Origin of the sequence: Gramella sp. MAR_2010_147, from assembly GCF_900105135.1 — a bacterium.
Lineage (GTDB): Bacteria > Bacteroidota > Bacteroidia > Flavobacteriales > Flavobacteriaceae > Christiangramia.
Genome location: NZ_LT629741.1, coordinates 2,595,214 through 2,652,884, shown reverse-complemented (window position 1 = coordinate 2,652,884; position 57,671 = coordinate 2,595,214). Strand labels below are relative to the sequence as shown.

Genomic DNA, 57,671 nt, shown 5'->3' with positions numbered 1-57,671 from the left:
TTCCTCTTCGTAAGGAAGCGAGTTATAAGTAAGATTGGTTTTATAGTCCTTAATCGCATCAAACTGCTTGGCCATTTCTTTATTTTGTTCAGCTTCCTGAGCGTAATCTGTATAATTTAAAGAGTAGCTTCTATCTTCACTCTGATCTTTTACCCATTTAGCATTTTCTTCAATTAATTGAAGCTGATTATTTGAATCCATCCTCTTTTTGCTAGCACTTATGGCTTCGTCATACCCAACATATCCATTCCAGATATCATATTTCGCAGCATCGATCTTATCCCATGGAAGTGGATTTTCCTGATCTTTCTCTCCTATATCAACAAAGCTGTACCTGTCTGGTACTACAACATCACTCTTAACACCTTCCAACTGAGTTGAACCTCCATTTACACGATAGAATTTTTGAGTAGTGATCTTAAGGGCACCCATATCTCCCATATCATTATTTCTAAGCCATCTGTTAAGGTCTATCACATTTTGAACAGTTCCTTTACCATAGGTTTGTTTGCTACCAATAATGATCGCTCTTTTATAATCCTGCATTGCCGCCGCTAGAATTTCTGAAGCTGAAGCTGAAAGTTCATTTACCAGGATCACAAGTGGGCCATCCCAAAGTACCTGAGGATCTTCATCTTTAAGCACTTCCTTGCGCTGCCCGTTAGATTTAACCTGAACAATAGGTCCTTCCTTAATAAACATTCCGGCGATATCAACAACTGTCTTTAGCGATCCACCACCATTGTTTCGAAGATCCAGTACAAGGCCTTCCATTCCCTCTTCTTTCAATTTGATGATATCCTTTTTAATATCTGAAGCTGCGTTTCTATTGTTATAATCTTCCATATCAAAATAGAATTTTGGAAGGTTAATCACTCCAAATTTTCTATTCTCTTTCTCTACCATAGAGGCCTTTGCATAGGTCTCTTCAATTTCTATAACATCCCGGGTTAGCTCCACTTCTTCAATATTACCCATTACTTTTTTACGAACGGTAAGGGTAACCTTAGTATCCTTAGGGCCTTTAATTAGATCTACTGCATCGTCAAGCCTCATTCCAACAATGCTTACCGCTTCTTTTTCATCTTCCTGTTTCACCTTCAGGATCACGTCACCTTCAGAAATTCCATCACTTCTCCAGGCCGGACCTCCGGAAATCACCTCCGTAATGGTAATATTATCACTGTCCTTTATCAAACGAGCTCCTATCCCCTCTAGTTTTCCAGACATTGCAATATCAAATCTATCCTTTTCCTGAGGGGCAAAATAGAATGTGTGTGGATCAAATTCCTCCACTATTGCATTGATATATACTGAAAAATAATCTTCTCTTTCAAGATCATCAGTAAAGTCATAATATCTGTCTATGTTAGAAAGTGTAGTTTCTCTCGCCTCTTTTTCAAGTTCAACATCGGTCTTCATTTCATAAGACTCATCATCTTTCTTCTTATTTTTCTCGTCTTGTTTTAGATCGTGATAAGTGATTAAAGCATTGAACTTTAGTTGCTCTTTCCATCTCTTTCTCATTTCCTCCTTAGAAGAAGCATACTCTAAACTATCGTATGCTGTATTAATTTTTTCGGTCTCGGTGAAATCAAAAGGTTCTGAAAGAATTTCTTTATAAAGTGATCTTGCCTCTTCCATTCGATCGCCTAAACGACCATAAGTAAGATTAAAGAAATCTATATTCTTGCTTTTAATCTGATCATCCAGTTTTTGCTTAAAGGCATCAAATTCTTCAATATCTTTTTTGTAGAAAAAACGCTTGGATGGATCGAGTCCTTCCAGATAGTCTTCAAAGACATTAGCTGAAAAACTGTCATTTATATCTTTTGCATCATAATGCCCCTGATTAAGAACATAGGTGATTAAGTCTATAAGTAGTTTATCTTTGTTGGGGTCTTCAAACTTCTTGGTAGTAAAACTACAAGAAGCCGCGGCCATTAAGAGAACAACCGCTAAAATTTTAAAATTCCTTTTCATAACTCGTTTTAATTTCGTCATCGTTTGGTTACTATTATTGTAGTAAAAACTGTGCCAATGAGTTAAATCGCACACACTAATTTGTCAATGTACTAATATAAGCTTTCCTTATTTAAATTCTTATTTTAGCAGAACCAAATAATGATGCATGAATAAGAAAAAACCGCTTATCCTGGTAACTAATGATGACGGTATCACTGCGCCGGGAATAAGAACTCTTGTAGAAGTGATGAAAGAACTGGGTGATGTGATCGTGGTTGCTCCAGATAGTCCACAAAGCGGAATGGGTCACGCAATTACCATAAGTGACACCCTCTTTTGTGAACAGGTCACTATAAAGGAATCATATAAGCATAAAGAATATAGCTGCTCTGGCACCCCCGCAGATTGCGTGAAAATTGCCACTCAGGAGATCCTTCAAAGAAAACCAGATCTTTGTGTAAGCGGAATTAATCACGGCTCTAACTCGTCTATTAATGTTATATATTCAGGAACCATGAGTGCTGCGGTAGAAGCAGGCATAGAGGGTATTCCCGCCATTGGTTTCTCTTTACTTGATTATTCCCTAAATGCCAATTTTGGACCTACAAGGAAATTCATTAAAACCATTACGCGCAACGTTCTCAAAAACGGACTTCCAAAAGGAGTTGTTCTTAATGTAAACATTCCAAAATTAAAAGAAGCTGATATTAAGGGAATCAAAGTCTGCAGACAGGCAAACGCACATTGGGAAGAAGAATTCGATAAGAGAACAAATCCGCAGGGGCGTGAATACTACTGGCTTACCGGAACTTTTGTTAATAAAGACAAAGGGGAGGACACCGATGAAAAAGCACTGGAAGATGGCTATGTTTCTGTGGTCCCGGTTCAGTTTGATCTTACCGCGCATCACTTTATGAAAGATTTAAGCAGCTGGTCTCTCAATGATTAAACAGAACGTATTTACTGGTTTCTTAACAGGGATTGCCGCCAACATCGCAGGGGTACTGCTGTATATCACCCTTCTTTCTAATGCTGAAATAGATACCACATTGAAAAATGCCGTTGAAAATGATTATTTAGGAAAAATAATAGCTTTGGGAGCCATTCTTAATTTTTTGCCATTTTTTGTCTTTTTGAAGAAGAAACAAAACTATCATGCACGTGGGGTTTTATTGGCAACTGTGTGTGTTGCTGTGGCCGTCGCTATTTTCAAATTCTTTTAAAATGAAATATTATATCATTGCAGGTGAAGCGTCCGGAGATCTCCATGCTTCTAATTTAATGAAGGCTTTAAAAGAGGTTGACGAAAATGCAGATTTCAGGTTTTGGGGTGGCGACCTAATGGAAAGTCAGGGTGGAATCCTGGTAAAACATTACAAGGAATTAGCCTTTATGGGGTTTTCTGAAGTAATTATGAACCTGAAAACCATCTTCAGAAATATAAAATTCTGCAAGAAAGATATTGAAACGTATAATCCCGATGTGATCATTTTTGTAGATTATCCGGGTTTCAATATGAGAATCGCCGAATGGGCAAAGAAAGAAGGTTACAGAACCAATTATTATATCTCTCCGCAAATCTGGGCATGGAAAGAAAACAGGATTAAAAAGATCAAACGGGATGTAGATGAGATGTATGTAATCCTCCCTTTTGAAAAGGATTTTTACACTAAAAAGCACGATTTCCCTGTTCATTTTGTGGGGCACCCATTACTAGATGCTATAGACAGCCGTCCCCAGGTAGATATCACAACTTTTAAAAGAGAAAACGGGTTGGACAAGCGCCCCGTAATTGCACTACTCCCGGGTAGCCGGAAACAGGAAATTGAGAAAATGCTGAATGTAATGCTCAGTGTGACCTCGGAATTTAGAGAGTATCAATTTGTAATTGCCGGTGCACCTAGTCAGGATAAAGATTTTTACGAGCATTTTATTAAAACATCCAATATTAGTCTTATCATGAATAAGACTTACGATATACTAAGTATTTCCCATGCTGCGTTAGTTACCTCTGGAACTGCCACGCTGGAAACCGCCTTATTTAAGGTGCCGGAAGTTGTGTGCTACAAGGGAAGTTTTATTTCATACCATATCGCGAAAAGAATCATTAATCTTGATTTTATTTCGCTTGTGAACCTCATCATGAATAGAGAGGTGGTAAAAGAATTGATCCAGAATGATTTTAATACTAAAAATTTAAAAACCGAATTACATAAAATTCTGGATGAATCCAATCGCGCAAGGATCTTTGAAGATTATTTTGAACTTGAAAAAAAACTGGGAGGCAGAGGCGCCAGTAATAAAACCGCAGAATTGATCTATAATAATATCAAATGATAGTATCATGGGAAGAGTTTTGTTAAAATCGAGCATTTTGATATTCAGTATCTTTCTTTTTGCTTCGTGTGGATCATCGCGTTCCCGAGTGGTTACCACAAAAAAAGAAGCAGGTAGAACTGAAAAAGTTACGCAGGTATATGACCGTACTCCTTCAGTAGAATCTGAAGACAAAACCGTTAATAAAGTGGTAAGGACTGCCAAAAAATTCGAAGGAACAAAGTACAAATATGGCGGTACCGATAAAAAAGGAATGGACTGTTCAGGACTTATCTATGTTTCATTTCTTGAAGAAGGAATTTCACTCCCCAGAACCTCCAGAGCCATGTCACTAGAAGGCAAAAGACTATATCTAAAAGAAGTTAACGTGGGGGATCTTCTCTTTTTTGAAACTAATAAGAACCGGAAAGTAATAAATCATGTAGGCCTTGTGGTAGAGATCGATGATGACGGGATATACTTTATACATTCATCCACCTCCAAAGGCGTTATTATATCCTCATTATCAGAAACTTATTGGTATAAAAATTTTGTCATGGCCAGGCGAGTGATTTGATTTTTTTATATCTTCAGAGGGCTAAATTCAATCTTTGAAGGAGTTTCGATTTATATTTCTAAGACTATCATTCTATCTTATTTTAGGGATACTCGCGGCTTTTTATTTACAGCTACAACTGCAGATACTTCTAATTTCCGGAGTATTAATTCTCTCATTATTCCTATTAGCATACTTTATAGCGAGGAAGACGATTTTTCCTGGCACCTTCTTCGGAATCACCTCATTTATACTGATATTTTATCTTGGCTATTGCGTTACTTATTTAAGTATTCCCAGGAATCAGAAAGAGCATTATATAAATCAAAATGTTGAAAAGGATCAAAAAACAATTCTTTTTGCCAGGGTTTCAGAAGAATTAAAACCCACTGCGTTTTACCAAAGATTTATACTCGAAGCAGAAAATTTAATTTCTGAAACGGAAAAGCTCAATATTAAAGGAAAGATACTACTCAATCTTAAAGTAGATTCTGCCAGCATTTCGATGTTAGAACCAGGAATGCAACTTTTACTTCCATGGTCTCCTAAAAAGATTAAAGCTCCTTTAAATCCCTTTCAGTTCAGTTATAGAGACTACATAAGTAAACTACAGGTGGAAGGACAAATAAATACAGATATTTCAAGGATAGAAATCAGAGATTTTGAAACCAATACTATTATATCCAGATCCTGGAAATTACGAGAGCAACTAATTTCAGAACTAAAAAAGCATCATTTTGGTAAAGATGAACTAGCCGTATTTCAGGCATTGATCCTGGGACAAAGAAGAGAGATCAACAATAGCCTTTATCAAAATTACGCCGCGGCAGGGGCCATTCATATTTTAGCAATCTCCGGTCTGCACATAGGGATCTTACTGTTAATCCTGAATTTTCTTCTTAAGGGCTTAGAAAGGATTAAATATGGCAGGCTCATCAAAATATGTATACTAATAAGCTTGCTATGGAGTTTCGCAATATTAACAGGATTGAGTCCCTCTGTGGTTAGAGCTGTGACCATGTTCTCGTTTATTGCAGTCGGACTTCAGATGAAAAGGAAAACAAGCGTCCTAAATAGTCTTTTTCTATCGCTCTTTGTTCTCCTTTTAATAAATCCTTATTTCCTTTACCAGGTAGGCTTTCAACTAAGTTATCTGGCGGTTTTTAGCATTATAACATTTCAGCCGGCAATTTATAAGCTACTAAAGGTAAATTCAAAATTCGTCGACTATTTCTGGAAACTTGCGTCTGTCAGTCTCGCTGCGCAAATCGGAGTGATTCCTTTAAGTCTGTATTATTTTCATCAGTTTCCCGGTCTTTTCCTGCTTTCCAACCTGGTAATCCTTCCTTTTCTGGGGATTATCCTGGCATTGGGAATTTTAATTATCATTCTAGCTTCCATTAAATTATTGCCATTATTCCTGGTGAATAGCTTTAATAGTTCTCTAACACTCCTAAATGAATTTGTAGCATGGATTGCAGGAATAAAATCTATGGTTTTTACAAATATTCATATAACCCTACTCCAAACACTCTCACTTTATCTAATAATTCTGGCGATATTTTTCACTATTAGAAAAGTAAGTTTTCATCGTATTTGCTTCCTTTTAATTTGCATTTTGTGTTTTCAATTATCCACCTATTTTGATAAAAAGAACACACCAATTTCTGAAACAGTGATTTTTCACCACACCAGGAAATCGGTTATTGGCATAAAGAACAAAGGGAGATTAAATATCTATTCTGAAGAAGATACAATTAGCAATTTTCTAAGCGACTATATTCGTGAAAGAAGAATAAACAATATTCAACACAAGCGAATCCCTGATGTTATTGATCTTTCAAGTAAATTAAGTCTCGTAATTGATACCAGCCGGAATTATAAAATCCAAGGTTTTTATCCTGAAATTTTAATTCTAAGAAATTCCCCAAAAGTGAATCTTGAAAGATTGATCGACCAATTAAAACCGAAAGAAATTATCGCTGATGGAAGTAATTATCATTCTTATGTAAATAGATGGAAAGAAACAGCACTGCATAAAAAAATCCCTTTTTACCATACTGGTGAAAAGGGATCATACATTATAAAATAGAAGAATAGGTTTAGCTGGAAAAAGTATTTTCAAACTCTTCCTGATATTTTTTCCATTCTTCATCGGTTTTCACCTTTTTGTAATCATCAGTAGCAAATATCTTCAAAAAGATCTCCAGTTTTTCAGGAGTTAAATAACCCTTTACCGGAGTTAAAAACCCTCCTTTCTCATCAAAAAAGACCATCGTAGGATACGCACTTACACCCATAGCAATGGCAAATTCATGCACTGCATTTCTTCCTGTCTTTTTTTCAGGGTCAAAATTAGGATTCTTAAATACCTTATCTTTAAAATTGACCACTTCGTCACCTTCTGCATTAAATTTCACAGCGTAGTAATGCTTGTTTATATACTGAATCACATCTTTATTAGAGAAAGTATTTCTATCCAGCATTTTGCAGGGACCGCACCATGTAGTATAGGCATCTACAAAAATTTTCTTAGGCTGTTTCTTTTGAGCAGCCAGCGCATCATTCATACTCATCCAATTAATTTCCTGAGCCTGAATAACTGAAGTCGCGAAAATTATAAAAGTTAAAAGGAGTAGTTTCTTCATTTCATTAAATTTTATAAGAAAATGCAAAAAGCATTCCCAAATTTAATGAATTCCATTCATCCATTTACGCAATATTGGTACAAGTAATAAAAGAACTAAAGCTGCGGCTCCCACCACACAGAATCCCCATATCAAATAAGTATCGGAGTATATCCCGAGAGTGACCGAGGCCGGTGTATCATCTGTTACGGCTTCATTAGTCGTCAAAGTTCCAATTAAACCTGCCATTTTATTTGCCAAGGCTATAGATAGGAACCAGGCTCCCATTACAAAACCAACTACCTTGGCAGGTGAAAGTTTGGTTACCATAGAAAGTCCAATTGGAGAAAGTGATAATTCTCCTGTAGTGTGCAACAAATACATTAATGCCAGGAAAGCAATAGAAACAAGTCCATCTCCCGAAGCGAAATATTTGGCCCCTAAAACAATCACTCCAAAACCCAGTGCTAACTGAGTAAGTCCCAGCACAAATTTCATGGGAGTACTTGGCTCTTTACCAGATCTATTAAGTTTTAACCACATCCAGGAAAATACCGGCGCCAAAAGCATAATATAAAGCGGATTTAAACTTTGAAATATCGAAGCAGGAATCTCTGTCCCTCCAACAAACCTGTCTACATTCTTATCTGTGAAAATTGTTAAGCTGCCTCCTGCCTGCTCGAACAGTGCCCAGAAGATAGCATGGAAGAAGAATAATACGATCACTACTAGCAATCTCTGCCCTTCTACTCTATCTTTAGTTGATAATGCCTGATATAATAAATAAGCAATGATCAATAGTGATATAACGATCATAGCGCCAGACATCACTTCATCAAGATCCAGCATATAGGCACATACAGGAATCGCTAAAAGAGAAACTATATAAACGCCATAATCTGGTTTTAGCCCTAAAAATTTTCTTTCTCCCCTTGTCACTTCTTCCGGCTGTCCTCCTTTACCCTGGAGCATATCCGTCTTAGAAGCGAAATAGAAAACTATCAGGCCTAACAGCATTCCAATACCCGCAAGTCCAAATCCATAGTGCCAGTTAATTTGCTGCCCAACATACCCACAGGTTAATGTAGCGAGGAACGAGCCAATATTCACACCCATATAGAAAATGGAAAATGCCCCATCTTTTCTGGGATCATCGGTTTCGTAAAAAGTTCCCAGAAATGAGCTAATATTCGGTTTGAAAAATCCGTTTCCAACGATGATCAAAGCAAGTGCAGCGAAAAAGAAAGGCATATTCCCTTCCAGCCCTTCAATTCCTTGTAGAGCCAGCGTAAAATGTCCTAGAGACATTAAGAGGCCTCCCCAGATGATGGTTTTCTTAAATCCTAGCAACCTGTCTGCTACAAGACCACCTAAAACCGGGAACAGATAAACCATTGCCGTGTAAGAACCATAAATCCCGTAAGCCTGGGTTTCAGCTACATTTTGGGCGAGATCTATAAAAAGAACCTTGGTCATATAAAGTACCAAAAGTGCCCGCATTCCATAATAGGAAAAACGCTCCCACATCTCAGCAAAGAACAGCACAAATAATGCTTTGGGATGAGCTTTTTTATTAGTGTATATAATAAAGGGTACCCAGATTAGTACAAATACCCACCCAATGATCATTATCCATAATGTGATATCCATTTGCGTATAGATTTAAAGGTTATTCAACTGTAGTCTCTTTAGGGATTCCTTCTTCCATTGTAGCATCTTCAGCTCCGTGTGTAAGTCTTTTTAGTGGTTTCAGTAAAAGAATTACAATAAGACCTATCAATGTCCAAACTACTGCTATACCAGTAAACACTTCAAATTCACCTAAAGACTGGGCAGATTCGCCAATTAATCCGGCTACTTTATTACCAAGACCGGTTGCTGCCCAATACATACCCATAATGATCGAAGCATATTTTAGAGGAGCAAGTTTTGTTATAAATGAAAGGGATACCGGTGAAGCACAAAGTTCCCCTATCGTATGAAACAAATACGCAAGAACCAGCCAGTACATTGCTGATGATCCCGTTTCTTCATACTGAACTGAAGCCATACTCATAAAACCAAATCCTACGGCCATAATTATAATTCCCATTGCCATTTTAAAAATAGAAGAAGCTTCTTTTCCTTTTTTCTTCCATTTGAACCAGAATGATCCCACTACCGTTGCCAGGGTAATGATAAAGAATGAATTAATGGACTGAAACCATGATGCCGGCACCGTAAATCCAAGTATCGTACGATCTGTCTTTTGCTGTGCGTATAAGTTCATTAATCCTCCGGCCTGTTCAAATGCAGCCCAGAAAAGTATAATTAGCAGGAAAGAAAGTAATAAAACCTTTACCCTGTCTTTTTCAATACTTGTGAGTGGTTTATCAAGAATAGCCTTATCTGCCTCATTCTTTCTTGAAATAAGGTTCCCTACATGTTTCAGGTGTTTTTGACCCCACATGTAAACTACCTGTCCAAGAAACATCCCAATCGCTGCAAGACCGAATCCCCAATGCCATCCATATTTCTGAGCAAGAAAACCACAGGCGATAGGTGCAAGAAAACCACCAATATTAATTCCCATATAGAAAATATAAAAACCAAGGTCTCTTCTTTCATCTCCCTGCTTGTAGAGACCACCAACCATAGAAGAAATATTAGGCTTAAGACCACCAACCCCTAGAATGATGAATAAACATCCAATATAGAAGGTCATTTCAGAATCGAAGGCAAGCACCGAGTGACCAATACAAAGAAGAATACCTCCCAGTAATACCGTTTTCTTCTGACCCAATAATTTATCTGCAACCCAACCACCGGGGATAGAAGAAACGTACACCAACATGGTGTACCATCCATAAAGTTCCAATGCTTCCTGATTTGTCCATCCAAATCCGGGATTATCTGCAGTAGTTTCAGCTACCAAAAACAAGGTAAATAATGCACGCATTCCATAATAGGAAAAACGCTCCCATAATTCTGTGAAAAACAGGATATAAAGACCTACCGGATGACCAAATAATTCATTCTGATTTTCAATTGCTTTAGCTTTGTTCATGTCTACAGGTTAGATTCTTAAAGTTTTTCAAGTATAAAGTCAGTCATCATATTATAAAGGTGCAGTCTTGTATTACCACCATAAATACCATGATTTCTATCAGGATAGATCGCCCAGTCAAATTGTTTATTTGCCTGAACCAGTTCTTCTACCATTCTCATAGTATTTTGAACATGCACATTATCATCTCCACCACCATGTATTAGCAGGTAATCACCTTTTAGTTTTTCAACATGATTTAAAGGGGAGTTTTCGTCATATCCAGAAGCATTTTCCTGGGGAGTCCTCATATATCTTTCGGTATAAACCGTATCGTAGAATCTCCAGCTCGTAACAGGAGCCACAGCAATGGCCATCGAAAAGGTATCATTACCCTTAAGGATCGCGTTAGAAGACATAAAACCTCCATAACTCCATCCCCAAATTCCAATTCTTTCAGAATCGATATAATTACGTTCCCCGAGTTTTTTAGCCGCAGAGATCTGATCTTCCACTTCATACTTCCCAAGCTCCTGATATGTTACTTTTTTAAATTCAGCTCCCTTAAATCCAGTACCTCTCCCATCAATACAAACAATGATATAGCCTTTATTTGCCAAAAGCTGATACCAATAATCATTACTACTGAAATATGAGTTTGAAACTGATTGAGAACCCGGTCCTGAATATTGAAACATCAACAACGGATATTCTTTATTCTCATCAAAATTGGAAGGTTTGATCGTCCACATATTCAGATCGTTCCCATTGATATTTATAGTGGAAAGTTCTTTAGGAGAGAAGCCGTAAGGCTTGTTATTTTCTAATAATTTACTGTTATTAAGGATCTCACGAACCTGCTTTCCGTCTTTTGCCCTGTGCAATGTATAAACCTGTGGAGTTTCCACGTTGGTAAAAGAATTGATAAAGTATGTATAGTCTGCACTAAAAGAAGCGGAGTTCATTCCTGTTCTTTCTGTTAAGCGCTTTTTACTTTTACCATTCGGTTTAATTGAATAAACATCACGGTTCACACTTCCATTCTCGGTGCTCTGAAAATAGATCCTATCAGCTTTCTTATCATACCCATAATAATTGGTCACTTCCCAATCACCTTTGGTTACCTGGTCCAACAATTCACCTTTATCATCATAATGATAAATATGATTAAAACCATCCATTTCACTGGTCCAGATAAAGCTATTATCCTCAAGGAAGGTTAGATTATCTGTTATATCAATATATGCCTTATCTGTTTCATTCAGTATCACTTCAGCTTCGTTATCTTCAGCATTTACAAAAATGAGATCCAGATTGTTTTGATGCCTGTTTAAAACCTGAACACTTAAAAGCATAGGATTTGAAGACCACTTAATTCTAGGAATGTAAAAATCACTAAAATCTTCCTCTGCAACTTCAGAAGATCCTGAAGCTATATCGTATTTATTTCCTAGATCTATTTCTTCTGAATTTTTAGAATCCAGATCGTACATATGAAGGCTTACTTTTGAGTTAGCTTCACCTGCCTTGGGGTATTTAAAAACCTGTTGGGTTGGATAAAGATCTTTTCCGAAAAGATCCATGGAAAATTCCGGAACCTCTGTTTCATCAAATTTCAGGAAGGCAATCTTCTCACCGGTTGGGTTCCACTCAAAGGCTTTAACAAAAGAAAATTCTTCTTCGTAAACCCAGTCTGTGATACCATTAATGGTAGTGTTTATTTCTCCATCTTTAGTAACCTGAGTTCTTTCACTGGTCTTCAGGTCTAAAATATAGATGTTGTTCTCAAATACATAGGCTACCTTAGAAGCATCGGGAGAAAAAGAAGCCTCCTGGATCTTATCTTCACTTACCATTATAAGGTCTTTAGATTTTACATTATAAACGTAAAACACTTCTCTGGAAGACCTTCTGTAAATAGGCTCCACCTCTGTAGATAATAAGATTTTATCTTCTTTTTCACTGAATTTAAAGCCTGAAAAAGAATTGATCTTGTCCAGATCATCACTACTTAATAGCGTTTTTGTCTTTTTTCCAGATTTATAGCTGTATACATCAATGCTGGTGGTGCCGCTTTGGCGGTCATTATTCAGCACTACATACTCTTCGCCATTATTTAAGGATTGCAGGGATTGTAGTCTTTCTTCTCGGAACGTCCCGCTCCATATTTCTTCAAGACTAATTTCTTTTTGTTGTGCGGTAAGCACAGAAGATGTTGCCAAAATAAAGGCAACAAGTATTTTAGGGAACTTCATAAAAATTTTGAAATATTTAATGCAGGCCAAGTTTACTAAAATTTAACGAAAAAATGATTATGTAATAGTGTTAAATACTAACAATCTGTTAAAAAATAAGAGCGTTTAGTTTCTTCATCCAGACCAATTTATAGCCCGTTAAAAAATATGCTTTGTATCTTTGAACTCCTGAAATACCTAAAAAATGACAAAGCCCGTAAACGGATTTTCAAAACTTACCAAAACTGAGAAAATAGAATGGCTGGCAAAAAATTATTTACACGATAATAGCGAGGCTATCCCTATTTTAAAACAATACTGGAATGATGATGAAAAGCTACAAAAGCTTCATGATGAATTTATTGAAAATACGGTTTCTAACTTCTACTTACCACTAGGCCTGGCACCTAATTTTCTTATCAACGGAAAGTACTATGTGCTGCCAATGGCGATCGAGGAAAGTTCTGTAGTTGCCGCAGCCAGTAAAGCGGCTAAATTCTGGAGTGAGCGCGGCGGATTTAAAGCAACGGTGATCAACCAGAAGAAAATAGGTCAGGTACATTTTTTATTCAGGGGAGATTACCCAAAACTTGAAAATTTATTCAAGGACATAGAACCAAAACTTCGGGAAGCTGTGAAGCCTATCACCCGAAATATGGAAAAAAGAGGCGGTGGAATCTTAAATATCGAACTTATAGATAAAACCGAGGATCTTGAAAATTACTATCAGTTATTTGTGAAATTTGACACCCGGGATTCTATGGGTGCTAATTTCATTAACTCCTGTTTGGAGAAATTTGCCGAAGTTCTTCAGGAAGAAGCATCAAATGCCGAGACTTTTAATAAGGAAGAAAAAGATCTCCAGATCATCATGAGCATTCTTTCTAATTATGTACCAGAATGTATTGTTAGGGCTGAAGTGTCCTGTCCCGTAGCTGAACTTTCCGAAGACAGCAACATGACAGGAGAACAATTTGCAGAAAAATTTATACAGGCCGTTAGAATTGCTGAAATCGAGCCTTACAGGGCAGTAACTCACAATAAAGGTGTGATGAATGGTATTGATGCTGTGGTTCTGGCCACCGGAAACGATTTTCGTGCGGTTGAAGCAGGTATCCATGCTTATGCATCCAAAGATGGGCAGTATTCAAGTCTTACTCATGCTAAAGTGGAGAATGGAATCTTTAAATTCTGGTTGGAGATCCCACTGGCACTTGGAACCGTTGGCGGACTCACAAGTTTGCATCCTTTAGTAAAACTGGCACTAGACATACTTCAAAAACCATCGGCAAAAGATTTAATGCAGATCACTGCAGTAGCCGGATTGGCTCAAAACTTTGCCGCCTTAAGATCCCTAACTACTACAGGAATCCAGCAAGGCCACATGAAGATGCACCTGATGAATATTCTTAATCAAAATCAGGCGACAGATAAAGAAAAAGAAGATATGGTAGAGTATTTTACACATCACACTATTACTCATAGTAGCGTAATAGAGCAACTGGAAAAAATGAGAGCTTAATGCAAAAATTTAGAAGTAATGGGAAATTACTGCTAACCGGAGAATATGCCGTATTAAATGGAGCAAAGTCCCTGGCATTACCTACAAAACTGGGACAGAGCATGGAAGTTTTAACAGGTAAAACAGGTAATTTAACCTGGATTAGCTATGACGAAAATGAAAATATCTGGTTTCAGTCAGATTTCAAAATTGAAAATGGGAATTTCACGCCGATTACACTCTCAACAAAACAAAATCTCGAAACAACTGAAACTGCAAAACGTCTTCAGCAGATCTTATCTTCAGCATACAGAGAAAATGCACAAGCTTTTCATCATAAAGGATATAAGATAATCACCAGACTTGACTTTAACCGAAAATGGGGACTTGGAACTTCATCTACCCTAATCAACAATATTGCTCAATGGCTGGAGATCGATCCTTATAATTTATTAAAAGCAAGTTTTGGAGGCAGCGGCTATGATATCGCCGCAGCAGGCAATGATTTCCCTATAACTTATCAATTGACCAAAAATGGACCTGTAAGCTTTACTGCAGATTTTAATCCGCCATTTAAAAATGATCTTTTCTTAGTTTACCTAAACAAAAAACAAAACAGCAGGGAGGCGATCGCACATTATCGAAATCAGCCTATTGAGAATATTCAGGATCTCGCCAATAAAATTTCAGGAATAACAGAACAGATCATTAAAAGCGAAAATCTGGAAGAATTCAAGCTCTTTCTGAAAGCTCATGAATCTTTGATCTCCAAAGCGATTAACCTGCCACGTATACAAACTGAATTATTTCCGGACTATCCCGGAGTTATTAAAAGTCTTGGTGGCTGGGGAGGCGATTTTATACTTGCCACTGGTGGTAAAGAAGAAAAAGAATACTTTAGAAAAAAGGGATATCAAACGATATTCGAATATCAGGAACTTATCAAATAAAAAAGCCCCAGCATATGCTGAGGCTTTTTATTATCATAAATCCAGAAGTCTAGTAGAACCTAGCTCTGTTATCTTCAATTTCTGCTTTCGTCTTAAGAGCTTCAAAAACTCTCATCGTGGCCTGAGCTCTGCGAGCTGCACTTTCCTGCTGTGCAAATCCTTTATAAGAATCCATTGCCGGAGCTTCAAATTTGCTCACTAATTCAGCTACATATACTCCTTTTTCTCCAGCAATTGGAGCACTCACTTTCCCTGAATCTAAAGAGAACACAGCTCCAACAACTTCAGGCTCTTCCCCTGCACCGGCAAGAGTAGGATTATTAAGGTTAACTGCATCTGCAGTTTGAACACTCACTCCCTGATTGCTTGCAATCTCCTGCAGCGTATTTCCTTTTAGCCTTTGTTTGATCAACTCAGCTTTCTTCTCTTTCCTCAAAATTGGAGTTACTTCCCCAGAAGCTTCTTCTACGCTCATAAGACCTTTATCCCTGCTAGAAGTTAACTGCGCTACGATATAGCCATTATTAGTATCAAACCTTCTAACATTACCAACTTTTGCCTCTTCTCCAAAAGCCCACTGGATCACTCTTCGCTGCGCACCGGCACCAGGAATATTTTCCTCTAATGCTTTCACATCTTTTACAGTACGTACTTCATAGTTTCCTTTTTTAGCAACATCTGAAAAATCACCTTCAGAAGCCGAAATTTCAAATTTCGTTACTTCATTAAAAAGATCATTCATTGTTTTCTCAGATGCCTGGATCTCTCTTGCTAAAGTTGCCACTTTTACCGCTCTGGCAGCTTCTGTTTGATCATCAATAGAAATCACGTGATATCCTAATGGAGTTTCTACCACACCAACATCGCCTTTATTATTGTCGAAAACATAATTATCAAACGCAGGTATCATGGTTCCAGGTGCAAAATACCCAAGATCACCGGCCTGTTCTTTGTTAGATGTATCTGCAGAATATTCAGAAGCCAATTCGGCGAATTTCGCATTATCAGCTCTTACCACACCGGCAATACTATCTGCTAAAGCCTGCGCTTCATCCTTAGAACGGCTAACATCTGCGCCAAGTTGAGACCCCTGATAGGTCACAAGAATATGACTTGCTTTTACTGAATCTGGAATATTTTTGGTCTCTATCACTTTGCTCAACTTCCAGTATCCATTCTCTTCGTATGGCCCGTAAGTTTCACCTTCGTTTAAACTAAAGATCGCCTCTGCATTTTCTCCTGAAAAATCATTTCTGAATTTGAATCTATTATCAAATGGCAAATCTGAATTATTACCAATAAAATCTGCATAATCATCGGTACTATCAAATCCAGGCAGTGTGTCATTGGCGCTTATCGCAGCATTGTATTCTACACGCTGCTCTCTTAAAGAACCAAGAGATTCTCTAGCCTCGCTTTTATCATCTCCTGAAGCACTCTCCTCAAATATTACATACTGAAGACTTCTTGAACCCTCTGTCTCGAAACGTGAAGAATGATTATCCAGGTAAGTTTTAATATCAGATTTAGTTACTTCAACCTCAGTATCTGGTATTGATGAGTATGGTATCTGCACAAACTTCATATTAATATTGTCATTCTGAAGTCTATATGCCTGTTCACCTTCTAACAGGGTTGCACCTACTCCGGCTCCAACCATATTATAGTAACTATTCATCTTGGCAGTTTGAGCTAGATTAGAGGTGAATTGTTGCCACTGCTCGTAAGCCTGTGGTGAAGTCTCCTTCAAATTTGCCACATACTCCCTCAATCTATTTTCGTCAAACATTCCCGCTTCATTGGTGAAATTTGGATTGTTTGCCATTTGAGCACGAACAAGTTGTGTAACCTGAGCCTCTCCCGCTCTAATTCCAAGTTTTTCAACTTCCTCCTCTAAGATCACCTGTCTTAACTTCTGATCCCAGATACGGTTCACAGCCTGAGTGGTACTCATGTTGTTCCCCATGTTTCTTTCAAAGTTTTCCACTTCACGTGCAAACTCTTCTCTGCTTATTTCAGTACCATTTACAGTTGCAATGGTATTCTGGGAACTTTGAGAAGCCATTCCTCCATTTCTAATCACATCTGCCAATACAAAAGAAAATAAGGCCAATGCAATAATGATAATCAAGAAAACAGACCTTTGTCTGATTTTATTTAATACTGCCATTTGAATATAAAATTTGTCAAAATATAGGGGGCGAAAATAAGGTTTTTAGGCTAATAATAAAATTTAAAATTAGCAAATTCTTAACTATAAAAAATTTCTTGAAACCAATTAATGCGGGAACCAAGCCCCAGGGAAAATATCAGGTAAAAACTTTAATCTTCAGGATTAATTTTAAGCTCTACCAGTTCAATTTTAGTATTGGAAGTTTCCAGGATCTTTATTTCGAAATCCTCTATGTTAATCACCTCTCCCTGCTGCGGAATCTCCTCGGTATGATTCACGATAAAACCACTAAGGGTTTCATAATTTTCTCCGACAGGAATTTCGGTCTTGTAAGTTTCATTAAGATAATCTACCTCTAATCTTGCGGAGAACTTAAAATGGGCATCCCCTAATTTTTCTTCTATTAATACTGCAGAGTCGTGCTCATCTTCAATTTCACCAAAAAGCTCTTCTACAATATCTTCCACAGTCATCATTCCACTAGTACCTCCATATTCATCAATAACTACCGCTATACTTTTCCTCTTTTTAATAAGAATATTAAGGACATCTTTCACCCACATGGTTTCGGGCACAAAAACTACCGGAAGCAGCATGGATTTTATAGATTTCGGTCTTTTAAACAATTCAAAAGAATGTACATAACCAATAATATCGTCTATGGTTTCATTATACACTAGAATTTTAGAAAGTCCGGTTTCAGTGAAAGTTTCAACAAGATCATTGGGTGCCTGACTTTGGTCTACCGCAATAATCTCGGTTCTGGGAATCATTACTTCCCGCGCCTTGATATCGGAAAACTGCAAAGCATTTTGAAATATCTGTATCTCACTATCTACATCTTCATACTCCTCAACTGTTTCCATCTGTTCGCTTATAAAGTTCCCCAATTCTACCTTACTAAACGCGAGTTGCACTTCATCACCATCGGTTTTAAAGAAACGCTTTAGAATAATATCTGAGATCCAGATTACAAATGAAGAAACAAAACTAAAAACTATATAAAAGATATAGGCGGGCACCGCGAAGAGCTTCAACATACTATTCGCATAGATCTGGAAGAATACTTTCGGAAGAAATTCTGCTGTGAACAATATTATTAAAGTAGAAATAATGGTTTGCGTGAGCAGGCTAAGATCTGTAATAATATAATTCACAAAACCGCTCTGCGGCTCTAAACCGCTTAACCAGGCCATAAGCAGGTCTCCCATAAAAAAACCATAGACTACCAGTGCAATATTGTTACCCACCAGCATGGTGGCAATAAACTTGGAAGGTTTTTTGGTAAGTTTTTTAAGAACTTTGGCTAAAAAATCGTTCTGCCTTTTTTCAATTTCAATAAAGATCTTATTGGACGAGACGTAAGCGATCTCCATCCCTGAAAAAAAAGCAGAAAGCAATAGAGAGCAAACTATAATAAGTATATCAACCTCCATTCAGGTTATTTATTTCGATCTTCATATTTTCGCCTAAACCGTCTTTTAAAGAAGAACATAAAGATAGCTACACAAACAAAGAATAGGAACAAATAAGCTCTGTTTCTCTGTTCACCCCATATTCTAAAGGCTTCAAAAAGAAAAAATGCTGCGAACAATAAATATGCATATTCGAAATACCTGAAAAACTTACTCATCTTTTTTCTCCTCTTCTATAATTTGTATGCCCGTATTGGTTCTTGAACGAAAATTAGTGAAATCCTGATTAGAATCAAAACCGAGATCTTCTGTATAAGATCCATCTGGAAACCTAATAGTGTTTGGCTTGTCTGTAAATATCCAGCTTCTATCCTGATCCCAAAATAACTGACTAGCTTCTAACTTTGTACTATCTGCTGTAATTATCACCACATTTCCCTGCAAGTCAATTAGCTTTGTCGCCTCATAAACAATCCCGTAATCTGCATTTACGGTGTTCTTGCGATCCTGCTCATCAAAGAACTCTACTTCTACTCCATCTGGAAATTCCCGGTAAGGAAATGCCTTATTTGTATAATCCAGCATTTTTGCACTTTTTAAGGTTGCTACCAATCTGCCAGAATCTGTAAATTTCAGGTTAATACCTTCGGCAATTGCCTGAGGGGCATCTTCCTCTATACTGAAGGCTCTTACTTCCTGTAAATTACCTTCGCATGAAAAAAGCATTGTCACGCCTATGAGCGTGACAATGCCTGAAATTATATTACTATATGTGAGTTTCATCTTATAGGTTCGGGATACGAACTGTCTCACCGATCCAACATCCTATTGAAATCGCATCACCAGCATTTTTACTAGACTGGAATACATCAGATTTCTGAGGCGCTCTACCTCTGTAGGCAGCAGCAGCCTGATTTGCATTACTTGAGATAGATGGATCTACTCTTGCAGCTCTTGAAGCATAATCTGCAGCTAACCAGTATACGGCTCTCTTAGAAAACGCATCCTCACCACAGTTATTAGCACTTTTAGCGTACATGTTCGCGATCTGTAAATATGCACTACCCAGAGATGGCTTAGAATTCAGGGCTTTTCTATAAAAACTTCTGGCCTGACCATAGCTACCCTTATCTTTGTAGTTGTTTGCAATTCTATAGTAGATCTTCGCCTGGTCAGATTTATCAGTCTCCAATTCAGCAGCTTCATTATAGTACTCTAGTGCTTTAGAACTTTTACCTTCAGACTCAGCTAACTGACCTAAAGAATATGCAGATTTTGCAGATGGCTCTAATTGGTGCAATGCTTCAGACACCTGTACGAATAATGGATCTTCAGTACAATCTTTAGCTGAAAGTCTGGCGTTCACATTCTTTAACCAGGTAACTTCTGTTTTCTTAGCTTCAAAATCTTTCTTATAAAGTGGTACCAGGTTATCACAATCTGCACGAGCACCAAGCTTAGCGTTAAGTGCCGCTTTTACGTTACTATAGTTCTTAAGATTGATCTCTGCATACTTAATTTGCTTTTGCTCTTTAGTAGACAGATCTTCTCCTTCTTCCTGCTTCTTTAATAGTGGCGCAAGATTTTCGGCAGCCGCATTTTCTTCTGTTTCAATCTTAGCGAAAACTCTATCATACATGTCAAATACATCCTGAAGCGATCTTTCACCTTCATCCTGCATTTCAACTACAAGATCAAAATATGCATATAAACCTTTAGGACTGGTGAAATTCTCTTTGTCTTCATTCCAAACCTTATCGAAAGCCATGAAAAGCTCATCCTTAGACCCCATTTTATTATCATACTTCAACTGAGCAATGTCTGTATAAACTCTTGCCTTTTCAGTTTTACCAGGATATAATTCAAGTCTGGTTTCCCAAACTGAAATTAGTTCTTCAATTAATTCATTTTTATCGCCTTCTTCGGCTTTACGTATTTTATCTTCGATTGCTCTTTCCAGATACTGGTAAGTTGCAAGGCTGTATTTAGGACACTCTTCCTTAACTTTCATTAAAGCCGGATACGCAGCGTCATAATTTTTCGCTTTAGCATCATCATATGCTAAAGCAGCCATTGTCGCACAATCACCAGATTGTGCACTCAAAGACCCTGATCCAACCAGGGCAACCGTTATTAGAGCTAAAAATCTATTTTTCATCTTCTTGTTTATTGTATGGTTAATTAAATTTTCTTTTCGTGAACCATTTGTCATTTAAAGACAATCCTACAGATAGCCTTAAAAAGTTCTCCTGAATCAAACCGGAATTCTTGGTACCTCTCTGTCCAAGCTCGATTCCAAGGTTTAAATTGGAGAAATCTAATCCAACTGGCAAACCTAGTCCAAAAGATATGCCAAACTCATCAATTGACTCATTATTGATCATCAATCCAGTCTCATCATATCGAAATCCACCTCTATAAACAATTCTTTCTAAGTAACTTGTGAAAGAATTATACTTAGGAACATAAAATCCACCTACAGAGAATTGAGAAGCATCTTCATAGGCTCCTCCATCCCCTCTAAACCTAAAGCTGTCTTCATAAGAAGATGAACCAACATTAGAATACTCAGCCCCTGCAAACCACTTATTTTTTTCTCCTATACCTGCTCCAATCGTTAATTTTGAAGGGTTCTCAAATTGAGTATCAGCCAGATCCAACTCCCTTACTTCTATTACTCTTCCTGTTCCTAAGGAGAAATCAACCGTAGAAATGGCTCTTGCATTCTCCGAGTCCAGATTTATAGAAGGCGCATAAGATCCAGAAACGTGTAATCTATACTTTTCTGAAATATCTCTTTGGTAATTAGCTCCAAAATTAAAGCTAAATCCTTTAATGTCAGACCTATTCACATCGGTTGTTCCATATTGAAGACCTTCCCGATTAATACTTTGAGAATTCTGAAAGTTTCCGAAATTATAATTTGCATCCACACCAAGGCTTAACTCCTCTGTAACAGCAACCCCTGCGGAAAGAAAAACTTTATTCATCCCTCCTCTACCATTCAGTAAACTTGCAGATCCTTCATCTGTATCAAGAATTCTATATCCTACAGATGTATAAGGCAACACCCCAAAACCAACTCCTACCCTGTCACTAACCGGAAACGCCAGTGCAAGATAATCCAGTGAAGATATTTTCGCATTATCACTGGCATCATTGGTTTCCAGTTTTATGCGATCGTGGCTTGCACCTACTGTAAAGTTCGTTCTTTTTAAAGTTCCATAACTGGCAGGGTTTTGAATATTCATATGTATACTATCATTGAATATGCTCAAGCCACCCATAGATCTATTCTCTACCGTCCCCTTGAAATTTGTTAAACCAATACCGTAATAAGAATAAGGCGAGGATACATTTTCCTGCGCTTCTGCAGTAAAAGCTAAAAATAAAGCTACGATTACTATAAATCGTTTTATCATTGAGTCTTGTTAAATTCTAGAATGAAATTAAGTCCTTCTAGCAAAAAATTTGAGTTGGCAAATATGCTATTTTTTAATGGTATAGACAAAATTTGACTATCCCCTCCTGTGAAAATAACTGTTAAATCTTCAAATTTAGAGCTATAAGATTCTATACTTCCCTTTAATTCCATTTTGATTCCATTAATAATTCCGGATAAAATACTTGATTCAGTAGAATTACCGATCAATTCAGCTTCCGGCTTCGGTTTAACTAACGGTAAATTTGCGGTAAACTTGTGCAAGCTTTTAAATCTCATTTCCAATCCGGGGGAAATAGCACCTCCCAGATAAACTTCCTCCCTGGTTTTAAAATCGTATGTAATGCAGGTTCCTGCATCTATGATCAAAACATTCTTTCCAGGATACTCATTTACTGCTGCAGCGACCAGTGCTATTCTATCTTTTCCTAAAGTTTCCGGGGTGCCATATTTATTTTTAAAGGGGAGCTTCACTTTTTCATCCAGATGAAGTAAAGGATAAGACTTTTTTACTTCATTTTCCAGCAATTCATCTAAAGCTGTAACGCTGGAAAGTATCGATTTTTGGATTTCAGGGAACTTTTTTCTCAGATTCTGAAAATTTTTTAAAAAATCTTCTTTCCTGAAAACATGCTTTTCCAAAAGCGTACTGTTTTGAAAAACAGCAGTCTTTACAAAGGTATTCCCGGCATCGACAACTAAATTCATTCCATTTTTTATAGAAAGACAAAAGTACAAAAGCATTTTTTTAAAAATTCCTTTGTGAGTTCCTAAAAATGAAATTATATTTGCCACCGCTTAAACAAGCAACTGGTGCCTTAGCTCAGTTGGTAGAGCAAAGGACTGAAAATCCTTGTGTCCCTGGTTCGATTCCTGGAGGCACCACCTTTAAAAACCCGTTTCATTGAAGCGGGTTTTTTTATTTCATTATAATCTCAGTCATTTTTTAAATGATTTAGGATCTATTGATAAGATTCAGAAAAAATGGAGATCAATCTTTTTGGGAAGAATTCTGCCTTCTCTATCCTTTGGAGGAATTTCACTAGTATTCTTTGCAAAGTTGAATTAAAAGCACAGAAAAAGACAACTATTACCATCGTCCTTCCCGCAGCCTTAATTGATACTTATGAAAATTAATATATAAACTGAATGGTAGGTAATAGATGATCTAATCTACCGTACGAATTTAAATAGATTTAAAGCTTGATAAGATCCTTTTACAGACGCTCTAAACATTAAAATGAAAGAATATTATATCGTTTAATTTTTACCGATTAAATGCAAAAAACCATCTGTTGGCTTAAAATATAAGTCAATGATGGTCTTAAATTAAGACATAAAGTCTGCAATCCAAAGATTATAAGTTGTGAACGATCACGTTTACAATAGCTCCAGCTACCGCAAGAAGAATCAATACTAAGGCAAGAGTAACTCCTATCTTAGCAAAGATATTTAAGCCCTGCAGCGATCCTTTATAATTTTGAACAAAATCGGTAAAAATTTCCATAAGCATAGCCTGTTTTGAATTAATATTCAACTCTCTTAAATATAAAGAGTTACATAGCTATTTCAAAAAATAATCGACGAGTAAACGATATTCTAGACGTATAACGAGGAACATTATTTCAGTATGGAAAAATCGGACTTTTAAGGCCTGAAAATCAATAATTTTATGGAATTTAATTAGAAAATCATCTTCTCATTCTTCTACCCCCTCTGCTAGGAGCTTCACCGGCACCAAAACTGCTTAATTTATAAGTGAAGCTTAGCATACCATATCTTTGCAGCACAAGATTATTTACATCCTGTATATAATCGTCTCCTACAAGCCTCCTGGTATCTACGTTCTGATCTAGGAGATCATAAACTTTCACCTTAAGAGTTGCCTGATCTTTTAAAAACTGATAGCCCAGACTCATATTCCATAATAGAGACGTGCTATCAAAGCCGGGAGCAACATTTCCGTATTGATTGTAAGAAATATCATTACCAAAAACTACATTTTTAGGCCAGTAGGTCGTGGTCTCCAGTGATAGTGTGTGATTGGTGTAACTTTGGTCTCTCCCACTGTTAATATTGTACGTTATATCGTTATAGTTAAGAGTATAGGCAGGATTAATTTCAAAGAGCTCATCAATAGCATACGTCAATTGAAATCGAGGACTCAAACTAAATTGGTCAGATTTATATTTTACGGCATTTATAAAACCTACATTGCGATTATAAGCGGTATTCATCCTTAACCTTAACCGCAACTCCCTGGCATCCTTTTTAAAGGTTTTACTATAAGAGCCTCCCAGATTTCCGTTTATAACACCGTCTACATTCGTATAGGTCGTGGTTCTAACAAAATCTTCCACATTGCTTGTGGCCACCACCTGGTTATCTGTGAAATTAGCATACATATATCCAAAAAATCCACTCCGTGTAGCAAAATCAAAATTCCTGAAATTGAAATTTATTCGCTGGTTAAAAGTTGGCTCCAGTTCAGGATTACCAACGACGATATTCAAAGGGTTTGTACGATCTTCTACCGGCTGTAATTGCCTTACCGACGGCACATCTGCATTTGTACTATATCCCAGACTTATACTTTTGGAACGCTCGATGGAATATCGAACATCGGCATCTATAAAAATGTTGTTATAGGTATTATTGAAAGAAACTTCATCAATAAAATTTTCAGTTTTAAGGGTAGTACTTAAAAGTCCAATTTCAGTATCAATTCGCCAAACCTCTCCTTCGTAATTGATCCCGGCATTTGGGGTATGTTTAAAACTCCTTACCTCAAAGTCATTGCTCAACAATTCATTGAAATTTGTATAATCCCCGTCAACCGCATCAAAAACATTCCGTGTATTTCTGCTTTCGGAAGCAGAGAAATCGTAATTAAGATCTAGAAAAAGCTGCTCGGCTAACACACTGCGTTTTGAAGCACCTACCCCAAATGAATTTGAGTTTTCATCCTGATCTATAAATTGATCCTGAATCATATTATTTTCCGGAGCATTTACAAAAACACTTTCAGAAAAATAGATATTTTCATTTTCTTGTTTACTATGCGAATGGTTCACATCTATTTGAAGATAAGAGCCTTTACTACCAAAACGCTTAATAAAATCCATACTATTAGAGAAATTTGCGCTGTTCAACGCTTCCATTTCATCTACACTAGTCGTGTTTTGCAAATTCATATTTTCATCCAGCGTCGCTTCATTTCGATCTCTAAAAGAAGTCCCAATATTCGCATTGAACCTAGGGGCGACAGAAAGTTTGGTAAGCGTATCAAATTCTACCTCATAACGCAAATTAGCTCTATGACTATCATTAATAAGGTTACTGGAACTAGTAGAATTTGTAAAATATCTTGAATCTGGAAGAATGTTTTCCCGTTCTACTCGGGTTCTGGTTTCAGTATCATTTCTTCCGTAGAAATAATCTGCACTCAACTCCATTTCATTATCCCATTCATTTACAAAATTGAAACCGGCAGTTTCAGATTTTGTAATGCCGCCACTACTCCCAAATCCGGTACCATTGATACTGAACGAGCCATTGCCATTAAAACTTATGCTTCTGGCATTTCCTCCCATCATATCAAAAACCTCGTCAAAACTAAATCCTGAACTATTAATGTTGTTAGAACTCGCCAGAATACTAACACGCATGTCATCATTAAAGTAATTCCCGATACCACTTAGCTCGTAACGATCATCTGTTCCTCCCCCGCAGTTAATCTGGAGAAATACCCCTTATTTTTATCTTCTTTTAGCTCAATATTGATTGTTTTATCATCTGGATTCCCGGCCTTTCCAGTAAACTCCTCACTTTTGGTTTTGGTATCGGTCACCTGAATTTTGTCTATGATCTCCTTTGGAAGGTTCTTCGTAGCAATTTGAGGATCGTTCCCAAAGAACTCTTTGCCATTCACAAGAATTCGTGATACCGGCTTACCATTCACACTAATATTTCCATTTGAATCTACCTCTACTCCCGGAAGTTTTTTCATCAAATCTTCCAGATTTGCATCCTGGCGGGTATCAAAAGAGGCAGCGTTGAACTCGAGCGTATCTTTTTTTATGGTGACAGGAGCTCGTGAGGCAGTAAGTGTAACCTCATCAAGCGTGTTATCCATCGGCTGAAGCAGAATATCTTCAACAACTATATTTTCCTGAATTTTAATTAATTGCTGGTATGGAGAATAACCATTATAACTTACTATAAGATTGAGATTTGCTGCTTCCGTATTTCCTTTGAGTAAAAATTCCCCATTTTTTTCTGAAATGGTGTAACTCACCAGACTACTATCGCCGGGCTTTTCAGTATAAATAGTGGCAGACTCCAGGGGATTTGAAGAATCATCGACAACTTTCCCGGTAATCTGAAATTCCTGTGAGAAACTATTTGAACTAATTAAAATTAGTAGCAGAAAGATGTAAAAACGCATTGATTAGGCATATTACATGAACAGAAAAAACCAATAACTGCGCAATAGGCTAATTACTGGCTAATCTTAAGACTAATGATGCTTTGAATGGTTTAACCCAGACCGTTATTTTTTCCTGAAAAAGATAGAAACTGGAACCCCCTCAAAATCAAACTCCTGCCTTAACTTATTCTCAATAAATCGCTTATAAGGATCTCTTACATATTGAGGCAGGTTACAAAAAAATGCAAATTGAGGGTGCGGTGTTGGTAATTGCATGCAGAATTTGATCTTCACATACTTTCCTTTATAGGCCGGTGGCGGATTTTTTTCAATAATAGGTAACATCACATCATTAAACTGACGTGTTTTGATCTTCCTGCTACGGCTTTCAAAGACCTTTACAGCGGTTTCTATGGCTTTAAAGACCCTCTGCTTGGTCAATACAGAAATGAATATGATTGGAACATCTGTAAAAGGTTCTATTTCACGACGAATCATCGCTTCATACTCCTTCATGGTATTGGTTTCCTTATCTACCAGATCCCATTTATTAACCAGGATCACGATCCCTTTATGATTTCTTTGTGCCAGCCAGAAGATATTCTGAACCTGACCATCAAAACCTCTGGTTGCATCTAAAACCACTAAACACACATCGCAATTCTCAATAGCACGAACCGATCGCATTACCGAGTAAAACTCTAAATTTTCCTTTACCTTAGATTTTCTTCTGATCCCGGCAGTATCTACCAGGTTAAATTCAAATCCAAATCTGTTATATTTTGTATCGATAGAATCTCGTGTGGTCCCTGCAATATCAGTAACGATATATCTATCTTCCCCAATTAAGGCATTGATAAACGAAGATTTTCCAGCATTTGGCCTTCCTACCACCGCAAATCTAGGCAGTTCAGATTCGTCTTCCTCTTCAATTTCAGGCAGCGCTTCAATAAGTGCATCCAGAAGATCCCCAGTTCCACTACCATTAGTACTGGCAATTGGAAAATATTCGCCCAGACCTAAAGAATAGAATTCTACCGCATTTGCCAGTCGCTTATTATTATCAACTTTATTCACAGCAAGCAGTACCGGTTTATTCACTTTTCTAAGCAAAACGGCCACCTCTTCATCCATGGGTGTTACTCCAGACTCTACGTCTACTATAAAAATAATGGCATCTGCCTCGTCTATCGCAAGCTCTACCTGTTTGTCTATTTCAGCTTCAAAGATATCATCGCTCCCCTTCACATATCCGCCGGTGTCTATCAAGGAAAATTTCTTTCCATTCCAATCAGACTTTCCATAATGCCTGTCCCGGGTAACCCCACTTACCGAATCTATGATTGCCTCGCGGCGCTGAATAAGTCGGTTAAAAAAAGTTGATTTACCAACATTTGGTCTACCCACAATAGCGACAATATTGCCCATAACTATAAATTGATTTCTGGAGGCAAAATTAAGGGATTTATCCCAATATATCTGCTCCTTACATTAAGCTGAAAAGTTTATTTCTTATCTGTATATCCGAATCTACGAAGTTGGTTGGAATCGCTACGCCAGTTTTTATTCACTTTTACGTATAATTCCAGGTGTACCTGTTTCCCAAAGAATTTCTCAAGATCTTTTCTGGCTTCCACACCAACTCTCTTAAGTGCTGCACCTTTATGGCCAATAATGATCCCTTTTTGCGTATCTCTTTCTACCATGATAATGCTTCGCATTCTTATGATCTTTTCCTCTTCAAAGAATTCGTTGGTTTCAATCTCTACGCTATAAGGGATTTCCTTTTTATAATGCATTAAGATCTTTTCACGAATAATCTCATTCACAAAAAAGCGCTCTGGTTTATCTGTTAAAGTATCTTTTGGATAAAAAGCCGGCGACTCTGGAAGCAATGCTATAATTCTATTAAAAACTTCAGAAACATTAAAGCCTTCCAGGGCTGAAATTGGATGAATCTCTGCAGTTGGAACTTTCTCTTTCCAGTAACCAACCTGCTCTTCCAGTTGTTCCTGATTGGACTTATCTATTTTATTCAGCAATAAAAGTACTGGAACTTCAGAATTGGCGATCTTATTAAAAAAAGCTTCATCTTTTAGACTTTGCTCTCCTATTTCAACAATATAGATCAATACATCGGCATCTTCAAAAGCAGATTTTACAAAATCCATCATAGAAGCCTGCAGCTCATAAGCGGGTTTAATAATTCCAGGTGTATCACTTAAGATCACCTGAAAATCTTCACCATTCACGATTCCAAGAATTCTATGACGTGTTGTTTGTGCCTTAGAGGTGATTATGGAAAGTCTTTCACCTATAAAAGCGTTCATCAACGTTGATTTTCCCACATTGGGATTACCAATAATATTTACAAATCCGGCTTTATGTGCCATAATATTAATTTTTGCAAAGGTATTTCATTTGTAATCTGTTACCTAATCTTTATTGAATTTCTAACAATTGACTCTCACGAGCTTGAATATTCAGCATTTTATTTAAAGATTCTGCCCATTATAACAATATAACTCACTGAAAATCATAATTTAATAAAAATAAAAATCTAAACTTTCAAAGAGTTGCGCTTCTATTTTTAATGACTATTTTTGCCGCTTCTTAAATTCAGCTGATGAATCTTCATTATGAAAAAAGTTTTCAACTTATTCGATTTCAAGCAACAGGTTAACTATAAAACGGAAGTGCTTGCAGGACTTACAGTGGCAATGACCATGATTCCTGAATCCCTGTCGTTTGCAATTCTAGCTGGATTCCCTCCACTAATGGGGCTATATGCTTCATTTATAATGGGGTTGGTTACGGCTATATTTGGAGGAAGACCTGGAATGATTTCCGGAGGTGCCGGCGCGACAGTTATTGTTCTAATTGCTTTAATGAAATCTGATGGTCTGGAATACGTCCTTGCAGCGGTAGCTTTAGCAGGTGCTATTCAGATTATAATTGGGGTTTTTAAGCTTGGAAAGTTTATACGTTTAGTGCCTCATCCCGTAATGTTTGGATTTGTGAACGGGTTAGCGATCATTATATTCATGTCTCAGTTAGACCAGTTTAAAACGGTAGTTAATGGTGATATTGTATGGCTCACCGGAACTTCATTATACATCATGGCCGGTTTAGTAGCCTTAACTATTGCTATTGTAGTATTGCTACCTAAACTTACCAAAGCTGTTCCTTCTTCATTAGTGGCGATAATCGTGGTATTCATCTTAGTATATTTCTTAGGAATAGATACTAAAACAGTACAAGATATCGCGTCTGTTAGTGGTGGATTCCCTCCTTTCCATATACCTAATATCCCGTTAAATCTGGAAACATTGAAACTAATCGCGCCTTATTCTATGATCATGGCTGCAGTAGGATTAACTGAAGGTTTACTTACTTTAAACCTGGTAGACGAAATTACTGAGACTAAAGGAAATGGTAACAGAGAATGTATTGCACAAGGGGGCGCTAACGTACTAAATGGATTCTTCTTTGGTATGGGAGGCTGCCCAATGATCGCCCAAACCCTTGTTAACTTATCTGCCGGTTCCAGAGCTAGATTATCTGGAATAATTGCAGCTTTTACCATTCTCGCTATTGTATTATTTGGCGCTCCCATAATAGAACAGGTACCAATGGCAGCTCTTGTAGGAGTAATGATCATGGTTGCAATTGGAACTTTTGAGTGGGCCAGTTTAAAGATCTTCAACAAGGTTCCCAAGAAAGATATTTTCCTGGTAATTATAGTTGCACTAATAACTGTTATTCTTCACAACCTGGCGTTAGCAGTGCTGGTGGGAGTTATATTATCGGCATTGTTCTTTGCATGGGAAAGTGCCAAGAGAATTAGAGCCAGAAAAAGTATTGATGAAAATGGCGTAAAACACTATGAAATATATGGCCCGTTATTCTTTGCTTCTACCACTAATTTTGCAGAAAAATTTGATGTTATAAACGATCCTGAAGAGATAATAATCGATTTTAAGGATAGTCGCGTTGCAGACATGTCTGCTATTGAAGCTTTAAATCAGGTTACTCAACGGTACAATAAAGTTGGTAAAAAAGTTCATTTAAGACATTTAAGTAATGATTGTCGAAGATTATTAAAGAATGCTGATGCCCTTATAGAAGTGAATATCCTTGAAGATCCAACCTACAAGGTAGCTACAGATAAGGTCTAAAAAATATCATTCTTAACTTTAATTCAGGATCAAGTCAAGACACTTATTTATATCACACTATTTTTTATAAAAGGATAGGAATTTCAAATAAACTAAAGCTTCTCATTTTTAAGGAATTTAATCCACTACGCATAGCTTTGTAAATTTATTTCTCTTTAATTTACTCCTCAAATACATTGATTACATCCCGGTTAATCAGTCTTAAAATCCCCAAAATTATTTTAAACATTACTTAAAAAGAGCCATCAGAAAATTTAATATTCCTAACTTTCAGAAACCAAAAAATCAAAGTTTTTTAAATGGCTGAGCTAAGTGAAGACGAATTTCAGAATATTCTATCTATAGAGAATAAATGTACGAGGTTAAATCTTAACGAAAATATCTACGGAACTTTCGCCGAGATCGGAGCCGGGCAGGAAACAGTTCGTCATTTTTTTAGAGCAGGAAACCCGAAAGGAACCATAGCCAAAACTTTAAGTGCTTACGATAAGGATTTTAGTGATGCCATTTATGGTTTGGATCCACAGAACAGGTATGTTACCGAGGCCCGGTTAAAACGAATGATAGACTATGAGGCTGAACTAATTGAGCAACGTCTTTCCAGAAAAAAATATCCTAATAAATTATTTTTCAGTTATGCCAATACGGTAGCAACCATAGACTGGGCAAAGAAATATAAAGGTCACGGCTGGCTTGGGATAAAATTTCAACGAGAACCCAAGCAGGAATATAGTGAGATCATGTTGCACGTTCAATTTCATGAAAATAATGCGTCACATCAACAAGTAAGCCTGGGAATTATGGGCGTAAATTTAATCTATGCTGCTTTTTATCAAAGCGATGATCCTAAAATGCTCATTAAAAAACTGTATGACCACCTTAGTGTTGATAAGATTGAAATTGATTCCATCAATTTTAGGGGACCTGTATTTAAAGATGTAGATAATAGACTCATGAGCCTGGAACTTGTAAAGGAAGGAATTACCGAGGCCGTCATGTTCTCTACTGAAGGCAATAATATTTTACCGGCAAATGTGCTGTACAAAAAAAACATCCTCACTTTAAGGGGAAGTTTTAGACCTGTAACCAATCTGAATTTGAATATGTACATGTCTGCGAGAAAACTTTTTCTGGAAGAGGAAGAAGTAGATCCAGATAAGACGGTGGTTATTTTTGAAATGACCTTAAATAATTTAAAAGCGGAAGGTGAAATTGATGAAAAAGATTTTCTTGATCGCGCTGATCTTCTATGTGCATCGGGGCAAACCGTAATGATTTCCAATTTTCAGGAATATTATAAAGTTGTGGAATATTTCTCTTCACACACCAAAAAACAACTAGGACTTGCCATGGGAGTTGATAATCTCATCGATATTTTTAATGAGAAGTATTACAGGCATCTTAGTGGTGGTATATTAGAAGCCTTTGGTAAATTATTCTTTAAAAGTCTCAAGGTATATTTATATCCTATTAAAGATGAAAAAACAGGGAAGATCATTACCAGTGAAAATTTAAAAGTTCATCCAAGAGTAAAAGAATTATACAAGTTTTTTATAGATAATGATAAACTGGTAGATATAGAAGATTACGACGAGACTTCCCTGGACATACACCCAAGAAAAGTATATGAAATGATTAGGGAAGGTGACCATAAATGGGAAAATATGGTTCCAGGACTAACCGCCAAAATGATCAAGGAAAAGAATTTATTTCAAGAAGAAAAAGCTTCTTAGACTAAAATTTAGGTTGAAAATTCAGTTTTCATTCCCCGGTCATACATTACAATACTTCCGGCGACTGAAACATTTAAACTTAAAGTAGATCTAAATTTAACGAGATAATGGGCTTTTTCTATAGCCCTATTAGACAGTCCATGGTCTTCTGCTCCCAGTAAGTAAACACAACGTCTTGGGTGTTTAAATTCTTCAAGGGGCTGGGCCTCATTGGTAAGTTCTACTCCTACCAGCATAGCTCCTTTAGGTAAATGCGCGTAAAACTCCTCAAAAGTGTTATAATGAAAATAAGGCATCGCCCCTACCGCCTTATGGGTATCACAAGCCTGTTTTGAATATCGGTTTCCAATAGTATAAATGAAACTAGCACCCATATTCTGGGCTGAACGCCATAAAACGCCAAGATTTTCAGGAGTTTTACCATTTTGAATTCCAATTCCGAAAAAACCCTGTTTCAAATTATCTGTATGCATACTACAAAAGTAATATTCTCACAGATTCATCCCACATCAGGTTTATAAGTATTGTAGATTATCGAATTTCAGATAAATTCATCGGTTATTTTACTGTATTACAGTATTTTAAATTAATTTAAAGTAACTATCAACCAATACTTTAAGAACTATGTTAGACGCTCATTTAAATCTCGCATTAAATAGAAATAGATACCTAAACCTGGTGCCGGTAATATTTTTATTCATTCTAACAACATCTTGTAATGATAAAAATTACGAGGACGTACCTGAAAAAAAGAAAATGACCATAAAAGATAGTATCAAACGGGGCGAATACCTTGTAAAAACTATTGGATGTCATGATTGCCATTCACCAAAGAGAATGACTGAAAGAGGACCCCAGGAGATCCCTGAACTCGCATTAAGTGGTCATCAGGCTGGAGACAGCCTCCCTCCTATTAATTCGGCAGCACTTCAAAGTGGCTGGATGTTAATGAGCGGTGATCTAACTACCGCCGTTGGCCCCTGGGGAGTTTCATTTGCTGCGAATATAACTTCAGATGATACTGGAATTGGAAACTGGACGATGGAACGTTGGAAAACTGCTATGAGAGAAGGTAAACTTAAAGGTGATAAGGGAGGCAGAATGATGCTCCCTCCAATGCCATGGGAGAATTTCGGAAAATTGACAGATGAAGACCTGGAATCGATGTTTAAATATTTACTGAGTACTAAGCCGGTAAATAATGCTGTGCCAGCACCCATTGCTCCAAATAAATTAGATAGCCTGAAACAACCCGGTAATTAAGAGGCAGAACAAATGATATTTATTTGATCATAACTGATAGAGTGAAGTAGTCTTTTAAATTCTGATCGAAACTTAAATTGTTTCATTCTATTATTATAAGGTTTTCAGTCATTTCAATTCACAGTAAAAGTTTTTAATAAACCCTTACTTTGAGGATCTGGAACTTCGGCGATAAGCGCATAATTACCAGATTTTAAATTCACCGTAAAATACCCCACACCTCCCTTATTCATTTCTTGCATTCCTCCTAAAAATTTAAAACCTTCGGGTGCAGGAGTTTGCAAACCTTTAGGATCTGCCCAGTTCATCCAGCTGTTTAATTTTGAAATATCTGCTCCATCATCTACCCAAACCAGATGCACATCACTCATTACATAGTTCTCATGAAGCTTTTGCTCTCCAAACTCTACTTTAAATGTCTTCTCTCCCGGAGAAACCACTTCCTTAAATACAATTCCCTTATTTGCATCCAGCTCAATGATATAATCCTCTATAAGATCGAGCTTTAAACTATCTGCTTTAATAACTTCAATTTGTTTACTCATTCCGTCAGTATTATGAAACACCCCATTAGGCATTTTGACATAGCACTCAATAATATAAGTTCCCGGCTCCAAGTAAATAGTAGACTGGGCGGTGCTTTTAGCAGATATCAATCCCACTCCCCCTTTATATTCAACTTCCTGAAACCATTCTGGCAATTTTCCAAATGCCTCACTGGCTTTTTCAATTTCACCTGCATTAATAAGATCCATTCCTTCCTGAAAAGGAGGTCCTACCTCTCTTTCTGCATCTTTAATAGTTTTACCTTCGGGATATTTATCAAAAAGAATGAAGTGAGTTTCATTAGAATTGTTTTTATACTTTATCGTTTTCCATCCAGATTCCCACCGATCTTTAGTTTTAAACTCCATGGAGTTAGTGACTATGCTTATTAGTTCATTCGAGGATTTTGCTTCAGAGGATTCTTCAATTTTTGTGTTTTCAGGTTGTTCCTTTTCCTCTTTTCTATCATATTTACAGGAAGTTATACCTATAATTATTAAAAAAATTAAAACAACCCTGACGTACGGTAAAGATATTTTGTTGAATTTCATGTTGATTGATTTTCGTTCATCTCATGAAGTTCATGCAGCGGAGCATTCCCTAAATTCCGAAAAAAATAAATAATACTCAAACAAAATCAACGTAATCACAAAATATTAACTATCTAAAGCTTAGTTAGTTGTCAAAAATTCAAACAAGTTGAAAATTACATCTCATTTTCAGAAACTGTTTATTAAATTTAAAAACCCAAGGTTTCACGAAACATTATAATACATTAATATGATGGTGCGTATTCTATGAAAGAAATCCTAGAGTGTTTTATAAAATAATGTTAGAAAGTTAAGTCCAGAACAGATAGGCAAAACATCTTAACACTGAAAACAAACATCAAGTAAAATTTTTACTCGAATATTGTTAATTAGAAAAACACATTGATGAATTTCAATTGAAATATATCCCAGAATTAGGAACCATGGGTTAAATAAAACCAACTATGAAGAAAGAAGTACAGGTACACTCTTTATTTTCAGATTTTGACATCTCACTCTTTAAATCAGGTAAACATTATCGCCTCTATGAAAAATTTGGAGCGCATCTTCTTGAAGTTGATGGAGAGAAAGGAGTTTACTTTTCGGTTTGGGCACCTTCAGCAAAATCAGTCTCGGTAATTGGAGATTTTAATTACTGGACAGAAGATGAACACCCTTTAAATGTTCGATGGGATGAAAGTGGCATCTGGGAAGGATTTATTCCAGGTGTAGAAAAAGGTGCAAAATATAAATACAAGATACATTCTCATAATAATGATTTAAAATTTGAAAAGGCAGATCCATACGCACTTAAATGCGAACACCCGCCAAACACTGCTTCTATTGTCTGGGATCTTGACTATAAATGGACAGACAAAAAATACATGTCTGCCAGAAAAAATAAGAACGGACTAAATAATCCTTTTTCAATCTATGAAGTTCATTTAGGTTCCTGGCGAAGAAATATGGATGAAAATCGTTCCCTCACTTATGTTGAAATGGCCGATGAACTGGTTTCTTATGTAAAAGAAGTTGGTTTCACCCATGTAGAATTTATGCCGATCATGGAATATCCTTACGATCCTTCATGGGGTTATCAATTAACAGGATATTTTGCACCAACCTCACGTTTTGGAGACCCTCAGGATTTTATGTATCTCATGGATGCTTTTCACAAGGCTGGAATTGGTGTGATCCTGGACTGGGTTCCATCACATTTCCCCGAAGACAAACACGGTTTAGGTCAGTTTGACGGCTCTCATCTGTATGAACATCCAGACCCTCGAAAAGGATATCATCCAGACTGGAAAAGTTTGATCTTTAACTATGGTAGAAACGAAGTAAGGTCATTTCTTATAAGCAACGCTATTTTCTGGCTAGATAAATACCATGCAGATGGCTTACGCGTGGATGCCGTTGCTTCCATGCTTTACCTGGATTATTCCAGGGAAGATGGTGAATGGGAACCTAATGAGCACGGCGGAAGAGAAAATCTGGATGCGGTGAGTTTTGTTCGCGATCTAAATACCGAAGTTTATAAAAGTTTTGAAGGAGTGCAGACCATTGCAGAAGAGTCTACCTCATTCCCCATGGTTTCCAGGCCTGTAGATCTTGGCGGACTTGGTTTTGGAATGAAATGGATGATGGGTTGGATGCACGATACACTGGAGTATTTCAAAAAGGATCCTATTTACAGGCAGCATCATCAAAATGATATCACCTTCAGTATGACCTATACCTTCACAGAGAATTTTGCGCTACCGCTTAGCCATGATGAAGTAGTGTATGGGAAAAATTCATTATTGGGAAGAATGCCCGGAGACGATTGGCAAAGATTTGCCAATTTAAGACTACTTTATTCTTATATGTTCACGCATCCCGGGGCAAAATTACTTTTTATGGGAGCTGAAATCGGGCAATATAGCGAATGGAATTATAACACCAGCCTGGACTGGCATTTGCTCGAATATGAACCTCATCAGGGAATTAAGAAAGTACTTACAGATCTAAATAAACTATATAAAACAAGACCGGCCCTGCATGAGAAACAGTTTACGGCAGATGGGTTTGAATGGATCGCTTATAACGATAGTCAGAATTCAGTTTTGAGCTATATAAGAAAAGGGAACGATCCAAAAAAATCCCTGGTCGTTGTTTGTAATTTCACTCCAACGCTCCTTAAGAATTACAACATCGGACTTCCTGCTTCAGGAAAATTGAAGGAAATCTTCAATTCAGACGATAAGAAATATGGCGGTTCAGGCGTAAAAAACAAAAGCCTCAAGATTGAAGAGAAAGAATTTCACGGCAGAGCACATTCAGCTAAAATAAGCATTCCGCCATTAGGCACAGTAGTTTTTGAAATTTTATGAACAAGCGCACAATAATTCACGGGAATAAACTTCTTTTGTAATTAGCTAAAAAGACTGTAAGACTATGATTACCAATACAGAACTGGAACATAAGGGGAATCTATACCCCAACGGATTAATATCATATGAGCACGACCAGGACACCATAAACTTCGTCACTAAAAACGGGGTAAGGCTACAAATTACCGTGCTTCGGGATAATATGTTGCGAATGCGTTATTCTACTAACGGAATTTTTGATCACGATTTTTCGTATGCGGTAGACGAAGATCATCCACATGGATTTAATCAGCTTAAAGTAGACGAAAATGAAACCCATGTAGTGATCACAACAGAAAAATTTCTTTGCAAAGTGGCAAAAGATGATATTCGGCTTGGGATGTATGAGCTTAACGGGAAACCCATTTTAGAAGATGAACTGGGTTTTCACTGGGAAGAGAGCTTTGAATTTGGAGGTAATTTTGTAAAAATGAGTAAATCGTCCAAAGACCAGGAAAATTTCTTCGGTCTTGGTGATAAGCCCACCAATTTTAATTTAAAGGGAAAGCGACTGAGCTTATGGAATACAGACCAGTATGCATATGGGAAAGACACCAACGAACTATACAAGGCTGTACCCTTCTATATGGGACTTCATGGAAATATCTCCTATGGAATATTCTTTGACAACACCTTTAAAACTCATTTCGATTTTTGCAGTGAAAGAAGGCATGTGACCAGTTTTTGGGCAGATGGCGGAGAAATGAATTACTATTTCATGTATGGTCCGCAGATGTCTGATGTGCTTACAACCTATACTGATCTCACCGGGAAACCTGAATTACCTCCTATGTGGGCCTTAGGTTTTCACCAGTGTAAATGGAGTTATTATCCGGAAAGTAAGGTTAAGGAGATCACTTCTAAATTTAGAGAATTGAAATTTCCATGTGATGCCATCTATCTGGACATAGATTATATGGATGGGTTTCGCTGTTTTACCTGGAATAAGGAATACTTCCCAGATCCTAAACGAATGGTTAGCGAACTGGAAGAAGATGGTTTTAAAACAGTTGCCATCATTGATCCAGGTATAAAAATAGACCTCAACTATAATATTTTTAAAGAAGCTCTTGATAATGATTATTTCTGCCGAAGAGCCGATGGCCCCTACATGAGAGGGAAAGTTTGGCCCGGTGAATGTTATTTTCCAGATTTCACCAATCCTGAAGTTAGAGAATGGTGGAGCGGCTTGTATAGAGAACTAATAGGGGATATTGGTGTAAAAGGGGTTTGGAATGATATGAATGAACCTGCCGTTATGGAGGTTCCGGGAAAGACCTTCCCTTTAGATGTACGGCATGATTTTGATGGTCACAAGTGCAGTCATCGTAAAGCCCATAATATCTATGGAATGCAGATGGCCAGAGCAACTTATGAGGGGGTTAAGAAATTTAATTTTCCTAAGCGACCTTTTATTATTACCCGTGCAAATTACTCTGGAGGGCAACGTTATACTTCTACCTGGACAGGTGATAATATTGCAAGCTGGGAACACTTATGGTTAGCAAACGTCCAGATACAGCGACTTTGTATGAGCGGGATGAGCTTTGCAGGATCTGATATTGGCGGATTCGCTGAACAGCCTTCCGGAGAACTCTATACCAGATGGCTGCAATTAGGTATTTTTCATCCATTTTGCAGAGTACATTCTTCCGGCGATCATGGGGAACAGGAGCCATGGTTCTTTGGGGAGGAAGTTCTTGATATTACCAGAAAATATGTAGAATTAAGATACCAGCTTTTGCCTTATCTCTACACGGCATTTCATAAATATGTAGATGAAGGCCTGCCAATTTTAAAACCTCTGGTATATTTTGATCAGGAAGATGTTCAAACACACTATAGATCTGATGAGTTTATCTTCGGGAACCAAATTCTGGTGTGTCCTGTTCAGGAACCAAATGTTCAGGGAAGAAGAATGTATATTCCTCGCGGTAGGTGGTATAATTTCTGGAATGACAAATTAATAACAGGAGGTAAGGAAATGTGGGTAGATGCTCCTTTAGATACCATTCCTATTTATATTAAAGAAGGAGCTGTGATCCCTAAATATCCGGTTCAGCAGTATGTAGATGAACTTGAAATTGACGAAATAAGTCTGGATATTTACTATAAAGCAGGTAAAGAGAGCTCAGAATTCTATGAAGATGCGCATGATGGTTACGAATACCGCCAGAACATTTACAGTCTGCGAACCTTTAAGCTCACAGGAAAAGAAGACGGGCTCATCATACAACAGCATAAAAGCGGAAAATATTCAGCGCCCTATTCAAAATTCAAACTTAAATTTCACGGCCTTCCTTTCGAGATCAAAAAAGTGATTTTTGAGAACGAAGAAGTGGCATTAGAAAATTTGGAGTATAATGCCGAAGAAAGGACAATTATAATAGATAAAGAGTTTAGTGACATCCATGTAATTGGATAAGCGATTAATACAATAAATAAAAAAAGCTGTCTGAATAATTAGATTTACAGACAGCTTTATTTTGCAATTCTAAAAGAAGGCTAGTCAATAGACTTATCCTCGATGGCGTCGGTAAGACTATATCCATAAAACCTTTTAAAGGAGCTGTAGAAAAGCTTAGGACTTGAAAAGCCAGATTTATAAGCTACTTCCATAATATTCATATCTGTATGCTCCATAAGATCCCTGGCATAATTAAGCCTTGTAAACTCCATAAAATCCAGTGGGGAAAGGTTTACCAGGCTCTTAAGCTTCATAAAAAGAGTATTGCTGGATACTCCTAGAGCCGCACTAAGATCATGAACCGAAAAGTTGTCATCTCTAATGTGCTGCACCACAATATCGCTAAGATTGGTGATAAATTTTTCGTCACCCTCATTTCTGAATTTTACCTCAACGGCTTCCAGGTGAGACCTCACATAAGAGTTTCTCAAATCTTTCTGCCAGGTAAGAATCCTGGTGATTCGGGAAAGTAACATATTTAAATCAATTGGTTTTCTAACAAGTTCTATCATCTCATCCAGTTGATCATCTCCAAAAACCTGCTCCTCATCTGCTACCAACAAGATATTGATATGATTTAAACCTATATTTCTTTTCAAAATTTTTGAAAGTTGAAAAGCGTTCATATCTGGTAAGACCAAGCCCGAAATAATAATATCTGGAAAGATCATTCCGGCCTTCTCAATTCCTTCTTCCGCCGTACCAGCCTGATAGATCTGGCAGTATTTCCCAATGCTATTTACGAGTAAATTACGTGTTTCTACCTCATTCTCGATAATTAGAATCCTGCTTTCACTTAAACTCTTAAGCTCTGTTGGGACTTCAGCTTTTGAATTTGTCTTAGATTTTTCAGCTTTAAAAATAGCTGCGGCCCTTTCAGGTACTTTTCGGTAATCTTCTTTTTTATTCTTTAGAACTGCAGTAAAAGTTGAACCTTCATTTTTCTCAGTTTCATAACTGAAGCTTCCTCCCGCCTTTCCTATTATATCCTGAGCTTTTAAAATATATCGCAAACCACTCTTGTCACGAAACTTTCTATTAGGGTTCAGCGATTTTTTCTTTTCAATCACTTTAATATCATGGTCCGGCATTCCCCTTCCGTTATCGGTAATTTGTAATTTAAGATCCCCAACGCTGGTTTGAATAAGATTCACTATAAGTTTTCCTTCTTTAAATGAGTATCCGGCACTACCTGAAATCAGACTGAAAAAGATCTTATCCAGCATTTCAGTATTGTAATAGAATTCTGAATCGCCCCATTGATCATTGATGATGAGTTCCAGATCTTTCATCCTATATACTGGCTCAATATCTTTTATAGCCTGCGGAAGATGGGATTTTATTGTGATCTTAGATATCTCATAAACCGATTCCTGATAATTAAAATTAAGTATCTGGTTAAACAACTCATCGAACCTGGCAGCATAACGCTGAAGGTCTTCCGTATTCCCCGCTTCAGCAGAAGATGAAATCTTGCTCAGGGATTTAACAGCGCTCTCAACAGGTTGTTTAAATTCTTTTTGAAGCTGATCCCTAAGTTCTTCTTTTGCCAGTAGATCGGCATTCTTTGATCGCTTTATAAACACAAAAACAAAGATCGCGACCATCGCTAGTATGCTTACCCCCATAAACAAATAAACGCTGCTTATAGCTCCTCCAACCGCCACGACATTTATTTTCAGGTCCTGTGGTACTGTCCAGGTTGCATTACCAAGCCTGGCGCGAACCTTAAAAGTATAATTACCAGGACCAAGATTTGAATAGCTCGCGGTATTTACCTGTGACGGCTTACTCCATTCATCTTCCAGACCCTCCATTTTCCAGGAATATAAAATAGACTCAGGTGCTAGATGCGAAATCCCTACAAACTCTATTCTAAAACCTTTTGTTTCATCAATTTCTACCAGCTCATTACCCTCAAGCTGGATATTTGCTTTTTTTTCATCCTTTTCTGAAGGAAGACTCATTTTCTTTAATTTCAGGACAGGTTTAAATTCCTGTTGAGCCAGCATGGACTTTGGTTTAAAAATATTGATCCCATTAGAACTTCCTATTACCAGCGATCCATTTTCAAGCCTCGTAAAGGCTGAGGTAAGCTCATTCGTGGTTAACCCGTTAAACTCTGAAAACACTTTTACAGACTCTCTATCGGGATCATAAAAAGAAAGGCCCTTATCTGATGCTATCCATAAACCTTCCTCCAGATCACTTCCCAATGCGGTTATATTGTTAGAAGGTAATCCAGATTCCTCATTGAACAGCTTTAATTTTTTATTTTCAAAATCATAGATCAAAAGTCCCGCACCTTCTGTAGCAAATAAACCAAGACCTTCCCTGGTTATTTTCAGGTCGTTTATAGAATAGTATAAAAAGTCTTCATTGGCAGTTAGAGTTTCCAGATCGGTAATACGTCCGGAATAGGGATCCAGAGAATGCACCCGGGATTTCGTGGCGATAATCATCTTTTTAGGACCTAATTCAGCAATCGCCTTTACCCCTTTAATGGGATAAGTCTTAATCTCATTATTAGGTTTGATCATTGCAAGGTAACCGTCTTCCCCGCCTATCCATACATTCTTTTTTGCATCAGCAAAAAGTGTATTTGCTGTCTGTATTTTTATTTTATACAGCGCATCCACAGAATAATGCGCGCGTAATAACGTATTTATATTGATCTTATAAACTCCATCATCTGCAGTACCTACCCAGATATAATCTTCAACCGCCACTATATCTGTGATATTATCTGGCTTATTCAACTGTCGGTTATAATTTAGATTTTGAATATGTCTCCAGCGATTCGTATTAGGATTCCATATACTTAAACCTTTCCCCGTTCCAAACCAAACCTGACCATGAGCATCTGTTTGCGCCGCTGTTACAAAATTATTTGCGAGACTGGAATATACCGAAGGATCGTTCTTAAGCTTGTCTATAGCAAATCCTGAAAAATTTTGAAGGTAAAGCCCCTCTTTAGATACCATCCACAATAGATTTTGATCATTGAGATGAATTTTATAAATATTATCTGGATAGGAGCTGTCTTTTTTACCTACAATCTTTAGATCATCATTAAGCCTAAAGATTCCCGATCCATTTGTAGAAACTATTATTTCATCGTCAAATTTCTGAAGATCGGTGATCTCCTCTTTTGAAAGTGCATAGGGTAATGAATAAATTTTTTGAACATTCTTAAAGTCAGCATCTGTTTTAAAAATTCCACTCTTTTTAGTTCCGAAGATTATTTTATCATTTAGAGGAAGGGCGCTTGAAATATGAAGATCATGGTAATATCCCATATCCAGTTTTTTGAATTTACCCGAACGCCTGTTAATTTTAAGAACACCGTTAGGTCCCGCAAAAACAATATTATCGTTAAATAGAACAATATCTGAAGCAATCGTGTTTTCTGAAAGAAAACGGGAAATCCCAAAGTCAGGCTTTTCAGAATCGATATTCAGCTTGAAAACACCGTTCTCTGCAGCCACCCATAATTGGTTACCAGAGTCTTCAATCATTTTATAGATCCTTCCTGTAATGCTGCTCACGAAATGAAATTCATTTTTTGCTGCATTAAAAACTGCCAGGCCCTGATTACCCGATAGCCAGATTTTATTTTCTGAATCGGTATACGTTTCAATAAATTCTGTTCCAATTGCCTTTGGAATACCCTTGAATTTATTAAAATCTTTGGTTTCGATTGAATTGTACGCCATTACCTTAACAGGAGTCGTAATCCAGAGATTATCTCCAAGATCCTGTTGAATGTGTACTTCTTCAGCCTTAATGAACGGGTCTATTGCTTTAACCCTTTGAACTGAATTTGTTGTCTGCCCGATACTCGTACCGGTGATCCCCAGAATAAATAAAAAGGAGTACAGAAATCTCAATTTAAAATGCCCCAAATCTCAAATTTTAGTTGATGTAAACAGGGATAATTTAGGAATTATAAGATTTGCAAAGCTCTGTTTCATAAAGTTTTAGAACTAATTTATTAAGACGATATTAACAATAAGAAGAAAGAATTTTCAGACAAAATAGTGAAGAAACAGTTCCAACCTTTTGAGAAAGCAAAAGCGGGGAACTGAATAAAAATAAAAGCAACAAACAATTAAAAAAGGCTAACCATAATATACAAACGCATATCAAGTTAGCCTTCGTGTTATCGTTTTACCGATTAACAACATATAAATTTACGACCATTATTTATTATTTCCAACAGCTAAATAAAAGCAGACGAGAAATACGGGATTTCCCCTATATTCCAGATTTATTTTAATAAATAAACTTTAGGAAGCCGAATCTCCTGTTACAATCCTGATACCCGAAGAGGTTCCAATTCTATCAACTCCAAGAGCTATATAATCTTTTGCGGTTTGTATATCTTTTATCCCTCCGGAGGCTTTGATCTTGATCTTATTACCTATCGCTTCTTTCATAAGCTTAATATCATTTACGCTGGCACCCCGGCTTCCAAAACCAGTAGATGTCTTTACAAAACCTGCTTTCGCTTCCACTGCCAGTTCACAGGCTTTCATGATTTCTTCCTTAGTTAGATAACAGGTTTCTATAATTACTTTTAAAACTTTATTGCCTATCGCCTTTTTAATGGCAGTGATCTCCTCCAGAACTTTTCCATATTCTCCATCTTTAAAAAGCCCAACGTTCATCACCATATCAATTTCATCAGCGCCATCTTCTACACATTGCACGGCTTCGGTTATCTTTGTGAACGTAGAACAGGCACCTAAAGGGAAGCCTACAGTCGCTGCAAGCTTTATATCAGATGTGATTAGTGCTTTCCGGGCTAATTTTATCCTGGAACTGTTCACACAAACCGCTTTGAATTTATACTGCACAGCCTCAGCACATAGTTGTTCTATCTCTGCTGTTGTCGCATGAGCCGCCAATAAGGTATGATCTATAAAATGATTAATCTGCATATTTAAAAATCCAGTTTGGTAAGTTCAATAATCCCGGTTCCTTTTACGGTGATGGAAACCCAAAGATCTTCTTCTCCAGCTTTGAGATTAGATAATTGCATGTTCTCTAACGAACCTATTAGATGAATACCCTCCTTGGCTTCAAGCTTATTTTCCAGTTTTTCATTTAAAGATTTTATATGTTCCTGTATATGTGGCAAAAAGTCAAAATTCATTTTTCGTTTAAGCTTGTCATACATCCACTTATTCACCACAGTTTCCAGGAGCTGATCTGCAATCCAGTTCTTTGTTTTTCCATCAATTTTATAATCTTTAAGAGCGATCCTTTGTTCTTCTTTATGGAGCTCCAATTTAGCATGAAAAAAGACTCTTACCTGTTTATTCTTAAACAGATTGGTTAGCGTTTGTAGATTAACATCAAGACAAAAATCAAAACCCTCTTTGTCGCTTCTTCCAATGGAAACATTAAGGATCTGTGCATAATTAGATTTTTCGCCGTCGGCCCCTTCCTTACTAATAATCTCGCCTATCATTTTAGACTGAAGAAATTTATCCAATACAGGATATCCAATCTTTACCGGAATGGTAACATTTACGTTAGTATCTGAAATTTTTTCGGTGTTTTCCATCTTCTGCATGCTACTCTTTAATATTGCTTTTAAGTAAGGTAAATAAAACATTTACATAAGCAGAATGGGAAGCGAATTTTAATAGATAATTATAATTTGAAGTGACAAAAGGCAAAAATTCTGAAATATTCTAAAAGCTTAAATTGAAGCTTTCATCAAAGAAAAAACCTATCCCAGCCAAAACCTGGCGGCCTTCTTATTACTTCATCAAATGAAAAAAGGGACCGATTTCCCTACAAAATCGAGCCCCTTTTATTTTTAACTAAATTCTATTTCAAATATATTTTATATCCTTGATCCCTATTAACTCTAATAAATTAATTATTAGCATTATTCGTTATATTAACATGCCAACAAACTGGTTATGTGAGTATTCCATATGTAAAGCTATTCTGACTAATTTCTGAAATCTTCAGCATCCTGAACATCTCTAAGAATTCCTTCTCTCATTACATGAGAAATAGATCTAAGGTTTGAAATATCTTTTGATGGATCTTTTTCTAAAACAATTAGATCTGCGATCTTTCCGGTTTCCAAGGTTCCAAAATCTTTTAATCTCTCCATGGCCATAGCCCCGTTTTTAGTGGCCATTACAATAAGATCCCGTGCAGGAATTCCAGCTTCCTGCATTGCTTCAATTTCATCATAATAAGATATCCCATGAAGTGTCCCAGGGTTACCTGCATCTGTGCCCACTACAATAACTCCACCCTCATCGTAAACTCTTTTGAGATTTAGCATGATGTTTTCTGTCTCCTTTCTAAGTCGCTCATCGATCATTGGAAGCCTACTTTTTAAAGTTTTCGCACGTGTGTCTCCCAGAAATTTTTTAAAATCTGAAGCATTTTCTAACAGTTTCCTGGTTTTTGAATCTACAACCCGGTTTGGATCATTCAACTTAAAACTTTCACCCAGCAAAGCTTTATAAGTATGGTAATAACCTCTTCCCACAGTGATGGTTGGGTTATAGAACGTATTGTTCTTCTTCATTAGCTCAAGAAATTCTTTATCTATCAAAGTATCAGTTACGCTATGCACCAAAAGTTTGGCACCCAACTCCATAGCCATTTTAGCCTCCGAAAGATTTGTTGCATGCGCTATTAATTTATTATTCTGATTTTTGATCTCATCGGCTACTGCATGAATATCCGTAACGAACTCGGGATCATTAGGACTAAATCCCCAAACCTTAATCCCTGTAGTTCCTGCATTTGAATTTTTTATAACAGCATCCCTGCCCTGCTCTTCAGACCCCAGATGAGTAAATGTGCTTTCGCCATTAACAGTAAATATCCCGATCATTTGCTCAGGAGCAGGAGTGATAAGTGGTCCCGCCGATGCCGTATGTGGAGCTAACGGATTGTTATCATTTTCCTCCTGAAATTTGAGAGTCCATAAATAATCTCCTACATCATATACACCGGTAATTCCAGAACGTAAATAAGACTGATAATATCGCTCTGGATTATTTTTCTGGTATTCTACTACATTTTCCAACGGAATAGTATCCCTTAGATCTGCCGCATCTGGCCGGGAATCGAAAAAACCAGTCTGAAAAAAATGCATGTGTGCGTCCACCAACCCAGGCATTATATATTTTCCTGAAACATCTATAATTTGGGAATCCTGAGGTATTTCCATTCCAGCATCCCCAATACTCCTTATTCTATTTCCTTCTATAATAATGACACCATTCTGGATACTTTTTCCATTGCCGTCAAAGATAGTAGCTCCCATCAATGCTTTTGATGAGACTTCGCTCTGGGCATTACCAGAAATAATAAACATAAATACTAATAGGTGAAAGAACAGGAATCTAATTTTCATATGTGACTGGCTTAAAATAAGTTGTTCAGGTAATTTACGATTAATAAAGATCGATGATAAATTGGAATGAATCTATTTATTATAACTTTTACAAAGTCTCGATTTAATGTTATCTCAGTAGATTTAGTCTTAATTTTATCGTAAAAATCAATAAAATTTGATAAAATCCCGTAAAATAGCACTTATTAATAAATTTTTACCCACATTGCTAAGATATCAATAATAACCAAGCAGAATTATGAAACCTTACAACGACGCTAAACGTTCTCATCATCAGTTATCTCCTTCTGATTTAATTAATATTATCAAAGATCAAAAGGAAGGCCAAATGACTAATTCTGGCAGTATCGCAATAAACACAGGTGAATTTACTGGTAGATCCCCTAAAGATCGGTTTATAGTTGAAGAAACTCAGACTATTGACAAAGTACATTGGGGCGACATTAATATACCCATCTCATTTGAGAAATATTCTAGGTTAAAAAAAGAGGTGCTTGCGTATCTTGAAGACAAAGAGATCTATACCAGATTCGCCCACGCGGGAGCTCTGGATAAATACCAGTTAAACCTGGAAGTGATCACTGAGTATTCCTGGTCTAATCTTTTTGCATATAATATGTTTATAAGGCCAGAAGAAGATGAGCTAGAAAATTTTGTAAAAGACTGGACTGTGATAGATGCCCCGGGATTTATGGCAGATCCTGAAGTTCACGGAACCAGACAGGGCAATTTTGCTATCTTATGCTTTTCAGAAAAAACGGTTCTTATTGGAGGTACGGGTTATACGGGCGAGATTAAAAAAGGAATCTTTTCGGCACTAAATTTTATCCTTCCAACAGAACATGATGTTTTACCAATGCATTGTTCAGCTAATATGGGTAAGAATAATGATACAGCCATCTTTTTTGGACTTTCCGGTACGGGCAAAACAACTCTATCTGCAGATCCCAATAGAAAACTAATTGGAGATGATGAACATGGCTGGACACCTGAAGATAAAATCTTCAATTTTGAAGGTGGCTGCTATGCGAAAGTGATCAATCTTAATAAAGAATCTGAGCCTGATATTTATAATGCCATTCGCAAAGGATCTTTACTTGAAAACGTTGTTATTAAGAATGGAGAGGTAGATTTCGCAGACACTTCCATTACTCAAAATACAAGGGTAAGTTATCCTATTCATCATATTGATAATATTCAAATTCCATCTGTTGGAGAAAATCCAGAGAATATATTTTTTCTCACGGCAGATGCTTTTGGTGTACTACCCCCTGTATCTAAACTAACTGCTCACCAGGCAGCTTATCATTTTATTTCAGGTTATACATCTAAAATTGCAGGTACTGAAGCTGGAATAGATGAGCCTGTGCCTTCATTTTCCGCTTGTTTCGGAGCTCCTTTTATGCCTTTGCACCCAACAGCTTATGCTGAAATGCTAAGTGAAAAAATATCAAAAAGCGGGGCAAATGTCTGGCTTATTAATACCGGATGGACCGGTGGTGCTTATGGCGTTGGTTCCAGAATTCAATTAAAATATACCAGGGCCATGGTAAATGCTATTCTAGATGGAGCACTTGATAAAAGGTATTCTTATGAAAAGTATCATATTCATTCCGTTTTTGGAGTTGCACAACCAAGATCCTGTCCAGGAGTACCAGACAAGGTGCTAAGCCCAAGGGCGACTTGGAATAATGATGATGCCTACTACAAAGCAGCTTTTAAACTTTCAAATGCATTTAGAAAGAATTTTGAGAAGTTTGAATCTTATGCAAGTGAAGAAATTAGACGTGGGGGTCCTCAACGTTTTGACTTCTAATTAACATGCAGAATCTTTAATATACTTGTCTCCCTCGAAAAGACCTTTTAATTAATAGCAAGTAATAATACTAAAGGTGATGAACTCACAATGATAAATGAGTTCATCACCTTTTTTATACACAGAAATTTGAAAATTTTCTATACTAAAGATCAGATTGATTTTCATTTAGAGGCTGCGATTTAGTTAACACGCTCTTAGTAAGTTGCTTAAAAAAATACTAAATAACATCCGGTTAACAGATAAGATACATTGCATCAATTACATTTAAACTAACCAAAAAAATAAAAAATATTATGAAGAATTTAAGCAGATTAGGTCTAGTAGCAATTTTTATTACTCTTATAAGTTGTGGGCCCGGAAAAAGTGGTAGCGGAGACGTTGATGCACTTATAAGCGATTCCAGAGATGCTAAAGCAGCTATGATGCAGGCTGATGGCAATATTGAAGAATTATTCAACACATCGGCAGGATACGCCATTTTCCCGAATGTTGGGAAAGGAGCTTATATCATTGGAGGTGCATCCGGGAACGGTGTTGTTTATGAAAACGGAACAATGATAGGCTATTCTAATTTAAAACAGGTAGATGTTGGTCTTCAGGTTGGTGGAAAAGCCTATAGAGAAGTTTTGTTTTTTGAAACTAAAGATGACCTGGATGACTTTAAAGATGGTGAGTATGAACTTTCTGGAAACGCTACCGCTGTAATCATAGAAAAAGGAAAATCTAAAACTATCAAATTTAATGATGGTATTGCAGTCGCTACTATGCCCAAAGCAGGAGCGATGGTTGGAGTATCTGTTGCTGGACAGAGGTTTGGCTATACTGAAAAGTAAATGAATAGTTGAAGTAAAGAAAAACCGACTTAATTGTCGGTTTTTTTATGTTCTGCCCTGAATAAAAAAAGCCATTCGATATGAATGGCTTTGAATTTAGTAGCGGGAACTGGACTCGAACCAGTGACCTTCGGGTTATGAGCCCGACGAGCTACCTACTGCTCTATCCCGCGATATTGGACGGCAAATATACTATCATTTTTAGATATCTACCAAACTTTTTAGAGAAATTATAATGAAATCCATTGAATGGCATCCAGACGTTCCTTAAGGTCATAGGTCTTCACTTCCACATCAAGGAAAATATCTGACACGTTTACAGCGTTTTGAAACCAGAGACTATCTGTTACAATAGCTATTTTATCAAAATGCTCTGAGTTAGAATACTTGAATTTTATTCCTTTCAATAATGCGAAAAATGTAATATGTCTGCCTTTTTCTAGCTCAATAAAGACATTTACCTTGTCATGAATTTCAAGTTTCAACTGAATTTCAGCTATTATTTTATCAAGGGTTTCATTGGTAAGATCCCGGTCTACTATTAATCCAATCACATGGCCGGCAAGATCGAAAGTTGATAACATGTTAGTTTTATAGAAGTTGTAGTAAAGCTAACTAATTATTTCAACAGATTCTCTTGTAGCAAAATTTTTATTGCTCAATATCTGAAGCCTGGAACTCCACCAGTTCATTTTCTTCAAAGGCTATTTGAAATTCAATAGGACGGCAGCATACTTCGCAATCTTCAATATAAGTTTGTGTGGATACAGAAGGATCCAACAATACTGATACTTCTTCCCAGCAATATGGACATTGAAAAAAATGCTCGTACATAGTCTAAAGTTCTACATTCAATAATTGTCCGGTTAACTGAAGAAGTTGTAATTCTGAAAGTTTTGCGTCATATTTTGCAAGATTGAGACTGGTCTTTGCATCAATAAGATTTATTTGTGCCTGCCGAAACTCAATAGATGTTATTCTACCAAGCTTATACTGTTCTTCAGATCTATTAAAGTTATCAAGGTTAGTTTTTACATTCTCCTCCTGAACAGATAAAATATAGAGCTTATTTTCATAATCCCCTAGCGCATTCGCGATATCCCTTCTTACCTCGCTTTCCAGCTGTTTTTTACGAAGTTCCTGACTTTGGTACCTTATCTTCGAGTTCTTGATTTGTACATTAGTTGTTCCACCATCAAAAATATCCCATCTAAGATTCACTCCTGCTGCAAATCCGTCGGTTGTAGTAGTAGACCCCGGAAAGAATGCAGTTGCAGCGCTACGGTTTCTATTCCAACCATAAGAACCTGTTAGATCAACAGTGGGGAGATATCCAGATTTACTAATCTTAATATCATATTCGCTTATTTCCAGGTTTTGATCTATTTGAAGCAGTGAAACATTGTTCGCTTCTGCTGTTTCTATAAAGCTGTCCAATTCAAGTTCGTTAACAAAGTTTACCGTGGTATCCACTTCAAACTGATTGGCGTTAATTTCGCGATTCAACAAAACATTAAGGTCCCTCTTGGTATTTTTTAGTTGCTGTTCTGTTTCCAGTACTGCTATGCTATCATTATTTACGTCTACTCTGGCATTTAAAACTACAAGGTTATTGGCCTGGCCGTATTCAAATTGGTACTGGGCTCTGGTAACCCTGTTCTTAGAGATTTCCAGGGTTTCTTCAAGAACACCAATATTTTCTGTAAGTCGTGCTATTTCATAATAAACACTCATAACTTGTAGAATAGAGTTCTCGATGGTTTCCCTAGCCTGAAGCCTGGACAGGTCATACTGCTCTTTCAGGCTTTTAAAGTTGTAATACCTTCCCAAACCATCAAAAAGTGTATACCCAAGGTTGATTGACGCGTTATACCGGTTACTTTCAATACCTTGCTGATCTACAATCTCTCCATTATTAGGTTCTGTAAGCCTGTCGTTCAAATCATAATCTGCGCCGGCAAGCCCTGTTAGCGATGGCAAATATCCAGAATTCCAAATACTCTGATTATTTTCAGCAATTTCAACTTCATTTTCTGATAATCGGATATCAAAATTATTCTCTAACATTCGGGAAATAACCTCCTCTTTATCAAGTATCTCTTGTGCAAAACAACCAACACTACTAAACAAAATGACCGAAAAATATAAAATTGATGATATTAATCTCATTAAAACTTATTTATCTTGAGGTTGAAGTTTGCTTTTCTGTGAACTGTCATTTCCATTTGCTTCCTCGATTTCATTTTGACGTTTTTCTTCTTCATTTTGTTCCCTAATAACACGTTCAACAGATTCTCTACTCACACTTTCACCTGTTTTTAGCCATTTTGCCTGCGTCTTAACTGAATTGGTTATTGACAACAACAATGGCAATATCAGTAACGTAAGAAACGTGGCTATAAAAATACCATAGGCAATAGAGATTGCCATAGGTTTTAAGAACTGGGCTTGTCGGCTTTTCTCCAGTAAAAGGGGTGCAATACCAGCAATGGTAGTCAATGAGGTCAGGAAAATAGCTCTAAAACGTGATTTGCCCGCTTCAATCAGCGCTTTTTCAAATTTCACACCATCCCGAAGGTAGGTATTAAATTTACCTATGAGCACCAGTCCGTCGTTCACCATAATTCCAATTAAAGCAATGATCCCTAAAAGTGACAGGATATTTACCGGAAATCCATGTATGAAATGTCCCCAAGCAACTCCTATAATGCTGAATGGGATCATCAACATCAATAAGAATGGCTGACTATAACTTCTAAAAGTAAAGGCAATAACTGCATAAATTAAGAAAAGAATGACCGGAAACACCTTTTGCGCAGATTTGGTCAATTTTTCTGCCTCCCTGTTCTGGCCTTCGTAAGACACCGAAACACTTGGATATTTAGATAAAATATCTGGTAAAATATTTCCATCTATATTGGCAATAGCATCGGTGGCGCTGGCATCGGGATCTTCCATATCGGCCTCCACCCTTATCTCACGTAAACCTTCCAGGTGACTAATAGATTCTGTTCCTCGTCTAATATTATAACTGGCAATTTCGCCAAATGGCACCCTATTACCGTCTGGTGTAACGATTCGCATATCGTCAAGGTCATTAATAGACTCCCGGTTACTGCGATCATATCGTACCCAGACGCGAATCTCATCCTGTCCACGCTGGAAACGTTGTGCCTGAAGTCCAAAAAATCCTGCACGCACCTGGCTCATCACTTCACTTAAATTTAATCCCAACGCATAGGCATTCTCCTTTAAGTCTATAGTAATTTCCTTAATCCCGTCAGGATCTGTATCGGTTACATCCTTCAAAACCGGGTTCTCCTCCATCGCCGACTTTAGTTCAACTTTGGCCTGTTCTAATTCAGTTAAATTATTACCCAGTAACGATACTGAAACCGGCTTTCCACCAAAGTTCCCGCCAGAACCAAAAGTTAAACGCTCTACGCCATACACTTCTCCTACTTCATCCCTAATTGCATTGGTGATTTCTGGAGAACCAAAATCACGTTCTTCTCCCGGCAGCAAATTCACACGAAGTGAAGCTTTATTATTTCCGGGGCCTACTCTCCTTACTATATTCTTTACGACTTGCTTATTACCGGTTTGTCGCTCGGTAAAGTCTTCATTTACCCGCCAGGCAGCATCTTCCACCATAGAAATAATACTATCTGTCTTTCTTGGGTTGGTACCTTCAGGCATCAGTAGATCAATACTTACACGGTCACTGGCGATACTTGGAAATAAGGTTACATTCACTACCCCTCCCATCACAGAGCCTATAGTTAAAATAAACAAAGTGATTAAAATAGAAAGGCTTAAAAAACGGTTTGAAACCGTCGCACGTACAACCGGCTCATAGAGTTTATCGCGTAAATATTGCATAAAGCGATCTCCATATTCATTGAATTTCCTCAATTTCAGGAAAAATTTCGCCAGCCCCTTCTTCTTCTTTTTCTCTGCCTCAGATTCCCTTACCAGGGCTTTAGAATGCGCAATATGTGCTGGTAAAATGATCAACGCTTCTATTAAGGATACTACCAGCGTAAGGATGACCACTGTGCTCACCTCGCCAAAGAACTGCCCAATACGGCTATCCAAGAATAAAAAGGTAGAAAATGCAAGTACCGTGGTAATTATAGCAGACAGGATTGGGGGCACAACTTCTAATGTTCCATCTATTGCCGCCTGTACCGGTTTTTTACCTCTTTCGTAATGCTGATAGATATTTTCTGAGATCACTATACCATCATCCACCAGAATTCCAATCACGATGATCATCCCAAAGAGAGAAAGAACATTGATTGTTACCCCAAAAGAACCGGCAAAAATAAACATTCCAAGGAATGAAATAGGCAAACCAAAGGCCACCCAGAATGCCAAACGCGTATTCAGGAAAAAAGATAAAAACAATAACACAAGCAGGATCCCGACAGCTCCATTTTCAATGAGCAACTGTGTTCTCTGATTAAGTGTAATACTACGATCGTCCTCTACAATAATTTGCAGCGTATCGTTTTTTTCATTGAACTCCTCCACATAGTTCCGCACTTTTTCAGCAGCGGAAACCAAATCTTCATTATTCGTAGTTGAAATATTCACGCTCACAGCAACCCGTCCATTGATATAGGAAGCATTAGGGGTTTCTGAAAAACGGTCTCTAACGGTGGCTACATCCTCTAAAGTAACCACTGTCCCATCAGGTTGGGATTTAACCACCAGTTTATTTAGCTCTTTACCGTAATAAGATCTGTTATCTGCACGAATTAAAAAGTCTTCTTCCTGGGTTTTAATACTACCTCCTGTAGTAAGAATATTAGCTTGAGATACTGCCCTCGCTACTTCGCTAAAAGTAAGATTGAATGCCAGCAGGTCATTTTCATTAACAGCGATCTCTATTTCCTCATCTGGAAAACCGGATAGTTCAATTTGTGAAAGACCATCCATGTTACGAAGATCGTATTCTATCTGCCGGCCAATTTGTTTTAAAGTGGCCAGATCTACTCCTTCTCCACTAACAAAAAAATCGAAAGTTTCCCGGATATTTTCCTGTTTGGCGACCACCAAAGGCTCCATGCCGCTTGGGAAGTTAGGCACACGATCTACCGCATTCTTAACTTCGGAAAGCATCACGTCTATATCCTCATCAGAATCTATTTCTACCGTAATACTCCCGCCATTTTCTCTGGAAACGGAGGTCACCCGTTCCACACCTACCAATCCTTTGAGATTGTCCTCGATTTTCAGAACGATCCCTTCCTCTATCTCTTCAGGAGCTGCGCCGGGATATGCGATATTGATATTAATGATTTCAGATTCGATCAAAGGAAAGAACGAAGATTGCATGCGCAACATCCCGATAACACCAAATATCACGAACGCGATGATCATTATGTTTACCGCAACATGATATTTGATAAAATAACTGATGACCTTTCTCATTGACTGATGTTTTCCAAATTGTTATCTGGATTATCGTTACTGGTTTCTTCAGCAATCCTTACTCTCATTCCATTATAAGCTCCGGAAACCTGCCTGGTTAAGATCACCTCACCGTCTGGAACTCCTTTAATTACTGCCTTTTTATCAGAAAAATAAACGGGATTTACCTCTATACTCTTTAATATTGAATCGTTTACCGCAAAGATCTCGTTTCTATCGTTTACAAGGCTTCGATCTATTTCAATGGCATTTTGTTCCTCTTTTGCATCCAGGCTAGCTTGCAGATACATGCCTTCCTTTAGTGTACTATCTTTCACTTCGATAAAAACATTTACCGTTTGCGTAGCCTGATCAATTTTAGCATTGATGCGACTTACCGTTCCGGTATAGGTTTTAGTTCCATTGTTATTAGTGAGACTTACCTTTTCGTCAACTCTTAAAAGATCGGCATATTCCTTAGCAATAGAGACCTGAAGCTCATAAATATCAGGATCTATAAATTCTCCCAATTTCTGACCGTTTCTAATAAGTGTTCCTTCAGTAACAAGGGCTTCTGTTAATACTCCATCAAAAGGGGCTGAAATACGATATTTAACAAGACGTTGCTCTAAGTTCTTAATATTAAAATACGCCGTATTAATCCCTCTGCCATTGATAAAATAGCGCTCCTTATCGTTAGAGGGTTCAGGTAAAGGAGGTACAGTACTGTTCACATCAAAACTATTCAAATACTCCTGCCACTTCGGAAAAATTTCCGGATAATCCATACGTAGATCGGGCATGATGGCGGTAATTTGGTTGTAAAGGTCGCTTTTTGCCGATTGAACACTTGCCTCATATTCAGATGCATCGATCTTTAAAAGGGTTTGCCCACGTTTATACGCCTGGCCGGGTTTGAAAGATTTTGCGCTATACCTGAATACTCCCTGCACTTCAGCATAAAGTTCTACCCGCCGTTTAGCCACCAGGTTCCCATTTGCGGGAATGTTGATAGAGATCGTTGAATTTTGAATAGTATCTACAAAAACCGTTTTTACGGTCTTCTTAAGATTCGGCTTTGGTTCCTCCTTACTATCAATAATGGCCTTAGCTGCAAAAACTGCGAAGACGATAAGCAGTACACCTAAAACAGATAGAATTATTTCTCTTTTATTCATAACAGTATTAGGACTCATTCAAGTCCCGATGGTTTAATTAAAAATAAGAAAAAAGTCAGGTTTAGCTAATCTGCTCAATTGCAAGCTGCAGATCTTCCCACTCTTCCATTAGCTTTTCCAGTTTTTTCTTAGATTTATTATAATTGGTGAGAAAATCTGGCTTAGTAATAGTTTCTTCATAATTACCGGCAAGCTGTTTATCTTTGGATTTCAGTTCTTTTTCAAGCTTAGTGATATTAGATTCGGTCTTACTAAGCTTGTTCTTTAGCCTTTTCAATTCCTTTTGATCGGAAAACGAAGTTTTCTCAGAACTATTATTTTTAGTTTTTGAGACCTTTGTTTTATCACTCTTCTCTACAGCCCTCATATCCTGAAGTTTTCTCTGTTCCAGATAATAGTCTATATCTCCAAGATACTCTTTAATTTTGTGGTTTCTGAATTCATAGACCCTGCTGGTTAAATTTTGCAAAAAATCCCTGTCGTGAGAAACGATAATCAGTGTCCCTTCAAAATTGTTCAGTGCGTCTTTTAGAACGTTCTTAGATTTAATATCAAGGTGGTTGGTAGGCTCATCCATTACCAGCACATTAAAAGGCTCCAATAACATTTTACACAAGGCAAGCCTGTTTCTCTCACCTCCTGAAAGCACTTTTACTTTCTTTTCTACTTCATCACCTCTAAATAGAAATGCCCCCAGCATATCGCGAACTTTAGTTCGATTTTTTTCATTGGAAGCATCTTCCATGGTTTGAAGAATTGTCTTCTCGCCATCAAGATAATCTGACTGATTCTGGGCAAAATAGCCCAACTCAACATTATGACCAAGCTTTAATTTTCCTTGGTGCTCAATTTCTCCAATGATTATCTTGGCCAGGGTAGTTTTTCCCTGCCCGTTTTGACCCACAAAGGCGATCTTGCTCTGTCGCTCAATTAAAAGATTTACATCTCTCAGTACTTTTTTATCGCCATAAGCTTTTTCCAGATGCTCGGTTTCTATAACCACTTTTCCTGGATTTACAGAAACTGGAAAATTCACGCTCATAACAGAATTGTCGTCCTCGTCCACTTCAATACGATCAACCTTTTCTAATTTCTTGATCAGAGATTGCGCCATGGATGCTTTACTCGCCTTAGCACGAAACTTATCGATAAGCTTTTCTGTATTCTCTATTTCCTTCTGCTGATTTTTTTGCGCTGCCAGTTGTTGCTCTCTAAGCTCTTTCCTGAATTCGATAAATTCAGAATATGGTTTTCTATAATCAT

General features: G+C 37.3%; 44 protein-coding genes and 2 tRNA genes (2 of these 46 only partly in view). 16 read left to right on the top strand and 30 right to left on the bottom strand.

Annotated elements, in window-relative coordinates; translation table 11 throughout:
• On the bottom strand, positions 1-1,983 hold the 5' portion of the coding sequence (locus tag BLT95_RS11995) for a carboxy terminal-processing peptidase (protein ID WP_172822592.1). 171 nt of this gene lie to the left of the window's left edge; only the first 1,983 of its 2,154 coding nucleotides appear in the window; the start codon lies at positions 1,981-1,983; its stop codon lies beyond the left edge, outside the window.
• Between the two features lie 148 nt (positions 1,984-2,131).
• Here BLT95_RS11995 and surE point away from each other — a divergent pair, with 148 nt between their 5' ends.
• From surE to BLT95_RS11970, 5 genes are read left to right on the top strand one after another with little or no spacing between them, the layout of a single operon-like run.
• Positions 2,132-2,914 (top strand): 5'/3'-nucleotidase SurE, encoded by a 783-nt coding sequence (surE, locus tag BLT95_RS11990; RefSeq protein ID WP_089666408.1) that lies wholly within the window; start codon positions 2,132-2,134, stop codon positions 2,912-2,914.
• On the top strand, positions 2,907-3,188 hold the full coding sequence (locus BLT95_RS11985) for a hypothetical protein (RefSeq protein WP_089666407.1): 282 nt from the start codon (positions 2,907-2,909) through the stop codon (positions 3,186-3,188). The genes surE and BLT95_RS11985 overlap by 8 nt, the downstream gene beginning before the upstream one ends.
• 1 nt (position 3,189) lies before the next feature.
• Positions 3,190-4,302, top strand: coding sequence for a lipid-A-disaccharide synthase (gene lpxB, locus BLT95_RS11980; protein ID WP_089666406.1), 1,113 nt, complete (start codon positions 3,190-3,192; stop codon positions 4,300-4,302).
• Positions 4,303-4,309: 7 nt separating this feature from the next.
• Positions 4,310-4,858 (top strand): C40 family peptidase, encoded by a 549-nt coding sequence (locus tag BLT95_RS11975; protein WP_089666405.1) that lies wholly within the window; start codon positions 4,310-4,312, stop codon positions 4,856-4,858.
• A 34-nt stretch (positions 4,859-4,892) separates the two neighbouring features.
• On the top strand, positions 4,893-6,929 hold the full coding sequence (locus BLT95_RS11970) for a ComEC/Rec2 family competence protein (protein WP_089666404.1): 2,037 nt from the start codon (positions 4,893-4,895) through the stop codon (positions 6,927-6,929).
• Positions 6,930-6,939: 10 nt separating this feature from the next.
• Here BLT95_RS11970 and BLT95_RS11965 read toward each other — a convergent pair whose 3' ends face one another.
• The 4 genes from BLT95_RS11965 to BLT95_RS11950 are packed head-to-tail and all read right to left on the bottom strand — an operon-like array spanning position 6,940 to position 12,744.
• Positions 6,940-7,485: a thioredoxin fold domain-containing protein gene (locus BLT95_RS11965; RefSeq protein WP_089666403.1), complete on the bottom strand. Its 546-nt coding sequence runs from the start codon at positions 7,483-7,485 to the stop codon at positions 6,940-6,942.
• Between the two features lie 42 nt (positions 7,486-7,527).
• Entirely contained in the window at positions 7,528-9,114 is a 1,587-nt protein-coding gene (locus BLT95_RS11960) for a peptide MFS transporter (protein WP_089666402.1), read from the bottom strand.
• A 19-nt stretch (positions 9,115-9,133) separates the two neighbouring features.
• Positions 9,134-10,510, bottom strand: coding sequence for a peptide MFS transporter (locus BLT95_RS11955; protein ID WP_089666401.1), 1,377 nt, complete (start codon positions 10,508-10,510; stop codon positions 9,134-9,136).
• A 17-nt stretch (positions 10,511-10,527) separates the two neighbouring features.
• Positions 10,528-12,744 (bottom strand): S9 family peptidase, encoded by a 2,217-nt coding sequence (locus tag BLT95_RS11950; RefSeq protein ID WP_089666918.1) that lies wholly within the window; start codon positions 12,742-12,744, stop codon positions 10,528-10,530.
• A gap of 184 nt (positions 12,745-12,928) precedes the next feature.
• On the opposite strand from BLT95_RS11950, the gene BLT95_RS11945 reads away from it, so the two are divergent.
• Positions 12,929-14,245 carry a hydroxymethylglutaryl-CoA reductase, degradative gene (locus tag BLT95_RS11945; RefSeq protein WP_089666400.1) on the top strand — a complete coding sequence of 439 codons (1,317 nt, stop codon included), beginning with the start codon at positions 12,929-12,931 and terminating at the stop codon, positions 14,243-14,245.
• The gene (locus BLT95_RS11940; protein WP_089666399.1) at positions 14,245-15,174 is read left to right on the top strand and encodes a GYDIA family GHMP kinase; all 930 of its coding nucleotides are present in this window, start codon (positions 14,245-14,247) and stop codon (positions 15,172-15,174) included. The genes BLT95_RS11945 and BLT95_RS11940 overlap by 1 nt, the downstream gene beginning before the upstream one ends.
• A gap of 49 nt (positions 15,175-15,223) precedes the next feature.
• Here BLT95_RS11940 and BLT95_RS11935 read toward each other — a convergent pair whose 3' ends face one another.
• The 7 genes from BLT95_RS11935 to BLT95_RS11905 form a co-directional block, all read right to left on the bottom strand.
• The gene (locus tag BLT95_RS11935) at positions 15,224-17,344 is read right to left on the bottom strand and encodes a peptidylprolyl isomerase (protein WP_089666398.1); all 2,121 of its coding nucleotides are present in this window, start codon (positions 17,342-17,344) and stop codon (positions 15,224-15,226) included.
• 152 nt (positions 17,345-17,496) lie between these two features.
• Complete coding sequence (locus BLT95_RS11930; protein ID WP_089666397.1) at positions 17,497-18,783, bottom strand: hemolysin family protein; 1,287 nt, start codon at positions 18,781-18,783, stop codon at positions 17,497-17,499.
• Positions 18,784-18,788: 5 nt separating this feature from the next.
• A complete protein-coding gene (locus tag BLT95_RS14505; protein WP_089666396.1) occupies positions 18,789-18,980 on the bottom strand; it encodes a hypothetical protein in 192 nt (63 codons plus the stop codon).
• Positions 18,973-19,545 carry an LPS export ABC transporter periplasmic protein LptC gene (gene lptC / locus BLT95_RS11920; protein ID WP_089666395.1) on the bottom strand — a complete coding sequence of 191 codons (573 nt, stop codon included), beginning with the start codon at positions 19,543-19,545 and terminating at the stop codon, positions 18,973-18,975. The genes BLT95_RS14505 and lptC overlap by 8 nt, the downstream gene beginning before the upstream one ends.
• Before the next feature lies 1 nt (position 19,546).
• Positions 19,547-20,920 (bottom strand): hypothetical protein, encoded by a 1,374-nt coding sequence (locus tag BLT95_RS11915; protein WP_089666917.1) that lies wholly within the window; start codon positions 20,918-20,920, stop codon positions 19,547-19,549.
• 19 nt (positions 20,921-20,939) lie between these two features.
• On the bottom strand, positions 20,940-22,184 hold the full coding sequence (locus BLT95_RS11910) for a hypothetical protein (RefSeq protein ID WP_089666394.1): 1,245 nt from the start codon (positions 22,182-22,184) through the stop codon (positions 20,940-20,942).
• The gene (locus BLT95_RS11905; protein ID WP_089666916.1) at positions 22,181-22,912 is read right to left on the bottom strand and encodes a type III pantothenate kinase; all 732 of its coding nucleotides are present in this window, start codon (positions 22,910-22,912) and stop codon (positions 22,181-22,183) included. The genes BLT95_RS11910 and BLT95_RS11905 overlap by 4 nt, the downstream gene beginning before the upstream one ends.
• Positions 22,913-23,016: 104 nt before the next feature.
• Here BLT95_RS11905 and BLT95_RS11900 point away from each other — a divergent pair.
• Together BLT95_RS11900 and BLT95_RS14340 are read left to right on the top strand one after the other, a co-directional pair.
• Positions 23,017-23,089: transfer RNA gene (locus BLT95_RS11900), tRNA-Phe, on the top strand.
• Positions 23,090-23,188: 99 nt separating this feature from the next.
• Positions 23,189-23,341 (top strand): hypothetical protein, encoded by a 153-nt coding sequence (locus tag BLT95_RS14340; RefSeq protein WP_157718056.1) that lies wholly within the window; start codon positions 23,189-23,191, stop codon positions 23,339-23,341.
• A gap of 220 nt (positions 23,342-23,561) precedes the next feature.
• Here the strand turns inward: BLT95_RS14340 and BLT95_RS14410 are convergent, their stop codons facing one another.
• The 5 genes from BLT95_RS14410 to era form a co-directional block, all read right to left on the bottom strand.
• Positions 23,562-23,711: a hypothetical protein gene (locus BLT95_RS14410; protein WP_172822591.1), complete on the bottom strand. Its 150-nt coding sequence runs from the start codon at positions 23,709-23,711 to the stop codon at positions 23,562-23,564.
• Between the two features lie 184 nt (positions 23,712-23,895).
• Entirely contained in the window at positions 23,896-25,872 is a 1,977-nt protein-coding gene (locus tag BLT95_RS11890) for an outer membrane beta-barrel protein (protein ID WP_231896366.1), read from the bottom strand.
• 29 nt (positions 25,873-25,901) lie between these two features.
• Positions 25,902-26,651 (bottom strand): carboxypeptidase-like regulatory domain-containing protein, encoded by a 750-nt coding sequence (locus BLT95_RS14500; RefSeq protein WP_231896365.1) that lies wholly within the window; start codon positions 26,649-26,651, stop codon positions 25,902-25,904.
• Positions 26,652-26,756: 105 nt separating this feature from the next.
• Entirely contained in the window at positions 26,757-28,061 is a 1,305-nt protein-coding gene (der, locus tag BLT95_RS11885; RefSeq protein ID WP_089666392.1) for a ribosome biogenesis GTPase Der, read from the bottom strand.
• 77 nt (positions 28,062-28,138) lie between these two features.
• Entirely contained in the window at positions 28,139-29,026 is an 888-nt protein-coding gene (gene era, locus BLT95_RS11880; protein ID WP_089666391.1) for a GTPase Era, read from the bottom strand.
• Positions 29,027-29,272: 246 nt separating this feature from the next.
• Between era and BLT95_RS11875 the strand changes: the two genes are divergently transcribed.
• Both BLT95_RS11875 and BLT95_RS11870 read left to right on the top strand, forming a co-directional pair.
• On the top strand, positions 29,273-30,811 hold the full coding sequence (locus BLT95_RS11875) for a SulP family inorganic anion transporter (RefSeq protein WP_089666390.1): 1,539 nt from the start codon (positions 29,273-29,275) through the stop codon (positions 30,809-30,811).
• Between the two features lie 299 nt (positions 30,812-31,110).
• A complete protein-coding gene (locus tag BLT95_RS11870; RefSeq protein ID WP_089666389.1) occupies positions 31,111-32,544 on the top strand; it encodes a nicotinate-nucleotide adenylyltransferase in 1,434 nt (477 codons plus the stop codon).
• 8 nt (positions 32,545-32,552) lie between these two features.
• Here BLT95_RS11870 and BLT95_RS11865 read toward each other — a convergent pair whose 3' ends face one another.
• Positions 32,553-33,017: an RNA methyltransferase gene (locus BLT95_RS11865; RefSeq protein ID WP_089666388.1), complete on the bottom strand. Its 465-nt coding sequence runs from the start codon at positions 33,015-33,017 to the stop codon at positions 32,553-32,555.
• Positions 33,018-33,168: 151 nt separating this feature from the next.
• On the opposite strand from BLT95_RS11865, the gene BLT95_RS11860 reads away from it, so the two are divergent.
• Positions 33,169-33,807, top strand: a complete 639-nt coding sequence (locus BLT95_RS11860; protein WP_089666387.1) for a hypothetical protein — start codon at positions 33,169-33,171, stop codon at positions 33,805-33,807.
• A 113-nt stretch (positions 33,808-33,920) separates the two neighbouring features.
• Here BLT95_RS11860 and BLT95_RS11855 read toward each other — a convergent pair whose 3' ends face one another.
• Complete coding sequence (locus BLT95_RS11855; protein ID WP_089666386.1) at positions 33,921-34,904, bottom strand: hypothetical protein; 984 nt, start codon at positions 34,902-34,904, stop codon at positions 33,921-33,923.
• A gap of 443 nt (positions 34,905-35,347) precedes the next feature.
• On the opposite strand from BLT95_RS11855, the gene glgB reads away from it, so the two are divergent.
• On the top strand, positions 35,348-37,255 hold the full coding sequence (gene glgB, locus BLT95_RS11850) for a 1,4-alpha-glucan branching protein GlgB (protein ID WP_089666385.1): 1,908 nt from the start codon (positions 35,348-35,350) through the stop codon (positions 37,253-37,255).
• 64 nt (positions 37,256-37,319) lie between these two features.
• Complete coding sequence (locus BLT95_RS11845) at positions 37,320-39,719, top strand: glycoside hydrolase family 31 protein (RefSeq protein WP_089666384.1); 2,400 nt, start codon at positions 37,320-37,322, stop codon at positions 39,717-39,719.
• Between the two features lie 80 nt (positions 39,720-39,799).
• On the opposite strand, the gene BLT95_RS11840 is transcribed toward BLT95_RS11845, so the two are convergent.
• From BLT95_RS11840 to BLT95_RS11825, 4 genes are all read right to left on the bottom strand, one after another.
• On the bottom strand, positions 39,800-43,666 hold the full coding sequence (locus BLT95_RS11840) for a helix-turn-helix domain-containing protein (protein WP_157718055.1): 3,867 nt from the start codon (positions 43,664-43,666) through the stop codon (positions 39,800-39,802).
• Between the two features lie 384 nt (positions 43,667-44,050).
• Entirely contained in the window at positions 44,051-44,704 is a 654-nt protein-coding gene (gene deoC, locus BLT95_RS11835; RefSeq protein ID WP_089666382.1) for a deoxyribose-phosphate aldolase, read from the bottom strand.
• A gap of 2 nt (positions 44,705-44,706) precedes the next feature.
• On the bottom strand, positions 44,707-45,333 hold the full coding sequence (locus tag BLT95_RS11830; RefSeq protein WP_231896364.1) for a DUF4403 family protein: 627 nt from the start codon (positions 45,331-45,333) through the stop codon (positions 44,707-44,709).
• Positions 45,334-45,729: 396 nt separating this feature from the next.
• Complete coding sequence (locus BLT95_RS11825; protein WP_089666380.1) at positions 45,730-47,160, bottom strand: amidohydrolase family protein; 1,431 nt, start codon at positions 47,158-47,160, stop codon at positions 45,730-45,732.
• Positions 47,161-47,398: 238 nt separating this feature from the next.
• Between BLT95_RS11825 and pckA the strand changes: the two genes are divergently transcribed.
• Both pckA and BLT95_RS11815 read left to right on the top strand, forming a co-directional pair.
• Positions 47,399-48,976, top strand: coding sequence for a phosphoenolpyruvate carboxykinase (ATP) (pckA, locus tag BLT95_RS11820; RefSeq protein WP_089666379.1), 1,578 nt, complete (start codon positions 47,399-47,401; stop codon positions 48,974-48,976).
• Positions 48,977-49,272: 296 nt separating this feature from the next.
• Positions 49,273-49,812: a lipid-binding SYLF domain-containing protein gene (locus BLT95_RS11815; protein WP_089666378.1), complete on the top strand. Its 540-nt coding sequence runs from the start codon at positions 49,273-49,275 to the stop codon at positions 49,810-49,812.
• 100 nt (positions 49,813-49,912) lie between these two features.
• On the opposite strand, the gene BLT95_RS11810 is transcribed toward BLT95_RS11815, so the two are convergent.
• From BLT95_RS11810 to BLT95_RS11780, 7 genes are all read right to left on the bottom strand, one after another.
• Positions 49,913-49,985, bottom strand: a tRNA-Met gene (locus BLT95_RS11810).
• Between the two features lie 57 nt (positions 49,986-50,042).
• Positions 50,043-50,396, bottom strand: coding sequence for an STAS/SEC14 domain-containing protein (locus BLT95_RS11805; protein ID WP_089666377.1), 354 nt, complete (start codon positions 50,394-50,396; stop codon positions 50,043-50,045).
• Between the two features lie 67 nt (positions 50,397-50,463).
• On the bottom strand, positions 50,464-50,646 hold the full coding sequence (locus BLT95_RS11800; RefSeq protein WP_089666376.1) for a CPXCG motif-containing cysteine-rich protein: 183 nt from the start codon (positions 50,644-50,646) through the stop codon (positions 50,464-50,466).
• Positions 50,647-50,649: 3 nt separating this feature from the next.
• A complete protein-coding gene (locus tag BLT95_RS11795; protein WP_089666375.1) occupies positions 50,650-51,981 on the bottom strand; it encodes a TolC family protein in 1,332 nt (443 codons plus the stop codon).
• Between the two features lie 6 nt (positions 51,982-51,987).
• Positions 51,988-55,251, bottom strand: a complete 3,264-nt coding sequence (locus BLT95_RS11790; RefSeq protein WP_089666374.1) for an efflux RND transporter permease subunit — start codon at positions 55,249-55,251, stop codon at positions 51,988-51,990.
• A complete protein-coding gene (locus BLT95_RS11785; RefSeq protein WP_231896363.1) occupies positions 55,248-56,426 on the bottom strand; it encodes an efflux RND transporter periplasmic adaptor subunit in 1,179 nt (392 codons plus the stop codon). Before BLT95_RS11785 ends, BLT95_RS11790 begins: the two co-directional genes overlap by 4 nt.
• 43 nt (positions 56,427-56,469) lie before the next feature.
• A protein-coding gene (locus tag BLT95_RS11780; protein ID WP_089666373.1) for an ABC-F family ATP-binding cassette domain-containing protein crosses the window boundary here: on the bottom strand, positions 56,470-57,671 show its 3' portion. The gene runs 715 nt beyond the window's last position; only the last 1,202 of its 1,917 coding nucleotides appear in the window; its start codon lies off the right edge, out of view; the stop codon is at positions 56,470-56,472.

Bases quoted from the DNA above. Each gene is read 5' to 3' on its own strand.
- BLT95_RS14505 (WP_089666396.1), bottom strand. From the start codon at position 18,980: ATGAGTAAGTTTTTCAGGTATTTCGAATATGCATATTTATTGTTCGCA.
- BLT95_RS11890 (WP_231896366.1), bottom strand. From the start codon at position 25,872: ATGCGTGTTAGTATTCTGGCGAGTTCTAACAACATTAATAGTTCAGGA.
- BLT95_RS11915 (WP_089666917.1), bottom strand. From the start codon at position 20,920: ATGAAAAATAGATTTTTAGCTCTAATAACGGTTGCCCTGGTTGGATCA.
- BLT95_RS11855 (WP_089666386.1), bottom strand. From the start codon at position 34,904: ATGAAATTCAACAAAATATCTTTACCGTACGTCAGGGTTGTTTTAATT.
- BLT95_RS11785 (WP_231896363.1), bottom strand. From the start codon at position 56,426: ATGAGTCCTAATACTGTTATGAATAAAAGAGAAATAATTCTATCTGTT.
- BLT95_RS11795 (WP_089666375.1), bottom strand. From the start codon at position 51,981: ATGAGATTAATATCATCAATTTTATATTTTTCGGTCATTTTGTTTAGT.
- BLT95_RS11875 (WP_089666390.1), top strand. From the start codon at position 29,273: ATGAAAAAAGTTTTCAACTTATTCGATTTCAAGCAACAGGTTAACTAT.
- BLT95_RS11955 (WP_089666401.1), bottom strand. From the start codon at position 10,510: ATGAACAAAGCTAAAGCAATTGAAAATCAGAATGAATTATTTGGTCAT.
- BLT95_RS11800 (WP_089666376.1), bottom strand. From the start codon at position 50,646: ATGTACGAGCATTTTTTTCAATGTCCATATTGCTGGGAAGAAGTATCA.
- BLT95_RS11975 (WP_089666405.1), top strand. From the start codon at position 4,310: ATGGGAAGAGTTTTGTTAAAATCGAGCATTTTGATATTCAGTATCTTT.
- deoC (WP_089666382.1), bottom strand. From the start codon at position 44,704: ATGCAGATTAATCATTTTATAGATCATACCTTATTGGCGGCTCATGCG.
- BLT95_RS14500 (WP_231896365.1), bottom strand. From the start codon at position 26,651: ATGCGTTTTTACATCTTTCTGCTACTAATTTTAATTAGTTCAAATAGT.
- BLT95_RS11790 (WP_089666374.1), bottom strand. From the start codon at position 55,251: ATGAGAAAGGTCATCAGTTATTTTATCAAATATCATGTTGCGGTAAAC.
- BLT95_RS11935 (WP_089666398.1), bottom strand. From the start codon at position 17,344: ATGGCAGTATTAAATAAAATCAGACAAAGGTCTGTTTTCTTGATTATC.
- glgB (WP_089666385.1), top strand. From the start codon at position 35,348: ATGAAGAAAGAAGTACAGGTACACTCTTTATTTTCAGATTTTGACATC.
- BLT95_RS11865 (WP_089666388.1), bottom strand. From the start codon at position 33,017: ATGCATACAGATAATTTGAAACAGGGTTTTTTCGGAATTGGAATTCAA.
- BLT95_RS11965 (WP_089666403.1), bottom strand. From the start codon at position 7,485: ATGAAGAAACTACTCCTTTTAACTTTTATAATTTTCGCGACTTCAGTT.
- BLT95_RS11985 (WP_089666407.1), top strand. From the start codon at position 2,907: ATGATTAAACAGAACGTATTTACTGGTTTCTTAACAGGGATTGCCGCC.
- BLT95_RS11860 (WP_089666387.1), top strand. From the start codon at position 33,169: ATGTTAGACGCTCATTTAAATCTCGCATTAAATAGAAATAGATACCTA.
- lptC (WP_089666395.1), bottom strand. From the start codon at position 19,545: ATGAAACTCACATATAGTAATATAATTTCAGGCATTGTCACGCTCATA.
- BLT95_RS14340 (WP_157718056.1), top strand. From the start codon at position 23,189: ATGGAGATCAATCTTTTTGGGAAGAATTCTGCCTTCTCTATCCTTTGG.
- der (WP_089666392.1), bottom strand. From the start codon at position 28,061: ATGGGCAATATTGTCGCTATTGTGGGTAGACCAAATGTTGGTAAATCA.
- lpxB (WP_089666406.1), top strand. From the start codon at position 3,190: ATGAAATATTATATCATTGCAGGTGAAGCGTCCGGAGATCTCCATGCT.
- BLT95_RS11930 (WP_089666397.1), bottom strand. From the start codon at position 18,783: ATGGAGGTTGATATACTTATTATAGTTTGCTCTCTATTGCTTTCTGCT.
- BLT95_RS11830 (WP_231896364.1), bottom strand. From the start codon at position 45,333: ATGGAAAACACCGAAAAAATTTCAGATACTAACGTAAATGTTACCATT.
- BLT95_RS11870 (WP_089666389.1), top strand. From the start codon at position 31,111: ATGGCTGAGCTAAGTGAAGACGAATTTCAGAATATTCTATCTATAGAG.
- BLT95_RS11805 (WP_089666377.1), bottom strand. From the start codon at position 50,396: ATGTTATCAACTTTCGATCTTGCCGGCCATGTGATTGGATTAATAGTA.
- BLT95_RS14410 (WP_172822591.1), bottom strand. From the start codon at position 23,711: ATGGAAATTTTTACCGATTTTGTTCAAAATTATAAAGGATCGCTGCAG.
- BLT95_RS11940 (WP_089666399.1), top strand. From the start codon at position 14,245: ATGCAAAAATTTAGAAGTAATGGGAAATTACTGCTAACCGGAGAATAT.
- pckA (WP_089666379.1), top strand. From the start codon at position 47,399: ATGAAACCTTACAACGACGCTAAACGTTCTCATCATCAGTTATCTCCT.
- BLT95_RS11815 (WP_089666378.1), top strand. From the start codon at position 49,273: ATGAAGAATTTAAGCAGATTAGGTCTAGTAGCAATTTTTATTACTCTT.
- era (WP_089666391.1), bottom strand. From the start codon at position 29,026: ATGGCACATAAAGCCGGATTTGTAAATATTATTGGTAATCCCAATGTG.
- BLT95_RS11905 (WP_089666916.1), bottom strand. From the start codon at position 22,912: ATGAATTTAGTTGTCGATGCCGGGAATACCTTTGTAAAGACTGCTGTT.
- BLT95_RS11945 (WP_089666400.1), top strand. From the start codon at position 12,929: ATGACAAAGCCCGTAAACGGATTTTCAAAACTTACCAAAACTGAGAAA.
- BLT95_RS11845 (WP_089666384.1), top strand. From the start codon at position 37,320: ATGATTACCAATACAGAACTGGAACATAAGGGGAATCTATACCCCAAC.
- BLT95_RS11960 (WP_089666402.1), bottom strand. From the start codon at position 9,114: ATGGATATCACATTATGGATAATGATCATTGGGTGGGTATTTGTACTA.
- BLT95_RS11950 (WP_089666918.1), bottom strand. From the start codon at position 12,744: ATGAAGTTCCCTAAAATACTTGTTGCCTTTATTTTGGCAACATCTTCT.
- BLT95_RS11910 (WP_089666394.1), bottom strand. From the start codon at position 22,184: ATGATAAAACGATTTATAGTAATCGTAGCTTTATTTTTAGCTTTTACT.
- BLT95_RS11825 (WP_089666380.1), bottom strand. From the start codon at position 47,160: ATGAAAATTAGATTCCTGTTCTTTCACCTATTAGTATTTATGTTTATT.
- surE (WP_089666408.1), top strand. From the start codon at position 2,132: ATGAATAAGAAAAAACCGCTTATCCTGGTAACTAATGATGACGGTATC.